The 57,671-nt window shown below is 50.6% G+C and carries 53 protein-coding genes, 3 tRNA genes and 3 rRNA genes (2 of these 59 only partly in view); 17 read left to right on the top strand and 42 right to left on the bottom strand.

The genetic code is table 11. From position 1 onward, the window contains the following. The 6 genes in view from GA565_RS05870 to GA565_RS05845 are tightly spaced (at most 36 nt apart) and all read right to left on the bottom strand, a layout consistent with a single transcriptional unit that may run on beyond the window. Positions 1 to 312, bottom strand: the 5' portion of a protein-coding gene (locus GA565_RS05870) for an AMP-binding protein (RefSeq protein WP_152197708.1). It extends 1,077 nt beyond the left edge of the window; the window shows 312 of its 1,389 coding nt (coding positions 1-312); its start codon is at positions 310 to 312; its stop codon lies beyond the left edge, outside the window. After that, on the bottom strand, positions 279 to 869 hold the full coding sequence (locus GA565_RS05865; protein WP_152197707.1) for a hypothetical protein: 591 nt from the start codon (positions 867 to 869) through the stop codon (positions 279 to 281). Before GA565_RS05865 ends, GA565_RS05870 begins: the two co-directional genes overlap by 34 nt. Positions 870 to 876: 7 nt before the next feature. Then, entirely contained in the window at positions 877 to 1,131 is a 255-nt protein-coding gene (locus GA565_RS05860; RefSeq protein WP_055781040.1) for an acyl carrier protein, read from the bottom strand. A 36-nt stretch (positions 1,132 to 1,167) separates the two neighbouring features. Continuing rightward, positions 1,168 to 1,425, bottom strand: a complete 258-nt coding sequence (locus GA565_RS05855; RefSeq protein WP_055781037.1) for a phosphopantetheine-binding protein — start codon at positions 1,423 to 1,425, stop codon at positions 1,168 to 1,170. A 3-nt stretch (positions 1,426 to 1,428) separates the two neighbouring features. Next, positions 1,429 to 2,211 (bottom strand): 1-acyl-sn-glycerol-3-phosphate acyltransferase, encoded by a 783-nt coding sequence (locus GA565_RS05850; protein WP_055781033.1) that lies wholly within the window; start codon positions 2,209 to 2,211, stop codon positions 1,429 to 1,431. A 17-nt stretch (positions 2,212 to 2,228) separates the two neighbouring features. Then, the gene (locus GA565_RS05845) at positions 2,229 to 2,945 is read right to left on the bottom strand and encodes a beta-ketoacyl synthase chain length factor (protein WP_152197706.1); all 717 of its coding nucleotides are present in this window, start codon (positions 2,943 to 2,945) and stop codon (positions 2,229 to 2,231) included. A gap of 364 nt (positions 2,946 to 3,309) precedes the next feature. Between GA565_RS05845 and GA565_RS05840 the strand changes: the two genes are divergently transcribed. Then, positions 3,310 to 3,702, top strand: coding sequence for a hypothetical protein (locus tag GA565_RS05840; protein ID WP_055781027.1), 393 nt, complete (start codon positions 3,310 to 3,312; stop codon positions 3,700 to 3,702). A 111-nt stretch (positions 3,703 to 3,813) separates the two neighbouring features. Here GA565_RS05840 and GA565_RS05835 read toward each other — a convergent pair. The 7 genes from GA565_RS05835 to gmhB form a co-directional block, all read right to left on the bottom strand. Beyond that, positions 3,814 to 3,890, bottom strand: a tRNA-Asp gene (locus tag GA565_RS05835). A gap of 91 nt (positions 3,891 to 3,981) precedes the next feature. Then, positions 3,982 to 4,097, bottom strand: a 5S ribosomal RNA gene (rrf, locus tag GA565_RS05830). A gap of 213 nt (positions 4,098 to 4,310) precedes the next feature. Continuing rightward, positions 4,311 to 7,218: ribosomal RNA gene (locus GA565_RS05825) — 23S ribosomal RNA — on the bottom strand. A gap of 213 nt (positions 7,219 to 7,431) precedes the next feature. After that, positions 7,432 to 7,507: transfer RNA gene (locus GA565_RS05820), tRNA-Ala, on the bottom strand. 134 nt (positions 7,508 to 7,641) lie between these two features. Further along, a tRNA-Ile gene (locus GA565_RS05815) sits at positions 7,642 to 7,718 on the bottom strand. A 72-nt stretch (positions 7,719 to 7,790) separates the two neighbouring features. After that, a 16S ribosomal RNA gene (locus GA565_RS05810) occupies positions 7,791 to 9,333 on the bottom strand. The 16S, 23S and 5S rRNA genes sit together here with 3 tRNA genes alongside, the layout of an rRNA operon. Before the next feature lie 418 nt (positions 9,334 to 9,751). Continuing rightward, positions 9,752 to 10,318, bottom strand: a complete 567-nt coding sequence (gene gmhB / locus GA565_RS05805; protein ID WP_370518021.1) for a D-glycero-beta-D-manno-heptose 1,7-bisphosphate 7-phosphatase — start codon at positions 10,316 to 10,318, stop codon at positions 9,752 to 9,754. A 176-nt stretch (positions 10,319 to 10,494) separates the two neighbouring features. On the opposite strand from gmhB, the gene metN reads away from it, so the two are divergent. The 6 genes from metN to proS all read left to right on the top strand — a co-directional run bounded on the left by metN (position 10,495) and on the right by proS (position 16,330). After that, complete coding sequence (gene metN / locus GA565_RS05800) at positions 10,495 to 11,526, top strand: methionine ABC transporter ATP-binding protein MetN (protein WP_152197704.1); 1,032 nt, start codon at positions 10,495 to 10,497, stop codon at positions 11,524 to 11,526. Continuing rightward, positions 11,519 to 12,172, top strand: coding sequence for a methionine ABC transporter permease MetI (locus tag GA565_RS05795; protein WP_055773148.1), 654 nt, complete (start codon positions 11,519 to 11,521; stop codon positions 12,170 to 12,172). Before metN ends, GA565_RS05795 begins: the two co-directional genes overlap by 8 nt. A gap of 71 nt (positions 12,173 to 12,243) precedes the next feature. After that, positions 12,244 to 13,059, top strand: coding sequence for a MetQ/NlpA family lipoprotein (locus tag GA565_RS05790; RefSeq protein WP_152197703.1), 816 nt, complete (start codon positions 12,244 to 12,246; stop codon positions 13,057 to 13,059). A gap of 255 nt (positions 13,060 to 13,314) precedes the next feature. Further along, complete coding sequence (gene rcsF / locus GA565_RS05785) at positions 13,315 to 13,719, top strand: Rcs stress response system protein RcsF (RefSeq protein WP_152197702.1); 405 nt, start codon at positions 13,315 to 13,317, stop codon at positions 13,717 to 13,719. Further along, entirely contained in the window at positions 13,716 to 14,423 is a 708-nt protein-coding gene (gene tsaA, locus GA565_RS05780) for a tRNA (N6-threonylcarbamoyladenosine(37)-N6)-methyltransferase TrmO (protein WP_152197701.1), read from the top strand. The genes rcsF and tsaA overlap by 4 nt, the downstream gene beginning before the upstream one ends. A 188-nt stretch (positions 14,424 to 14,611) precedes the next feature. Next, positions 14,612 to 16,330 (top strand): proline--tRNA ligase, encoded by a 1,719-nt coding sequence (gene proS / locus GA565_RS05775; RefSeq protein ID WP_152197700.1) that lies wholly within the window; start codon positions 14,612 to 14,614, stop codon positions 16,328 to 16,330. Positions 16,331 to 16,438: 108 nt separating this feature from the next. Here the strand turns inward: proS and nlpE are convergent, their stop codons facing one another. The 3 genes from nlpE to GA565_RS05760 form a co-directional block, all read right to left on the bottom strand. Then, positions 16,439 to 17,131, bottom strand: coding sequence for an envelope stress response activation lipoprotein NlpE (gene nlpE / locus GA565_RS05770; protein ID WP_084983579.1), 693 nt, complete (start codon positions 17,129 to 17,131; stop codon positions 16,439 to 16,441). A gap of 63 nt (positions 17,132 to 17,194) precedes the next feature. After that, positions 17,195 to 17,605: an alternative ribosome rescue aminoacyl-tRNA hydrolase ArfB gene (gene arfB, locus GA565_RS05765; RefSeq protein ID WP_152197699.1), complete on the bottom strand. Its 411-nt coding sequence runs from the start codon at positions 17,603 to 17,605 to the stop codon at positions 17,195 to 17,197. 1 nt (position 17,606) lies between these two features. Then, positions 17,607 to 18,170: a YaeQ family protein gene (locus GA565_RS05760; protein ID WP_055773128.1), complete on the bottom strand. Its 564-nt coding sequence runs from the start codon at positions 18,168 to 18,170 to the stop codon at positions 17,607 to 17,609. 221 nt (positions 18,171 to 18,391) lie between these two features. On the opposite strand from GA565_RS05760, the gene GA565_RS05755 reads away from it, so the two are divergent. After that, on the top strand, positions 18,392 to 18,589 hold the full coding sequence (locus GA565_RS05755; RefSeq protein ID WP_055773123.1) for a YaeP family protein: 198 nt from the start codon (positions 18,392 to 18,394) through the stop codon (positions 18,587 to 18,589). Then, on the top strand, positions 18,579 to 18,839 hold the full coding sequence (gene rof, locus GA565_RS05750) for a Rho-binding antiterminator (RefSeq protein ID WP_055773121.1): 261 nt from the start codon (positions 18,579 to 18,581) through the stop codon (positions 18,837 to 18,839). The genes GA565_RS05755 and rof overlap by 11 nt, the downstream gene beginning before the upstream one ends. 96 nt (positions 18,840 to 18,935) lie before the next feature. On the opposite strand, the gene GA565_RS05745 is transcribed toward rof, so the two are convergent. The 21 genes from GA565_RS05745 to rpsB all read right to left on the bottom strand — a co-directional run bounded on the left by GA565_RS05745 (position 18,936) and on the right by rpsB (position 43,315). After that, entirely contained in the window at positions 18,936 to 19,262 is a 327-nt protein-coding gene (locus GA565_RS05745; RefSeq protein ID WP_152201328.1) for a c-type cytochrome, read from the bottom strand. A 35-nt stretch (positions 19,263 to 19,297) separates the two neighbouring features. Then, entirely contained in the window at positions 19,298 to 20,617 is a 1,320-nt protein-coding gene (gene tilS, locus GA565_RS05740) for a tRNA lysidine(34) synthetase TilS (RefSeq protein ID WP_152197698.1), read from the bottom strand. Between the two features lie 36 nt (positions 20,618 to 20,653). Then, complete coding sequence (locus tag GA565_RS05735; RefSeq protein WP_152197697.1) at positions 20,654 to 21,046, bottom strand: VOC family protein; 393 nt, start codon at positions 21,044 to 21,046, stop codon at positions 20,654 to 20,656. Further along, positions 21,039 to 23,189, bottom strand: coding sequence for a lysine decarboxylase LdcC (locus tag GA565_RS05730; protein WP_152197696.1), 2,151 nt, complete (start codon positions 23,187 to 23,189; stop codon positions 21,039 to 21,041). The genes GA565_RS05735 and GA565_RS05730 overlap by 8 nt, the downstream gene beginning before the upstream one ends. A 110-nt stretch (positions 23,190 to 23,299) precedes the next feature. Beyond that, positions 23,300 to 24,259, bottom strand: coding sequence for an acetyl-CoA carboxylase carboxyl transferase subunit alpha (gene accA / locus GA565_RS05725; protein ID WP_152197695.1), 960 nt, complete (start codon positions 24,257 to 24,259; stop codon positions 23,300 to 23,302). A 12-nt stretch (positions 24,260 to 24,271) separates the two neighbouring features. Then, positions 24,272 to 27,754 carry a DNA polymerase III subunit alpha gene (gene dnaE, locus GA565_RS05720; protein WP_152197694.1) on the bottom strand — a complete coding sequence of 1,161 codons (3,483 nt, stop codon included), beginning with the start codon at positions 27,752 to 27,754 and terminating at the stop codon, positions 24,272 to 24,274. A gap of 69 nt (positions 27,755 to 27,823) precedes the next feature. After that, a complete protein-coding gene (gene rnhB / locus GA565_RS05715) occupies positions 27,824 to 28,432 on the bottom strand; it encodes a ribonuclease HII (RefSeq protein WP_152197693.1) in 609 nt (202 codons plus the stop codon). Then, on the bottom strand, positions 28,429 to 29,577 hold the full coding sequence (gene lpxB / locus GA565_RS05710; RefSeq protein WP_152197692.1) for a lipid-A-disaccharide synthase: 1,149 nt from the start codon (positions 29,575 to 29,577) through the stop codon (positions 28,429 to 28,431). Before lpxB ends, rnhB begins: the two co-directional genes overlap by 4 nt. A gap of 71 nt (positions 29,578 to 29,648) precedes the next feature. Then, entirely contained in the window at positions 29,649 to 30,437 is a 789-nt protein-coding gene (gene lpxA, locus GA565_RS05705) for an acyl-ACP--UDP-N-acetylglucosamine O-acyltransferase (protein ID WP_152197691.1), read from the bottom strand. Positions 30,438 to 30,440: 3 nt separating this feature from the next. Beyond that, the gene (gene fabZ, locus GA565_RS05700) at positions 30,441 to 30,929 is read right to left on the bottom strand and encodes a 3-hydroxyacyl-ACP dehydratase FabZ (RefSeq protein WP_226950914.1); all 489 of its coding nucleotides are present in this window, start codon (positions 30,927 to 30,929) and stop codon (positions 30,441 to 30,443) included. Positions 30,930 to 31,100: 171 nt separating this feature from the next. Beyond that, on the bottom strand, positions 31,101 to 32,123 hold the full coding sequence (gene lpxD / locus GA565_RS05695; protein WP_152197690.1) for a UDP-3-O-(3-hydroxymyristoyl)glucosamine N-acyltransferase: 1,023 nt from the start codon (positions 32,121 to 32,123) through the stop codon (positions 31,101 to 31,103). Positions 32,124 to 32,125: 2 nt separating this feature from the next. Beyond that, on the bottom strand, positions 32,126 to 32,626 hold the full coding sequence (skp, locus tag GA565_RS05690) for a molecular chaperone Skp (RefSeq protein WP_055773091.1): 501 nt from the start codon (positions 32,624 to 32,626) through the stop codon (positions 32,126 to 32,128). 123 nt (positions 32,627 to 32,749) lie between these two features. Continuing rightward, positions 32,750 to 35,173: an outer membrane protein assembly factor BamA gene (bamA, locus tag GA565_RS05685; RefSeq protein WP_152197689.1), complete on the bottom strand. Its 2,424-nt coding sequence runs from the start codon at positions 35,171 to 35,173 to the stop codon at positions 32,750 to 32,752. A 34-nt stretch (positions 35,174 to 35,207) separates the two neighbouring features. After that, positions 35,208 to 36,563: a sigma E protease regulator RseP gene (gene rseP, locus GA565_RS05680; RefSeq protein WP_152197688.1), complete on the bottom strand. Its 1,356-nt coding sequence runs from the start codon at positions 36,561 to 36,563 to the stop codon at positions 35,208 to 35,210. 40 nt (positions 36,564 to 36,603) lie between these two features. Beyond that, positions 36,604 to 37,452, bottom strand: coding sequence for a phosphatidate cytidylyltransferase (gene cdsA, locus GA565_RS05675; RefSeq protein ID WP_152197687.1), 849 nt, complete (start codon positions 37,450 to 37,452; stop codon positions 36,604 to 36,606). Positions 37,453 to 37,461: 9 nt separating this feature from the next. Continuing rightward, entirely contained in the window at positions 37,462 to 38,220 is a 759-nt protein-coding gene (gene ispU, locus GA565_RS05670; RefSeq protein ID WP_055773079.1) for a (2E,6E)-farnesyl-diphosphate-specific ditrans,polycis-undecaprenyl-diphosphate synthase, read from the bottom strand. Positions 38,221 to 38,463: 243 nt separating this feature from the next. After that, positions 38,464 to 39,660 (bottom strand): 1-deoxy-D-xylulose-5-phosphate reductoisomerase, encoded by a 1,197-nt coding sequence (gene ispC, locus GA565_RS05665; protein ID WP_152197686.1) that lies wholly within the window; start codon positions 39,658 to 39,660, stop codon positions 38,464 to 38,466. Between the two features lie 234 nt (positions 39,661 to 39,894). Then, positions 39,895 to 40,452 (bottom strand): ribosome recycling factor, encoded by a 558-nt coding sequence (gene frr / locus GA565_RS05660; protein ID WP_055773073.1) that lies wholly within the window; start codon positions 40,450 to 40,452, stop codon positions 39,895 to 39,897. 91 nt (positions 40,453 to 40,543) lie between these two features. Beyond that, the gene (gene pyrH, locus GA565_RS05655) at positions 40,544 to 41,275 is read right to left on the bottom strand and encodes a UMP kinase (RefSeq protein ID WP_055773072.1); all 732 of its coding nucleotides are present in this window, start codon (positions 41,273 to 41,275) and stop codon (positions 40,544 to 40,546) included. Positions 41,276 to 41,465: 190 nt separating this feature from the next. Continuing rightward, positions 41,466 to 42,317, bottom strand: coding sequence for a translation elongation factor Ts (gene tsf, locus GA565_RS05650; protein ID WP_152197685.1), 852 nt, complete (start codon positions 42,315 to 42,317; stop codon positions 41,466 to 41,468). A gap of 272 nt (positions 42,318 to 42,589) precedes the next feature. Then, entirely contained in the window at positions 42,590 to 43,315 is a 726-nt protein-coding gene (gene rpsB, locus GA565_RS05645; protein WP_009638348.1) for a 30S ribosomal protein S2, read from the bottom strand. A 429-nt stretch (positions 43,316 to 43,744) separates the two neighbouring features. Here rpsB and map point away from each other — a divergent pair, with 429 nt between their 5' ends. From map to GA565_RS05625, 4 genes are all read left to right on the top strand, one after another. Continuing rightward, the gene (gene map / locus GA565_RS05640) at positions 43,745 to 44,551 is read left to right on the top strand and encodes a type I methionyl aminopeptidase (protein ID WP_152197684.1); all 807 of its coding nucleotides are present in this window, start codon (positions 43,745 to 43,747) and stop codon (positions 44,549 to 44,551) included. A gap of 109 nt (positions 44,552 to 44,660) precedes the next feature. Continuing rightward, complete coding sequence (gene glnD, locus GA565_RS05635) at positions 44,661 to 47,357, top strand: bifunctional uridylyltransferase/uridylyl-removing protein GlnD (protein WP_152197683.1); 2,697 nt, start codon at positions 44,661 to 44,663, stop codon at positions 47,355 to 47,357. 57 nt (positions 47,358 to 47,414) lie between these two features. Continuing rightward, positions 47,415 to 48,236, top strand: a complete 822-nt coding sequence (gene dapD, locus GA565_RS05630) for a 2,3,4,5-tetrahydropyridine-2,6-dicarboxylate N-succinyltransferase (protein WP_152197682.1) — start codon at positions 47,415 to 47,417, stop codon at positions 48,234 to 48,236. Between the two features lie 99 nt (positions 48,237 to 48,335). Continuing rightward, complete coding sequence (locus tag GA565_RS05625; RefSeq protein ID WP_055773057.1) at positions 48,336 to 48,725, top strand: DUF3461 family protein; 390 nt, start codon at positions 48,336 to 48,338, stop codon at positions 48,723 to 48,725. A gap of 123 nt (positions 48,726 to 48,848) precedes the next feature. On the opposite strand, the gene GA565_RS05620 is transcribed toward GA565_RS05625, so the two are convergent. The 3 genes from GA565_RS05620 to GA565_RS05610 are packed head-to-tail and all read right to left on the bottom strand — an operon-like array spanning position 48,849 to position 50,420. After that, the gene (locus GA565_RS05620; RefSeq protein ID WP_152197681.1) at positions 48,849 to 49,301 is read right to left on the bottom strand and encodes a flavodoxin; all 453 of its coding nucleotides are present in this window, start codon (positions 49,299 to 49,301) and stop codon (positions 48,849 to 48,851) included. Between the two features lie 32 nt (positions 49,302 to 49,333). Next, complete coding sequence (gene truC, locus GA565_RS05615; protein ID WP_152197680.1) at positions 49,334 to 50,104, bottom strand: tRNA pseudouridine(65) synthase TruC; 771 nt, start codon at positions 50,102 to 50,104, stop codon at positions 49,334 to 49,336. Between the two features lies 1 nt (position 50,105). After that, positions 50,106 to 50,420, bottom strand: a complete 315-nt coding sequence (locus GA565_RS05610; RefSeq protein ID WP_055773047.1) for a YqcC family protein — start codon at positions 50,418 to 50,420, stop codon at positions 50,106 to 50,108. A gap of 224 nt (positions 50,421 to 50,644) precedes the next feature. On the opposite strand from GA565_RS05610, the gene GA565_RS05605 reads away from it, so the two are divergent. Then, positions 50,645 to 51,892 carry an MFS transporter gene (locus GA565_RS05605; protein WP_152197679.1) on the top strand — a complete coding sequence of 416 codons (1,248 nt, stop codon included), beginning with the start codon at positions 50,645 to 50,647 and terminating at the stop codon, positions 51,890 to 51,892. 688 nt (positions 51,893 to 52,580) lie between these two features. On the opposite strand, the gene syd is transcribed toward GA565_RS05605, so the two are convergent. Next, positions 52,581 to 53,132 carry a SecY-interacting protein gene (gene syd / locus GA565_RS05600; protein ID WP_152201327.1) on the bottom strand — a complete coding sequence of 184 codons (552 nt, stop codon included), beginning with the start codon at positions 53,130 to 53,132 and terminating at the stop codon, positions 52,581 to 52,583. Positions 53,133 to 53,224: 92 nt separating this feature from the next. On the opposite strand from syd, the gene queF reads away from it, so the two are divergent. The 3 genes from queF to xni all read left to right on the top strand — a co-directional run bounded on the left by queF (position 53,225) and on the right by xni (position 56,497). Then, a complete protein-coding gene (gene queF / locus GA565_RS05595) occupies positions 53,225 to 54,070 on the top strand; it encodes an NADPH-dependent 7-cyano-7-deazaguanine reductase QueF (protein WP_152197678.1) in 846 nt (281 codons plus the stop codon). Positions 54,071 to 54,197: 127 nt separating this feature from the next. Continuing rightward, a complete protein-coding gene (gene ppnN / locus GA565_RS05590) occupies positions 54,198 to 55,562 on the top strand; it encodes a nucleotide 5'-monophosphate nucleosidase PpnN (RefSeq protein ID WP_152197677.1) in 1,365 nt (454 codons plus the stop codon). A 179-nt stretch (positions 55,563 to 55,741) separates the two neighbouring features. Next, positions 55,742 to 56,497 carry a flap endonuclease Xni gene (xni, locus tag GA565_RS05585; protein ID WP_152197676.1) on the top strand — a complete coding sequence of 252 codons (756 nt, stop codon included), beginning with the start codon at positions 55,742 to 55,744 and terminating at the stop codon, positions 56,495 to 56,497. 84 nt (positions 56,498 to 56,581) lie between these two features. On the opposite strand, the gene rlmM is transcribed toward xni, so the two are convergent. Then, positions 56,582 to 57,671, bottom strand: the 3' portion of a protein-coding gene (gene rlmM / locus GA565_RS05580) for a 23S rRNA (cytidine(2498)-2'-O)-methyltransferase RlmM (RefSeq protein ID WP_055773033.1). Its footprint extends 17 nt past the window's final position; only the last 1,090 of its 1,107 coding nucleotides appear in the window; the start codon falls outside the window, past its right edge — the gene reads right to left on this strand; its stop codon occupies positions 56,582 to 56,584.

Genomic DNA, 57,671 nt, shown 5'->3' with positions numbered 1-57,671 from the left:
ATCAAACTCTGGCTGTTGCTCTTCAAGCTGCGTCTGCCGTTGATGTCCCGGTAGCACGGGCAATTTGTTGCAGTAAAGCACTGCCAGCAGGGCAACGGCAAAATAGTAACTGTCGTTGAAGCATAGCGCCCAGCGATAGGGAGATTGCTGCTGCAGTTGGGTAATCAACACAGAGACGTCGCGGCGAAAGTCACTTTGACGCCACTCTTGGGTACGGCTCCAGGCTATCAGGCGATCTTCACCTGCAATGGGGGTCAGCCATTCTTCCATCGGTAATACTAACCGCGCTGGAGTGTTTTTCTGACTGTCCATTCAATACCCATTAGTAAACCCATCAGCAGATAACTGATCCCGCCGTTATATAAAGTCCAAAGTGCAATATCACCTTTCAGGCAGGTGTAAAGCGCGATGGCGCCGTTAATGATGAAGAAGGCACACCAGACCTGCGTAACACGTCGCGTGTATTTGACGGCCTGTGGCGGCAAATCGGGCTGAGAGAGTCGGGCGAGTCGCTCAACAATAGGCGGTGGAGAAATCAGTGAATAACCAAACAGCAGCAGCAACAGGCCGTTCACCGCCACGGGATAATAAAGCAGCATTTGCGTTTCGTGCAGCAGCCAGCTTTCGGAGGCAAATATCACGCCGGCAATCGCCACGATTCGGCCAAGTGCCGTAAGCTGGCTGATTTTCCCACGGAACGTCAGCAGTCTGAGAACAAACACCCCCACTAAAACGGGTGCCAGAATGCCAATTCCCCAACTTTTGAGGCCCAGCCACACGGCAAGAGGATAAATGATGATGGTCACGACCATCAATGCGTGCAAAATGGCAGTCAGTCGTGAAGCGCGAGATTGACGACGTTCGACCATCGTCCGGCTACTGCTGTTCTGAATTGAGTAATTCGTCGATCGCGTCAACGACGTCCTGAACCGTTTTCACAGACTTGAACATTTCAGGCTTTATCTTTCTGCCGGTTGTTTTCTGCAAATGCACGACCAAATCGACGGCGTCGATACTGTCTAGATCAAGGTCTTCATACAGTCGCGATTCTGGTGTGATATCGCTCGCATCAAGCTCAAATAGTTTGACCAAAAGGTCGGTAATTTGCTGATAAATCTCAAGCTTTTGCATAAAATCTTCTCAAAAGGCATTGTTATTGTTAGATAACTATTTTTTTTGTTCCGTAATAAACTTGGCGAGAGTTTTTACCGAATAAAAATGTTGACGCATTTCGTCGCTTTCTGCAGAAAGCACAACGCCATATTTATTTTTTAAAGCCAGCCCTAACTCCAGTGCGTCGATAGAGTCGAGACCTAAACCTTCACCAAAAAGTGCATCATGAGTGTCAATCTCTTCTGGCGTCATCCCTTCAAGGTTGAGAGTGTCGATGATCAGAACTTTAATTTCGTTACTTAATGGATCCATTACTTATTTCTCGTTATTTTTCAACATTAGCTCAGAACGCAGGTGATGAGTCAGACGTCTTGCTGCCATCGCAGGCGAGGCGTCATTTGCTTCAATAAAATCCTGGGTCACAATCTTGCTTTTAACTTTGATAATAAACAAAGGCTTAGAGGGTGGAATATTATACCATCGGCCCTGCTTTGTTAGCATTGGCGGATAGCAAGAGATATAAACCACGCGAATATCACAGCCAGTTCTCAGTGCGATGTTGGCAGCACCACGCTGTAAAGTAATCTCTTTTCCCAAAGTAGATCGAGTCCCTTCAGGAAAAATAAGAATAGTCCCGCCGCCTTTTAGCCGTTCTTCACAAGCACTGAGCAGAGTTTCAGATTCTGTGTTAATCAGATAGCCCGCAGACTTGATGACGCCGCGCACAAAAGGGTTTTTCAGCAGCGCCTGCTTCACAATGCAGTCACAACGCGGCATACAAGAGGCGAGTAACACATAATCGAGCAGACTGGGATGGTTCGCGACAACCAGACAACCTTTGTCCTGCTTAAAAAGTTCCGCCCCTTCTATTCGATAATCCAGTACGCCGACTAGCCGTAATAAATTCAGGAACAAGCGAAAACTGTTTTTTATACTGTTTAGCGTAATAGAATGAAGTCGCTTAGGATCACGTATAAACAGTCGCAATAGGTTAAACCAGATAAGCGAAAGTACCAGTCCTCCTAATCCGAAAAATGCAAAAAATATTCCGGTCGCAAACCATCGCCACAGGCGGTTTAACAGGTTGGCACGTTGCATTTTATCATTTCCAGTTTTTAATCTGTACGCTGCCACTGCCATTGCCCCGTCTCGTTCCCGATACAGAATGCTTCGTTTTTCAGTAAAAAATTTCGTAAAAAAATCAGGCTTTGCGGCATTAAATTAATATGTTTTTCAGCATTTCGCTGACACGTAAACTGATCCCCCAGAGACAATATAAGCGCAACGCAGTAGGGTGAATAATCTTCACTGCAGGCATCGTCATAAGGTGCAGGAACAATACCGTCGAAATCAATCAGCAACACTTTTTCAACGCCCTCGACCGACAGCATGGCACGCGCTTCAATCATGCCCTGCTGAAAGCTGTCTTTTCCCGCCGTTAGAGATGTCACGGGAAGCGTATTTTTCGCAGCAATAGTCATCCATCCTGCTGCGGTGTTGTGTACGGACATTGAAAAGTCTGTCGGCGAAACTTGTTGTTCTTGTGCCAAGGCCTGAAGAATTTTATAGGTTCTCTCAAGCTCACCGTGTCGACTGATAAATACCGCCCTATCAATTCGATGCTTTTCCAATAGCGCTAGCGCAGCCTCAACTGCCAAGCGGCTAACGGGGCTCATTCTTCGAGCTGACATCATCGGTATGCGCTGGCTTTTTTCAACCTCACCTTCAAACCTACTTCCGGCAGGCTGTGATGCCCACTGACACCAGGCCTCTGAAGTACTCACGCCCGGCGCTATTGCATGCCAATCAAGTACAGCTAATGAGTAGTTCATTTTCTTCGAGCTCTCGGAAATTTATTCGGTGAGATCAGACTCTATTAGATTTTGTACTCGGTTGCATCTGCAATTACGAATTGTCCTAGCCAAATGAGCAACTGAATATGATCTTAACAGGTTCTAAACTAAAAAATATCGACGCGTCATTAATTAAAAAATAATTAATAAGAAAAATAAGTTTAAGACGACTTTATTTTTTCACTGCACGACCGAACACAACATTATTCTTAATAAGATGAATAAAGAGACATTCAACAAATAAACGTTCCTGCTCAGCATATTATTAGGTACTTTGGATATAGGGAGTTCGGGTTGATATCCTTACGACAATTGTCTATTAAATCATCAAAAAGGCTGTTCAATGAAATTTTCCATGCTTCTTCTTCCTGTTCTAGTCTGCACAACTTTACTCACAGGGTGCATTAATCACACGGCACCAATCCGCAACGTTAGCGAAGCTATTTCAACCACTCACACGTCAGAGCAGGTCAAAAAAGCCATACTTGTCGCTGGTGCTCAACGTGGTTGGCAGATGACTGCACCTCAAAACGGGCTCATTCTAGCGACCTTAACACCGCGTAATCACGTTGCTAAAGTAAAAATCACCTACACAGCTATTAATTACAATATTCAGTATGTAAGCAGTGAAAATCTTAATGCAGAAGGCGGGAAGATCCATAAGAACTACAATCGCTGGGTAGCTAATCTGGATCAAGATATCAAAGCTCAGCTAAATGTCGTCGATCAGCGATAAACTCGGCCTCTTTTAAGCGTATTTCCACCGAGGAATACGCTTAAAATGCTAAATACCCAATACTTAAATGCAAAAAACCCTGAATCTTTCGATTCAGGGTTATGCAATAAGTGGCGGAACGGACGGGGCTCGAACCCGCGACCCCCTGCGTGACAGGCAGGTATTCTAACCAACTGAACTACCGCTCCACCGGTTCTTTCACTCACCTCAGACAATCGGTCTGAGATCAGTTTGTTCCTTATGTTTTTCCTTGTCAGGGGAAAAAGGAACTAAATTGATGCCTGGCAGTTCCCTACTCTCGCATGGGGAGACCCCACACTACCATCGGCGCTACGGCGTTTCACTTCTGAGTTCGGCATGGGGTCAGGTGGGACCACCGCGCTACTGCCGCCAGGCAAATCTTGGTGCATGAAACGAATCTTTTGCCCTGCTGCTGCGTTGGCCGCCTTCGCGTAATTCTGTCACATACCTATGTATGCTCCCTCATTACACTCTGTTGCCGCCTGGCTTCAGCGCAAAATCTTTCGTTCCCGCGAATACTTTATCTGGAACCCGCTGAAAAATTTACTTAAGTCTTTTGTGTCTCTCTAAAACACCTTCGGTGTTGTAAGGTTAAGCCTCTCGGGTCATTAGTACTGGTTAGCTCAATGCATCGCTGCACTTACACACCCAGCCTATCAACGTCTTAGTCTTAAACGTCCCTTCAGGGGACTCGAAGTCCCAGGGAAGACTCATCTCGAGGCAAGTTTCGCGCTTAGATGCTTTCAGCGCTTATCTTTTCCGCATTTAGCTACCGGGCAATGCCATTGGCATGACAACCCGAACACCAGTGATGCGTCCACTCCGGTCCTCTCGTACTAGGAGCAGCCCCTCTCAATCTTCCAACGCCCACGGCAGATAGGGACCGAACTGTCTCACGACGTTCTAAACCCAGCTCGCGTACCACTTTAAACGGCGAACAGCCGTACCCTTGGGACCTACTTCAGCCCCAGGATGTGATGAGCCGACATCGAGGTGCCAAACACCGCCGTCGATATGAACTCTTGGGCGGTATCAGCCTGTTATCCCCGGAGTACCTTTTATCCGTTGAGCGATGGCCCTTCCATTCAGAACCACCGGATCACTATGACCTACTTTCGTACCTGCTCGAGCCGTCACTCTCGCAGTCAAGCTAGCTTATGCCATTGCACTAACCTCACGATGTCCGACCGTGATTAGCTAACCTTCGTGCTCCTCCGTTACTCTTTAGGAGGAGACCGCCCCAGTCAAACTACCCACCAGACACTGTCCTCACCCCGGATTACGGGGCCGAGTTAGAACATCAAACATTAAAGGGTGGTATTTCAAGGTTGGCTCCACGCAGACTGGCGTCCACGCTTCAAAGCCTCCCACCTATCCTACACATCAAGGCTCAATGTTCAGTGTCAAGCTATAGTAAAGGTTCACGGGGTCTTTCCGTCTTGCCGCGGGTACACTGCATCTTCACAGCGAGTTCAATTTCACTGAGTCTCGGGTGGAGACAGCCTGGCCATCATTACGCCATTCGTGCAGGTCGGAACTTACCCGACAAGGAATTTCGCTACCTTAGGACCGTTATAGTTACGGCCGCCGTTTACCGGGGCTTCGATCAAGAGCTTCTCCTTGCGGATAACCCCATCAATTAACCTTCCGGCACCGGGCAGGCGTCACACCGTATACGTCCACTTTCGTGTTTGCACAGTGCTGTGTTTTTATTAAACAGTTGCAGCCAGCTGGTATCTTCGACTGTCTTCAGCTCGGGAAGCAAGTTCCTCCACCTAGCGACAGCGTGCCTTCTCCCGAAGTTACGGCACCATTTTGCCTAGTTCCTTCACCCGAGTTCTCTCAAGCGCCTGAGTATTCTCTACCTGACCACCTGTGTCGGTTTGGGGTACGATTTAATGTTACCTGATGCTTAGAGGCTTTTCCTGGAAGTGCGGCATCAACTACTTCACCACCGTAGTGGCTCGTCATCACGCCTCAGGGTTGATATGCAACCGGATTTACCAAGTCACACCCCCTACACGCTTAAACCGGGACAACCGTCGCCCGGCTAGCCTAGCCCTCTCCGTCCCCCCTTCGCAGTAACACCAAGTACAGGAATATTAACCTGTTTCCCATCGACTACGCCTTTCGGCCTCGCCTTAGGGGTCGACTCACCCTGCCCCGATTAACGTTGGACAGGAACCCTTGGTCTTCCGGCGTGCGGGTTTTTCACCCGCATTATCGTTACTTATGTCAGCATTCGCACTTCTGATACCTCCAGCAGCCCTCACAGACCACCTTCAACGGCTTACAGAACGCTCCCCTACCCAACAACGCCTAAGCGTCGCTGCCGCAGCTTCGGTGCATGGTTTAGCCCCGTTACATCTTCCGCGCAGGCCGACTCGACCAGTGAGCTATTACGCTTTCTTTAAATGATGGCTGCTTCTAAGCCAACATCCTGGCTGTCTATGCCTTCCCACATCGTTTCCCACTTAACCATGACTTTGGGACCTTAGCTGGCGGTCTGGGTTGTTTCCCTCTTCACGACGGACGTTAGCACCCGCCGTGTGTCTCCCGTGATAACATTCTTCGGTATTCGTAGTTTGCATCGAGTTGGTAATCCGGGATGGACCCCTAGTCGAAACAGTGCTCTACCCCCGAAGATGAGTTCACGAGGCGCTACCTAAATAGCTTTCGGGGAGAACCAGCTATCTCCCGGTTTGATTGGCCTTTCACCCCCAGCCACAAGTCATCCGCTAATTTTTCAACATTAGTCGGTTCGGTCCTCCAGTTAGTGTTACCCAACCTTCAACCTGCCCATGGCTAGATCACCGGGTTTCGGGTCTATACCTTGCAACTTGACGCCCAGTTAAGACTCGGTTTCCCTACGGCTCCCCTATACGGTTAACCTTGCTACAAAATATAAGTCGCTGACCCATTATACAAAAGGTACGCAGTCACCCAACAAAGTAGGCTCCCACTGCTTGTACGTACACGGTTTCAGGTTCTATTTCACTCCCCTCGCCGGGGTTCTTTTCGCCTTTCCCTCACGGTACTGGTTCACTATCGGTCAGTCAGGAGTATTTAGCCTTGGAGGATGGTCCCCCCATATTCAGACAGGATGTCACGTGTCCCGCCCTACTCATCGAACTCACAGCCTATGCATTTTTGTGTACGGGACTATCACCCTATACTGTGCGACCTTCCAGACGCTTCCACTAACACATAAACTGATTCAGGTTCTGGGCTGTTCCCCGTTCGCTCGCCGCTACTGGGGGAATCTCGGTTGATTTCTTTTCCTCGGGGTACTTAGATGTTTCAGTTCCCCCGGTTCGCCTCGCATGGCTATGTATTCACCATGCGATAATGTGACGTATCACATTGGGTTTCCCCATTCGGGTATCGTCGGGTATAACGGTTCATATCACCTTACCGACGCTTTTCGCAGATTAGCACGCCCTTCATCGCCTCTGACTGCCTAGGCATCCACCGTGTACGCTTAGTCGCTTAACCTCACAACCCGAAGGTGTCTTGCGACGCCCGTTCGTGCTGCGATTATTTGAGAGACTCTAATACAGGTGCGCATAACTCAGTACTTCTACGGAGAGTTATGTTCAGCTGTATCGTTTCAATTTTTCAGCTTGTTCCAGATTGTTAAAGAGCAAAATACTTCGCAGCATACTGTTTCCAATATACTCTGAAGTATTAATGTGACCCGTATGGATATGGTGGAGCTAAGCGGGATCGAACCGCTGACCTCCTGCGTGCAAGGCAGGCGCTCTCCCAGCTGAGCTATAGCCCCATACAGTCACTTACAGATACCTTTATATGTCCCACCCTAAAAAGAGTTTCAATTCTTACTCAGGCAAGGCGTGGCTTCGCGAAGCATAGTGTTTTCTATGCGAGTGAAGTCATAACGCAGCATGAGAAAGAATTTGGTAGGCCTGAGTGGACTTGAACCACCGACCTCACCCTTATCAGGGGTGCGCTCTAACCACCTGAGCTACAAGCCTATAAAGGTATTTCTGCTCGTTACTATTTCATCAGACAATCTGTGTGGACACTGCACAATGCGTATCTTTAGGTAAGGAGGTGATCCAACCGCAGGTTCCCCTACGGTTACCTTGTTACGACTTCACCCCAGTCATGAATCACAAAGTGGTAAGCGCCCTCCCGAAGGTTAAGCTACCTACTTCTTTTGCAACCCACTCCCATGGTGTGACGGGCGGTGTGTACAAGGCCCGGGAACGTATTCACCGTAGCATTCTGATCTACGATTACTAGCGATTCCGACTTCATGGAGTCGAGTTGCAGACTCCAATCCGGACTACGACATACTTTATGAGGTCCGCTTGCTCTCGCGAGTTCGCTTCTCTTTGTATATGCCATTGTAGCACGTGTGTAGCCCTACTCGTAAGGGCCATGATGACTTGACGTCATCCCCACCTTCCTCCGGTTTATCACCGGCAGTCTCCTTTGAGTTCCCACCATTACGTGCTGGCAACAAAGGATAAGGGTTGCGCTCGTTGCGGGACTTAACCCAACATTTCACAACACGAGCTGACGACAGCCATGCAGCACCTGTCTCACGGTTCCCGAAGGCACTAAGCTATCTCTAGCGAATTCCGTGGATGTCAAGAGTAGGTAAGGTTCTTCGCGTTGCATCGAATTAAACCACATGCTCCACCGCTTGTGCGGGCCCCCGTCAATTCATTTGAGTTTTAACCTTGCGGCCGTACTCCCCAGGCGGTCGACTTAACGCGTTAGCTCCGGAAGCCACGCCTCAAGGGCACAACCTCCAAGTCGACATCGTTTACAGCGTGGACTACCAGGGTATCTAATCCTGTTTGCTCCCCACGCTTTCGCACCTGAGCGTCAGTCTTTGTCCAGGGGGCCGCCTTCGCCACCGGTATTCCTCCAGATCTCTACGCATTTCACCGCTACACCTGGAATTCTACCCCCCTCTACAAGACTCTAGCTTGCCAGTTTCAAATGCAGTTCCCAAGTTAAGCTCGGGGATTTCACATCTGACTTAACAAACCGCCTGCGTGCGCTTTACGCCCAGTAATTCCGATTAACGCTTGCACCCTCCGTATTACCGCGGCTGCTGGCACGGAGTTAGCCGGTGCTTCTTCTGCGAGTAACGTCAATCGTTGCAGCTATTAACTGCAACGCCTTCCTCCTCGCTGAAAGTGCTTTACAACCCTAAGGCCTTCTTCACACACGCGGCATGGCTGCATCAGGCTTGCGCCCATTGTGCAATATTCCCCACTGCTGCCTCCCGTAGGAGTCTGGACCGTGTCTCAGTTCCAGTGTGGCTGGTCATCCTCTCAGACCAGCTAGGGATCGTCGCCTAGGTGAGCCATTACCTCACCTACTAGCTAATCCCATCTGGGCACATCCGATGGCGTGAGGCCCGAAGGTCCCCCACTTTGGTCTTGCGACATCATGCGGTATTAGCTACCGTTTCCAGTAGTTATCCCCCTCCATCAGGCAGTTTCCCAGACATTACTCACCCGTCCGCCGCTCGTCACCCAGAGAGCAAGCTCTCCCGTGCTACCGCTCGACTTGCATGTGTTAGGCCTGCCGCCAGCGTTCAATCTGAGCCATGATCAAACTCTTCAATTAAAAGTTCGATTTGCTGAAACAAGTTCAGCGATGCTCAAAGTTACTTCACATCATTCATAATGAATTACTGCTTGGTCACTCTAAGACTTGGCATTGCTGCCTTGATATTCTGTTGCCACCGAAGTGGCTGATATCGTCTTGTGAGTGCCCACACAGATTGTCTGATAAATTGTTAAAGAGCAGTGAGTTACGCGCTTTCGCTTGCTAACTCGAGGTGGCGTATACTACGCTTTCCTCATTTAATGTCAACCGATTATTTCATCAATCAACATCATTATTAATTCTTCCCGACTCGTTCACACCGCGTTGCTGCTGCGTTGTTCCCTGTCGTTGGAGCGGCATTATAGGGAGCTGAGCGGGAATGGCAAGCGAATAAATACAGTTTTATTTCGTTTGCCTATTTTTCATTCTCGGTGCTTTATTTTAAGCCGTTTTTAATAGCTGCAGGCAACTGTGTCAAACTGTCGAGAACCTTGTCTGCCAAGGCTTCTCCCTCTTCGGTGACCGGTTTGCCACTTTTAACCAAGATTTTGGTTCCTACGCCCGCATTAATCGCAGCCTGCATGTCTTCGAGTTTATCGCCTACCATATAAGAAGCGGCCATATCGATATTCAGCTCTTCTTTCGCAGTAAGGAACATCCCAGGCTGCGGCTTACGGCAGTCACATACCTGCTTGTACTCTTCTACTATTGCTTCAGGATGGTGAGGACAGAAATAGATGCCGTCCAAATCGACGCCGCGATCGGCCAGCGACCAGTCCATCCACTCAGTGAGAGTGAAGAATTGATCCTCGGTGAACTTTCCACGGGCAATGCCCGACTGGTTTGTCACGAGGACTAAGGCAAAGCCCATTTCTTTCAGTTTAAGGCAGGCTTCTATGGTGCCTTCAATAAACTCGAAGTCGTCTATTTCATGAACATAGCCATGATCGACATTAAGGGTACCGTCGCGGTCTAAAAATATTGCTGGAACAGTTTGTGCCACGTATTTGCTCCTGATGGCGGGTTGATGTCCAAGTATCGCATGTTTTAGGGGGTGGTGAGAATGCTATCTGGTTGACTTAGCCGTCTAGACGCCTTAGCATCCACGCCATGTTCTGGAATGAGTTCCAGAGGGTTACTTTTTGTACGTCACAGCTGTAAAAGCGACATAAGATAAATATGATTAAACTTTCCAACATTACCAAAGTGTTCAAACAGGGTCAGCGCAACATCACTGCCCTGTCGGACGTGAGCCTTCACGTGCCTGCCGGACAAATTTATGGTGTCATCGGTGCCTCCGGTGCGGGTAAAAGTACGCTGATTCGCTGCGTTAACCTGCTTGAGCGCCCAACAGAAGGTAAAGTGCTGGTCGATGGCCAAGACCTGACGGCATTTTCAGAGAAAGAGCTGACCCGCGCACGTCGCCAAATTGGCATGATCTTCCAACACTTTAACCTGTTGTCATCACGCACCGTGTTTGGCAACGTGGCGCTGCCTTTAGAGCTCGACAACCTTTCTTCCAATCAAATCAAACAGCGCGTCAACGAGTTGTTAAAGTTGGTCGGTCTGGAAGACAAACAGGATGCCTATCCGGCGAACCTCTCTGGCGGACAAAAGCAGCGCGTTGCTATTGCCCGTGCGCTGGCCAGCAACCCGAAAGTGTTGTTGTGCGATGAAGCCACCAGCGCATTGGATCCGGCAACGACCCGCTCAATCCTCGAACTGTTAAAAGACATCAACCGTCGTCTGGGCCTGACTATTCTCCTTATCACCCATGAAATGGACGTGGTTAAGCGCATCTGCGATCAGGTTGCGGTTATCAGCAACGGCCAACTGATTGAACAAGACAAAGTGAGCGAGATGTTTTCACACCCGAAAACACCGCTGGCTCAACAGTTTATTCAATCGACGCTGCATTTGGACATTCCCGATGATTATGCGCTGCGCATGAAGCCGGAACAGTCCGCCAATAGCGTACCTTTATTACGTCTGGAATTTACCGGTCAGTCGGTAGATGCTCCTCTACTCTCACAGGCTGTGCGTCAGTTCAACATTAACAACAATATTATCAGCGCGCAGATGGACTATGCCGGCGGGGTGAAGTTCGGCATTATGCTGACCGAAATGCACGGTAGCGTTGAAGAAACACAGGCAGCGATTCAATTCCTGCACGAAAATCAAGTTAAGGTAGAGGTGCTCGGTTATGTCTGAGGCAATGATGTGGTTACTTGGCCGGGGCATTTGGGAAACCGTAATAATGACGCTGACCTCCGGCTTTTTTGGCTTTGCACTTGGCCTGCCGTTTGGCGTACTGCTTTATGTGACTCGTCCGGGGCAGATTGCAGAGAACAAGAGTCTCTATCGGACCCTGTCTGCGCTGGTGAACATCTTCCGTTCTATTCCTTTTATTATACTGCTGGTGTGGATGATCCCGTTTACACGCATTATCGTCGGAACCTCAATCGGTTTGCAGGCGGCTATCGTTCCACTGACCGTGGGCGCTGCGCCGTTTATTGCCCGCATGGTTGAGAATGCGATGCTGGAAATTCCAAGCGGATTAGTCGAGGCCGCGCGCGCAATGGGTGCAACGCCAATGCAGATCATTCGTAAAGTTCTGCTGCCTGAAGCGCTGCCGGGATTAGTTAACGCTGCCACTATTACGCTCATCACTCTGGTGGGATACTCCGCAATGGGCGGTGCCGTTGGTGCCGGTGGTCTGGGGCAGATTGGCTATCAGTACGGCTATATCGGCTACAATGCCACGGTAATGAATACTGTATTAATATTGTTGGTTGTACTGGTGTACCTGATTCAACTCTGCGGCGATCGCATTGTTAAAGCAGTGACCCATAAGTAAAAAACAAAACGGCGGCAGGGCTCCACGCCGCCCATAATTAATCTCGACATAAAATGTATAGAGGATAGGACATGTCCATCAAATTTAAATCTCTTGCCGTAGCGGGTGTACTTCTGGGAACGCTGGCCGTAGCAGGTTGTGGTCCGAAGAAAGAAGATCCAAACCATATTAAAGTGGGTGTTATCGTCGGCGCTGAGCAGCAGGTAGCCGAAGTTGCCGCTAAAGTAGCGAAAGAAAAATACGGTCTTGACGTTGAGCTGGTCACTTTTAACGATTACGTACTGCCTAACGAAGCGTTGAGTAAAGGTGATATCGACGTTAACGCCTTCCAGCACAAACCTTATCTGGATCAGCAAATCAAAGACCGCGGCTACAAGCTGGTCTCTGTGGGCAATACCTTTGTTTACCCGATTGCTGGCTACTCCAAGAAAATCAAATCTATTAGCGAACTGAAAGACGGCGACCAGATTGCACTGCCAAACGATCCTACCAACCTGGGTCGTTCACTGCTGCTGCTGCAAAAAGAAGGTCTGATTAAACTGAAAGACGGTGTAGGTCTGCTGCCAACCGTACTGGACGTGACCGAGAATCCAAAAAATCTGAAACTGGTTGAACTGGAAGCACCTCAGCTGCCACGTTCATTGGATGACAACAAGATTGCTTTGGCGGTGATCAACACCACTTATGCAAGCCAGATTGGCCTGACGCCGGCTAAAGATGGCATCTTCGTAGAAGACAAAAACTCACCTTATGTGAACATGATTGTTGCTCGTGAAGATAATAAAGACGCTGAAAACGTGCAGAAGTTTGTGAAAGCCTACCAGTCTGATGAAGTTTACCAGGCCGCGAACAAAGTGTTCAATGGCGGTGCGGTTAAAGGCTGGTAATCAGTCACTGTCTAAATATATTGTTTATTACATAATATATTGTCAAGGCGGGCTTATGCCCGCCTTGTTATTTGCTCAATACCTTGCTTCAATACCGCCTCTTTCTTTCAATATTAATGTACCCATAGCATTCAAAATGCGGATAGGTTGCAGCCTTACTAACTTCCGAGCGTTTAATAAACCAATAACGGCAGAATGAGGAAGCAAAAATTCCCGTATTTTCATCAATAATGGGTATAGAGCAGAGGACATATCATGCGTGCTTTACCTCTATGTTTGTTAGCCCTTTTGCTAGCTGGATGTTCCGCGACTCACAAAACGCAGCCCATCGTTAACGAACGTCCCATCATAGAACAGCCTAAACCTGTTAAGCCAAAACCAGCGCCCCGTCCTGCGACGGTAAAACTTTATAAAAATGCAGAAGCGCTTGTCGGTACGCCTTTCCGCGATCTGGGTGAAGTGTCGGGTGAGTCTTGCCAGGTTAGCGCACAAGACGCTCAACCAAGCATGTCAAACGCGCGCAGAAGAATGCTTTCTCACGCCTCAAACATGAAGGCTAATGCGGTGCTCCTGCATCAGTGCCAGATAATTTCAGGCGTTGCGGGTTGTAATCAACAGGCCGTTTGCCAAGGCTCGGCGCTTAACGTCAGCTTTAAATGACCGCGTTTACCTTCAATGAAATAGGGAGGATCCACTCTCCCTATAAAGAGAAGTTTGCCGTTCCTCGTCAACCGGGACTGGTGGAAGACGGCGGCGGTGAATTGCACCTGCTGCCGCCCTACAATCAGGCCGAGGCCGTTCGTGGCCTGGAAGCCTTCAGTCATCTCTGGGTAATGTTTATATTTCATCAAACCATGGAAGGCGGTTGGCGCCCAACCGTACGCCCGCCAAGATTGGGCGGCAATGCGCGCGTCGGCGTCTTCGCCACCCGCTCTACCTTCCGACCTAATCCGCTCGGCATGTCTTTGGTTGAACTAAAAGGGATACGTTGCCAGGGCAAAGAGGTGATTTTACAGCTTGGCAGCCTCGATTTAGTCGACGGTACGCCGGTGGTTGATATCAAGCCGTACCTGCCTTTTGCCGAAAGCCAACCACAGGCGGTGGCAGGATTTGCGCAAGAGGCTCCCGAGGCCGATATGCCGGTAACCTTCTCACCGCTAGCAGAAAGCCAACTGGCGGCGAATTTGGCCCGTTATCCTCATTTACGCCGTTTTATCACCCAGGTTTTAGGTCAGGACCCACGTCCGGCTTACCGTAAAGGTGAAGAACTGGCGCGTGACTATGCGGTCCACCTGCTGGAATTTAACGTCAAATGGCGGGTTATTGCCGACCAGAATCAGGTTATTTCACTCGACCCGAACTAAAATTTAGCGGTTCTCTTTTGACTCTCGTCGGTCGCTGGTAAACTAACTGACCGCAAGCTATTGCTGTGTTGAGGGTAGCGGCGGCTAATGGGTTTATGAGTGACAGGCGATAATTCGAATATTTTCACGTTCTGGCAGACCCTATTCGGTCTGCGGACGATTTGCAGTGCTAACGGAACCAACACATCATGCGTACAACACAATATCTGCTCTCCACTCTGAAGGAGACGCCAGCCGACGCCGAAGTCATCAGCCACCAGCTGATGCTGCGCGCCGGAATGATCCGCAAACTGGCCTCAGGTCTTTATACCTGGATGCCTACCGGTCTGCGTGTTCTGAAAAAAGTCGAAAACATCGTGCGCGAAGAGATGAACAACGCTTGCGCAATCGAAATCTCGATGCCCGTCGTGCAGCCCGGCGACCTGTGGCAGGAGAGTGGACGTTGGGAGCAGTACGGCCCCGAGTTGCTGCGTTTTGTTGACCGCGGTGAGCGCGCCTTCGTGCTCGGCCCTACGCATGAAGAAGTTGTTACCGATTTGATGCGCACTGAAATCAGCTCTTATAAGCAGCTGCCGCTTAACTTCTTCCAGATCCAGACCAAATTCCGTGACGAAGTGCGTCCGCGCTTTGGCGTGATGCGCTCGCGTGAATTCCTGATGAAAGACGCCTACTCTTTCCACACCACTCAGGAGTCACTGCAAGAAACCTACGACGCGATGTATGCGGCCTACAGTAAAATCTTTAGTCGCATGGGTCTTGATTTCCGCGCCGTTGAGGCAGATACCGGCTCTATCGGCGGTAGTGCATCGCACGAATTCCAGGTGCTGGCTGAAAGCGGTGAAGATGACGTTATTTTCTCTACTGAATCAGACTACGCGGCCAACATCGAAAAAGCTGAAGCCGTAGCCCCTGCGACTCCGCGCGGCCCCGCGACCGAAGCGCTGCGTATTATCGATACGCCAAACGCCAAAACCATCGCCGAGCTGGTTGAGCAATTCCAGCTGCCGGTAGAAAAAACCGTGAAAACGCTGATGGTTCACGCCACCGAAGGCAGCGCTCACGCGCTGGTTGCGCTGTTGGTTCGTGGTGACCACGAGCTGAACGAAATCAAGGCTGAAAAACTGCCGCAGGTTGCTTCACCGCTGACCTTCGCCACCGAAGCCGAAATTCGTGCGCTGGTTAACGCCGGTCCAGGCTCGCTTGGCCCAATCAATCTGGTGATGCCTGTCGTGGTTGACCGCACCGTTGCCGCCATGAGCGACTTCAGCGCTGGTGCCAATATTGACGGTAAGCACTACTTCGGCATTAACTGGGAGCGCGACCTTGCACTGCCTGAAGTGGCTGACCTGCGCAACGTGGTCGAAGGTGATGCAAGCCCAGACGGCAAAGGGACGCTGCTTATCAAGCGCGGTATCGAAGTGGGTCATATCTTCCAACTGGGCACCAAGTACTCGGAAGCCATGAAGGCCACCGTACAGGGCGAAGACGGTAAGAATCAGCTGATGACCATGGGCTGTTACGGTATTGGTGTAACGCGCGTGGTTGCCGCCGCGATTGAACAGAATCACGACGGTCGCGGCATTATCTGGCCAGACGCCATTGCGCCTTTCCAGGTGGCTATTCTGCCTATGAACATGAACAAGTCATTTCGCGTGAAAGACGCCGCCGAAGCGCTTTATCAGACTCTGCGTGCCAAAGGCATTGACGTTATTCTTGACGACCGTAAAGAGCGTCCGGGCGTGATGTTTGCCGACATGGAGCTGATTGGCGTTCCGCATCAGGTGGTGATCGGCGAGCGCAATCTCGACGCAGAAGAGCTTGAATATAAAAACCGCCGCAGCGGTGAAAAGCAGATGATTAAGCAAAGCGATATCGTTGAATATCTGCTGAGCCAGATCCCACGCTAACAAAAAAGGCCAGCGCGTAACTCGCTGGCCTTTTTATTGATTGTCGTTCTATAAAAACGCCCGCCTTTGCATACTGCATCGGCGGGCGTTTTATTTTGATCTCGGAACTTATTGGCAGTTTTTACCGGGATCCAGACTGATGTTGCTGTCGGCGACCAGCAGCTTATGACCGCGGCCGTCATCACCGCCCGGCTCAACCTGGAAGTGCCCGTCCATTGAGACAAACACCAGCTGGTCCGGTGAGTGAGGCATATTCATATAGGCCTTGTGCAGCATACTGCTGGTTGCCATTGGAATGACTTTCCCAGTAGTACAGTCGGTGAACACCACGTTATCGGCCTGATATCGCACCATACCGCTCAGCGGCATCGGCGTTTCTGGCATACGTTGTTCGGCCGGTTGCAACTGATAATGCATGGCGAGATGCGGCGTTTTCGATTGGATAGGATCGCCGTGAATATCCAGCATCTCAAGGTTATCCCCCACCGGACGGAAATAACGCTTCTCTCCGTTGGCTTCGGTTAACACCAGTTTGTCGGCAGTTCGCGCCCATTTTCCGTACTGTGCGAAGGCCTGATCCTCTTTTGGCTTAACCTGGTAAACTTCTCGCAGAATATAGGTTCCATCCTGTTGTAAAAACAGCGAGGTTTCAATTCCACTGCAGTCAGCGCAAGGCAGCACGCCTTTATAGCTCTGCTGCATCGCCTCGAAAGGCTGTTCTTGCGCAAAAATCTTGTTATGACATCCGAATAGCGATAACAGGCTGAAGGTCAGCCCCACAGTAATCATTATTTTTTTCACAGTTTTCTCCCACTGCGTTTTGATCTTTATATCGCCCTTTCTACCTTGATTAAACGGGCAGAACTAACGAATTTTGCTTCTCAGCGCTTTTGTGGCACCTTTGCGCACTTTACTTTCGACACGACGAATTTTAGACCCTCGCGTGGGTTTAGTCGCGCGCCGCGGCTTTTCTACCACCATTGCCTGACTAATTAGGGTGGATAACCGGGCTAATGCCGCCTCACGATTCTGTTCCTGACTGCGGTATTCCTGCGCCTTAATTATCACAATACCTTCTGCAGTAATTAAATGATGCTTAAACGCTAATAAACGTAGCTGGTAATACTCAGGCAGGCTCGACGCTTTAATATCAAAACGCAGGTGAATAGCGCTAGAGGTTTTATTAACATTTTGACCACCGTTCCCCTGTGCGCGTATAGCGGTGAGTTCAATTTCACCGTCGGGAATTTCGAGCCTGCCGGATAAAATTAACACCTTACTGCACCGCCTGCTTCCAGTTACCGTCTTTCCACTCCTCGAAGTGAATCTCTACGTTGTTCTGGGCATCGGAAAGCCAGATGGCATCGTCTTGCAGGGTTGCCTGCAACACCATATTACGTTGGCAAAAGGACACCAGCTGCGCCAAGAGTTCATCGTCGATGTAACGAACGCTCAGGTTGGAAAATTGGCTGACTTTATTTTGCACCTGGGACCACCAAACCTTGGCAGCTCGCTCACCATACGCGTAAAGCACCACAGTGCGCGACTGGTTACAGGCTTTTTTCAGACGCTTCTCATCCGGCAGACCCAACTCGACCCACAGCTCAATGCCGCTGTGATCGTTTTTGCGCCAGATTTCAGGCTCGTCTTCGGCACTCAGGCCGCGGGTAAAACTCAAACGTTCGTCGGCGTGGCAAATCCAGGCAAGTAGACGGAGCATCATACGCTGCTCGGTTTCCGACGGGTGCTGGGCCAGCGTGAGGTTGGCATCGTAGAAAAAATTGCGATCCATATCGGCAATATTGACTGCGGCTTTATAAATTGTTGCTTTTAACGCCATGGGAAACCTCTAAGTAATGGACGCACATTGTACTTGATATCAACATAATATAAAGCTTGGTGCCCAACCTGATAACTCACGCCGCTCTGTGCTATAGTCGTTTAATAACGGAAGTTTATCTTTTCCCAGTTAAAAGGTTTTAGCTTACTGTGGGAGAGTGAAAGAGTTTGTTCGAAAAGTTGCGTAAAGAGCCATTTCGAACAAGCTCTAGAGGAGGACCTATGCAACAATACTCTGAATTAGTACGCCGAAAGTATGCGGAGATCGGCAGTGGCGATCTCGGTTATGTGCCCGATGCATTGGGCTGTGTGCTAAAGGCATTAGACGACGTTGCGGCAAATGCCGAACTTCCGTCTTCCGTTCGAGAACAGGCGGCTTATGCCGCCGCTAACTTACTGGTGAGCGATTATGTCGATTAATGATGAGTACCAACCCATCAATTGCGATGATTACGATAATCTTGAGCTTGCCTGTCAGGACCATTTGGTTCTGACGCTGAAAATGCGTAATGGGGAGCTTGTCGAAGCCAAGGCCAAAGATCTGTTGATGCGGAAAAAAGTGGAATATCTGATTGTTGACTCGGATGGGCAACAGTTGGAATTCAGGCTTGACCACATAGAGAGCTTCAGTAATCCCAAAATTGGCACTGTGGTTGTGAGTGTAGAGTAGCTTCTACGGTCATCACCAAACGAAAAAACGTTGACGGGCAATCTTGAGATTGCCCGTTTTTCTTTGCAGATTATCCTCTAAGCCACCTTATGCATTTTAAGGCTTTTGAGCCGCATAGTATGCCGCCAAGTCATCGATATCCTGCTTTGAAAGCGCTGAGGTAAACGCCTGCATAATGCCGGCCTGCCCACCCGTCCTGCTCCCTTTCTTATAATCCTGCAATGCCAACGCCAGATAAGCTTCATTTTGTCCGGCAAGATTTGGATAAAGCGTGTTGCTGGCTTTGCCCGTCGCACCATGGCAGGCGGCACAGCTGGCAGACTTCGCTTGACCGTTGGCGATATTTCCCTCAGCCATCGCCGGCAAAGTGATACTCATCCACGCCAGAGCCAAGCCCAGTGCGCTTTTCTTTATAACATGCATCATTGCTCCCAAACCGGTTCAACCCGGCGGTAAAGTTATTCGCTTTCTGTTTTCCAAAGCAGCGTCCAGCTAGCCTCTTGTGGGCCTTGGGTCAGCGCTTCGTGGGTAATGAATAGACCAGCCGCCGCAATCGGTTTTTCATTGTAAAAAATCAGCGGAATACGCTCTCGTTCCCAAGGGGGGACGTTTAGCTCCTGCCACAGTTTTTTTATTTGCCGCGAACGGTCGCGGCCAACGATGTGCAGATCCCCGCTGGCGTGAAATCTCACACTCAGCGTCTCGTTAGCGTACGGTTTACGTACCCACTGCCCCTGCTGCGCCGAATTGTCAAGGGTAAGTGTTCCCAGACCATCAGGCAGATTCAATGGTTTATCCCCCGCCCAGTCGAGCACCGTTTCTTTAAGCGACTGCATCGGCCTTAACACGTACAACCGTTGACGAAAACGCCTGATGCTGTTTTCACCGAGGCGCAACTGCGGTCCGGCATCTTCCCGGCTAGTCGCCACTTCATCCCAGATACGCTGTAACTGATCGCGGGCGGGCATCTTAGCACCTTGCGTGGCCAACCAGCGGCGGATCAAGGCAAAGCGGCGCGGCAGAGAAAGCGGCTGCAATCCGGCAATCGACAGGCTGCCTTTTTCATCAATAAGCTGCTCAAGCTCTTCCTGCAACAGTTCGTCGAGTAAAGACTCCTGTTCGGCGCACAGGCTGGCGCTGCGGGCAGTCGCGGCGACGAAATGCGGCCAGCGCTGATAAAGTAACGGCAGCACCTCAAGGCGTAAAAAATTGCGATCGAAACGCGAGTTCTGATTGCTGTCATCTTCAACCCAGTCAAGCTGATGCAGGCGCGCATAGTCTTCAAGCTTTTCGCGCTCAACGTAAAGCAACGGTCTCAACAGCGGGTGAGCGCCAAGCATCGCACTGGCGCTCATTGACGATAATCCTGCAGGCCCGCTGCCGCGCTTTAACGCCAGCAAAAAAGTCTCACACTGATCGTTAAGGTGTTGAGCCGTAAGCAGCGTTTCACCCGCCTGCAAATTGCCGTCGAGTGCCTGATAGCGAGCGCCGCGCGCTGCCGCTTCGACTCCCCCGGCGCGAGCATCGACGGTCACGCTGAGTGCTAAAAAATCGACCTGCCAACACTCACACTGTTCACGACAGCTTTCAGTCCACCGCTGCGCGTGAGCACTTAAACCATGATTAACATGCACTGCGCGAAGCTGCAGATGCGGCATTGAGCTGGCCCTAAGCTGAACCAGCGCGTGCAGCAACACCGTGGAGTCCAGCCCCCCGCTAAAGGCAACACACAGGCGATTTTTATCGCCCAAAAGTTGGGTCAGGTGGTCAAGCAGCATCAATATTTTCCACTATGCAAAGTCGATACATCGTCTTTAGTCAGACTCATAAAGCTCTAAAGGCAAATTATCCGGGTCAGAAAAGAAGGTAAATTTCTTGCCGGTATACTCATCAATGCGCACCGGCTCGCACTCAACACCCGCAGCGGTAAGATGCGCTACAGAGGCCTCAATATCATTGACGCTGAAAGCAAGATGACGCAAGCCGCAGGCTTCAGGGCGGCTCACCCGCTCGGGCACAGACGGAAAGCTGAAAAGCTCAATCTGATACAGTCCGTTCAACGCCAGGTTCCCCATCCACGAGTCACGCGCCTCGCGATAAACCTCACCCAGTAGTTCAAAGCCCAGCACGCCGCAGTAGAATTTTTTACTGACTTCATAATCGCTGGCAATAATCGCGATGTGGTGGATTTGTCGTAAATTAAGCATTGAGCACCTCTGTTTTAAGCACTTTGACTAAATATCTCCCGTCTTCGGTCAGTTTCGCTCCGTGTATATCCGTTTCAAAACCCGGAAAATGCTCGCCAATCGAGCAAAGCATCAGCAGGAAATCAAGTACGGCGCGGCTCTCCTGGGTGATCATCTCACCCGGCATCACCACCGGAACGCCCGGAGGATAAGGAAGGATCATATTCGCTGCCACTTTGCCGACCAGTTGATCGATTTCACACTCTTCAATGTTTCCGCGCACCTGATGCTGGAACATCTCATAAGGGGTCATTTTCATTTCAGGCAAGACGTCGAACGCCTTGAGCATCAACGAAGGGAGGTCGTGATGCACGATGAGCCTGTGGATCCCCTGCGCCAAATCTTGAATGCGCATATGGCGATAGAAATCAGGGTCTTCGGCGTAAAGATCCGGCAGCATATTCTTCACCCGCAGATTAAGATCATAGGCACGTTTGAAATCGGTCAGACCACGCATCAGGCTCATCGATTTAGTTTTATCGATGCCAATGCTAAACAGGAACAGCAAATTATAAGGACCCGTTTTCTCAACCACTACGCCACGCTCATCAAGAAACTTGGCCACCAATGCAGCAGGAATACCCTCTCTCTCAAGCTTGCCGGTTTCGTCCATTCCCGGCGTCAAGATGGTCACCTTGATAGGGTCAAGGTACATGTGGTCAGTGTCGGCGTTGGCAAAGCCGTGCCAGTTGTCGTCTGGATTAAGCGGCCAGCACTGCGCTTCGTCAATGTCTTCTGGCTGCCATACGTCGTAAAACCAGCCGTCAGTTTCTTCGCGCAGTCGCTGGATCTCTTTACGAAAATGCAGCGCCCTCTCCACGGAGCGATTGATCAGTCTGCGCCCCGGATTGCCGCGCAGCATCGCCGCAGCCGTTTCCGCCGATGCAACAATGCCGTAGTTGGGTGAGGTGGTGGTGTGCATCATGTAGGCCTCATTAAAGGTGCTTTCGTTGTAATCACCTTTGATGTGGATCATCGATGCCTGCGAGAAGGCCGCCAGCAGTTTATGGGTAGACTGCGTTTCATAGATAACTTTACCCGCGATGCGATCACCACTCATGCCGCTTTTGCCATCATAAATCGGGTGAAAGTTGGTGTAAGGCACCCATGCCGAATCAAAATGAATCGACGCAACATCAAGAGTTTTTTTAATATAATCAGTATTGTACAGCAGGCCGTCGTAGGTTGAATTGGTGATAACCGCATGCACCGGCCAAGTGGCATTTTCAGTTTGTGCCACTTTGGCAGCAATACTGTCGCGGGTAAACTCACGCTGTGGAATACCGCCCAGAATTCCGTAGGCATTACGCAGCGGGCGCAGGTAAATGGGCACAATATTGGTCATCATCATAAGATGTGCCAACGACTTATGGCAGTTGCGGTCAATCAGGACGGTACTGCCGGCGGGGGCTGAATACATCCCGACAATTTTGTTCGCAGTCGACGTGCCGTTGGTGACGATATAGCTTTGCTCGGCACCAAAGGTGCGAGCGATATACTCTTCAGCCTCAAGATGTGGGCCAGTATGGTCGAGCAGCGAACCCAGCTCGGTAACCGAAATAGACACATCGGCCTTTAACGTTTTGGCACCAAAAAAGTCATAAAACAGCGTGCCGACCGGACTTTTCAGAAATGCGGTTCCTGCCATGTGCCCCGGTGTGCAGAAAGTATACTTACCTTCTTCAACATAGTTAAAAAGCGCCTTGGTCAGCGGCGGCGTAATCTGATCAATATATTCATCGGTGTACTGACGAATTCGCTTGGCAATGTCATCGGATGCGTTCAGCGCATACTCAAAGAAATACAACACCATACGCATGTCATGCACACTGACATCCAGGGTGGAATGGGTATTAATAAAAGCGTAGAGCGGCAGGTACTCGTTCAGCTCGTTGATTTCCATACACAATTCGGTGCTGTGCAAATCCCAGTCGAAAATCACTCCGCAAATACGCGCATTACTTTCTATCAGCTTCAGCAGGTCGGCTTTGTCACGGGGATAAATAGTTTTAAAACCCGTAACGTTCAGAGCGGCATCCAGCTCGCGGATCGGCTCATCTTTGTAATAAACCCCTTCCGGGCGCATGATGGCGATAATATTCATCTGACAAATCCTTCTGGTTTCCTAAAACACAGGGTATAGACCCGCACTCGCCGAGACAATAAAAAAGGGGCAGTCCAAAGACTGCCCCTTAAATTTTATAACTAAAGTGATCAACAGTAGCCGTAAGTCATCAATCGCTGATAACGACGGTCACGCAGCTCTTCGGTAGACAACGCATCCAAATCGCCCAGATCGGCTTCAAGCTGTGCACGCAGTGAAGCTGCCATTGCAGGAACATCACGATGCGCGCCGCCCAAAGGTTCCGGGATGACGGAGTCGATCAGTTTCAGCTCTTTCAGACGCGGCGCGATAATGCCCATAGCCTCTGCTGCCAACGGCGCTTTGTCTGCACTTTTCCACAAAATGGACGCACAGCCTTCTGGTGAAATCACCGAGTAGGTGCTGTATTGCAGCATGTTAACTTTATCGCCCACGCCAATTGCCAATGCACCACCTGAACCGCCTTCGCCGATAACGGTACAGATAACCGGTACGTTAAGACGAGACATTTCACGCAGGTTGCGTGCGATAGCTTCGGACTGTCCACGCTCTTCCGCGCCCACGCCTGGGTATGCACCCGGGGTGTCGATGAAAGTGATAATAGGCAGTTTGAAGCGCTCGGCCATTTCCATCAGACGCAGTGCCTTACGATAGCCTTCTGGTGCCGGCATACCGAAGTTACGGCGGATCTTCTCTTTGGTTTCACGTCCCTTTTGATGACCAATGATCATCACGGCGCGCTCACCCAAACGGGCAATACCACCAACGATAGCTTTATCGTCAGCATAAGCACGATCACCCGCAAGTTCATCAAAATCAGTAAAGATGTGCTTGATGTAATCAAGGGTGTATGGACGACGCGGATGGCGAGCCAACTGCGCAATCTGCCAGGCACCCAAATCTGAGAAAATTTTACGAGTCAGTTCAACGCTTTTCTCACGCAAGCGCCCTACTTCTTCGTCCAGATTAATATCCAATTTTTCGTCTTGACGACTGACTGCAGTCAGCGAGTCAATTTTCGCTTCCAGCTCCGCAATCGGCTGTTCAAAATCAAGAAAATTCAGACTCATAGCATTCCTATTTTAGTCAAATTCCAATTCAACCTGTTCAGTACCGACCAGAGAACGTAAATCAAGCAGCAGACGATCGGTTGGCGTAACACGCCATGTTGCACCGAATCGTAAACGCGCCCGAGCGTTCTCTCGTTGATAATACAGATGAACTGGTATCGTCCCCGATCGATGAGGTTCCAACGATTCGCGCAGACGGTTCAAAAGCTGGTCATCAATTTGCCTGTCAGTCAGCGATATAGCAAGACCACGAGCGTATTTTTCACGCGCTTCACTGATGTCCATTAAATCACGGGCCATCATTTTAAGCCCGCCGTTGAAGTCATCAAAGCTGACCTGTCCTGTCGCTATCAGGATACGGTCTTTTTCCAACAAATGCTGAAATTTTTCCAAGGCTTCGGTAAACAACATCACTTCGAGACGACCGGAACGGTCATCAAGTGTACAAATACCAATGCGGTTACCCCGCTTGGTCATCATCACCTTCGCAGCAACAACCAATCCCACTGCGATGGTCATTTTTCCCCGATCCGTCGGGTGCATGTCTTTCAGGCGCTGGCCACCGCCATAACGCTCGATTTCTTTCAGATATTGAGTGATCGGATGCCCGGTGAGATAAAGACCCAAGGTTTCACGTTCACCGTCCAACACCTTTTGCTCTTGCCAGGGCGTAACGTTGGAGTAGGACTTCTCTATTTGCTCCGGCTCTTCGGCCAGTACGCCGAACATATCCACCTGGCCAATCGCTTCAGCCTTGGCGTGCTGATCGGCGGCTTTAAGCGCATCACCGAGCGAATGCATCAAAGCGGCGCGATGCGGGCCAAGGCGGTCAAATGCCCCAGACATGATCAACTTTTCTAAAATACGCCGATTGAGCTTTTTGGTGTCAGAACGCGCACAAAGGTCAAATAGCTCTTTAAAGTAGCCGCCTTCGTTTCGTGCTTCAATAATGGCTTCAATCGGGCCTTCGCCCACGCCTTTGATGGCGCCGATGCCGTAAACAATTTCACCGTCGTCGTTGACGTGGAAGTGGTACAACCCGCTGTTGATGTCCGGCGGCAGGATTTTAAGTCCCATGCGCCAGCACTCATCGACCAGCCCGACCACTTTCTCAGTGTTATCCATATCAGCGGTCATTACTGCCGCCATAAACTCGGCCGGGTAGTGCGCCTTGAGCCACAGCGTTTGATAAGAGACCAGTGCATAGGCGGCGGAGTGCGATTTGTTAAAACCATAACCGGCGAATTTTTCTACCAGATCGAAGATTTTAACCGCCAATTCGCCGTCGATGCCACGTGATTTAGCCCCATCTTCAAAGCCGCCGCGCTGCTTGGCCATCTCGACGGGGTTCTTTTTACCCATCGCGCGTCGAAGCATGTCGGCGCCGCCGAGCGAGTAACCGGCCAATACCTGCGCAATCTGCATAACCTGTTCCTGATACAGGATGATGCCGTAGGTTGGCTCCAGAACAGGTTTCAGCGATTCGTGCTGCCACTGAATATCAGGATAGGACAGCTCTTCGCGGCCGTGTTTACGGTCGATAAAGTTGTCTACCATGCCCGACTGCAGCGGTCCCGGACGGAACAGCGCCACCAGTGCAATCATATCTTCAAAGCTGTCGGGTTTAAGGCGTTTAATAAGATCTTTCATGCCGCGGGATTCAAGCTGGAATACCGCCGTGGTCTCCGAGCGCTGCAGCATATCGAAACTTTTTTTATCGTCTAACGGAATGGCTGCGATATCAAGCGGTTCGAGGCCGGTTTTGGCGCGTCGCGCGTTAATCATCACCAGCGCCCAGTCGATGATGGTTAACGTTCGCAGTCCGAGGAAGTCGAACTTGACCAGTCCGGCGTATTCCACGTCGTTTTTATCAAATTGGGTAAGCGGATTATTGCCCTCGGCGTCACAGTAAAGCGGCGCAAAGTCAGTAATTTTAGTCGGGGCGATAACCACCCCACCGGCGTGTTTACCGGCATTACGCGTGACGCCTTCAAGCTTGCGCGCCATGTCTATCAAGGCTCTGACTTCTTCATCAGCCTCGTAGATTTCAGGCAGCTGGGGTTCTGCCGCAAAGGCTTTTTCGAGAGTCATGCCAGGGTCAGGCGGCACCAACTTTGAAATACGATCAACAAAACCGTAGGGGTGACCCAATACCCGGCCCACGTCGCGGATTACCGCTTTCGCCGCCATAGTACCAAAGGTAATGATTTGCGATACCGCCTCGCGGCCATACATTTCAGCCACGTGTTCGATAACCCGATCGCGTTTTTCCATGCAAAAGTCGACGTCAAAGTCGGGCATTGAAACACGTTCGGGGTTAAGGAAGCGTTCGAACAGCAGATCGAATTCCAGCGGATCCAGATCGGTAATTTTTAACGCATAGGCCACCAACGATCCTGCACCAGACCCACGCCCCGGGCCAACCGGTACACCGTTGTCCTTCGACCACTGGATAAACTCCATAACTATCAGGAAGTAACCAGGGAAACCCATCTGGTTGATAACCCCGAGTTCGATATCGAGTCGATCGTCATATTCTGGGCGTTTTTCAGCCCTGAGTGTCGGGTCGGGGAACAGAAACTCAAGACGCTCCTCCAGCCCTTTCTTCGAACAGGCCACCAGGAAGTCTTCGGTCGACATATTACCGGTCGGGAACTGCGGCAGGAAATACTCACCGAGGCGAATGGTCACGTTGCAGCGTTTGGCAATTTCTACGCTATTTTGCAGCGCCTCGGGGATATCGGCAAACAGCTCGCACATCTCCTCTTCACTGCGCATATATTGCTGCGTGGTGTAGTTTCTGGGACGTTTAGGATCGTCGAGCGTGAATCCGTCGTGGATAGCGACGCGAATTTCATGCGCGTCAAAGTCCCCTTCAACCAGGAAACGGACATCATTGGTCGCCACTACCGGTAATCCGCTTTCGCCTGCCAATGCAATGGCCGCATGCAGGTAATTCTCTTCGTCTGGGCGACCAGTGCGGATCAGTTCCAGATAGTAACGATTGGGGAAATATTGCTGATAAAACTCAACGCACTGTTCAACCTGCGGCTGATTGGAGCGCATGAGGAATTTACCAATGTCGCCGTGACGTGCGCCCGAAAGCAGCAGCAACCCTTCGTTAAGTTCTGCCAGCCACTCGCGTTCGATAATAGGACCGGCTGCGCCATAGCCACGCTGGTAGGCTTTCGAAATCAACAATGTCAGGTTTTGATAGCCCTGATTGCTAGTCGCCAACACGGTTAACTGCGCCAGCTCATCGCCCAACATCTCGCTGTGCACGTTGAAATCTGCGCCGATCAGCGGCTTGATGCCGGCACCGTGCGCCGAACCATAAAACTTGACCAAACCGCAAAGGTTGGTGAAATCTGTGATAGCCATCGCAGGCATGCCGAGGGCAGCCGCTCGTTTCACCAATGGGCCAACTTTGGCTAATCCATCAACCATGGAGTAGTCACTGTGTACGCGCAGATGAATAAAACGAGGTTCAGCCATATTCAGATACCAGAATTAGGAGAGTTGCGGTTAAAAAACGAAATAATAGGTGCTCTCTGCCGTACGCCATTAACGCGAAAGCGACACGTCTTCAAGGGCGCGTCTGACGGGAGCGAAGCTGCGCCTATGGTGCGCCGTTGCGCCAAGACGTGCAAGCTGCTCTAAATGCGCGGCGGTAGGATAGCCTTTGTGCTTGGCAAAGCCGTACTCTGGAAATGCCCTATCAAGCTCAACCATTTCGCGGTCTCGCGTCACCTTAGCCAATATTGACGCCGCACTGATTTCTGCAACGCGACTGTCACCCTTTACGACCGCCAATGAAGACATTGGCAACACGGGACATCGATTACCGTCTATCAGCACAAAATCGGGAACCACCGCCAGCCCGGCAACGGCCCTTTGCATCGCCAGCATGGTGGCGTGCAAAATATTCAGCTGGTCAATTTCCGCAGGTTCCGCGCGCCCAAGACTCCAGGCCAGCGCTTTTTCTTTTATCTCTTGGTACAAATACTCACGCCGTTTTTCGCTGAGCTTTTTGGAATCAGCCAGACCGGCAATCGGCCTCGCGGGGTCAAGGATAACCGCCGCAGTCACTACCGCCCCCACTAACGGGCCACGACCCACCTCATCCACACCGGCAATAAAATTCGCCTGAGGATAGACAAAAATCTCACTCATTTTCTTGCTAACTCCATCACTGCCTGCGCGGCCTGTTCATCGGCGTCACGTCGAATACTTTCATGCAGCGTGAGGAAGGTTTCTTTCAACCGGTGACTGGTTTCTCCGCCCGCCAACAGCGGCAACAGGGCGGCAGCAAGCTTATCAGGCACGCACTCTTCCTGAAGCAGTTCGGTGACAATCTCACGCCCTGCCAGCAGGTTAGGCAAAGAAACATACGGCGTTTTCACCAGTCGTTTAGCCAACCAGAAGGTAAACGGCTTCATGCGATATCCCACGACCATCGGGCATTTTGCCAGCATGCACTCTAACGCGGCAGTGCCCGAGGCCAGCAGTGCGGCATCGCTCGCAATCATCGCATCACGAGCCTGACCGTCGAGCAGGTGCGCCGGCAGGTCGGGGGCAATGTCAGCCTTGATGCGTTCGAACTGTTCGCGACGTTTGGCATTAACCAACGGAACGACGATGTGCAAATCTGGATAACGCTCGCGAAGCAGCAGCGCGGTCTTTAAAAAATCCGCGCTGAGCATTTCAACTTCCGCGTTACGACTGCCTGGCAGCAAAGCCAGGCAGTGTACGTCAAGAGGAATGCCCAATGTTGCTCGTGCCAGTGCTTTGTCAGGGTCCAGCGGCATTGAATCCGCCATGGTATGACCGATAAAGCGGCAAGGGACGTTAAATTTGTCATAAAACGCTTTTTCAAAAGGCAGGAAAGCCAACACCATGTCTGTCGCTTTTCCAATTTTGAAAACACGTTTTTGTCGCCAGGCCCAAACCGACGGACTGACATAATGAATAGTGCGAATACCGTGCTTTTTAAGACGGCCTTCGAGAGTGATGTTAAAATCCGGCGCGTCTATGCCAACAAAGACGTCGGGTTTCAACTCGGTAAAGCGTTGAGTTAGCTCTTTGCGTATTTTTAACAGGCGTGGCAAACGCTCTAGCACTTCTACCACGCCCATTACTGCCAGCTCTTCCATTTCGAACCAGGCTTCACATCCTTCTGCCTGCATCAGAGGTCCTGCGACCCCCACAAACCGTGCATCAGGATAGTGGCCTTTCAGTGCCCGGATCAAACCCGCGCCTAAAATATCGCCGGATGTTTCACCGGCAACCAGGCCGATTGTCAGAACGGGCTTTTCCATTGTTTTATTAAATCCAGTTGAGCTGCTAAATCAGCAAATCTTATTCGCCAGGGCCGGTTAACGATGGCCTATTAACGAATAATGCCGCGCGTTGAACGAGCAAAAAAATCGCTGAATGGCTTCACTGCTGGGAACTCGGCAGCAATAGCGGCAATCTCAGGCTGCGACTCTTCCAGTGTTTTACCACTGCGATACAACACTTTATAAGCATTGCGGATCGCATGAAGAGAAGGCTTATCGAAACCACGACGTTTTAGCCCTTCGATATTAATACCAAACGGCGTGGCGTGATTTCCCTGAGCGATAACAAAAGGAGGAACGTCCTGCGCAACGCCGGAGCAACCGCCGACCATAACGTGGGCACCGATAATGCACCACTGGTGCACTGCCGTCATACCACCGATAATGGCAAAATCGTCAACCTGAACGTGACCGCCCAACGTGGCATTGTTGGCAAGAATACAGCGATTACCAACCACGCAGTCATGAGCAATATGAGCATTCACCATCAGCAGGTTGTCGTTACCCACCTTAGTCAGCTCGCCGCCTTGAACGGTACCACGGTGAATGGTCACGCTCTCACGAATATTGTTGCGATCGCCCACTTCTACACGCGTTGGCTCACCGGCATATTTCAGGTCCTGGTTAATTTCACCAATGGAAACGAACTGAAAAATACGGTTTTCACGACCAATTTTGGTCACGCCATTGACTACTACGTGAGACTTGAGCTCGGTGCCTTCGCCAATTTCGACCTGAGAGCCGATATAGCAAAAAGGTCCGATATGAACACCGGCACCAATAACGGCACCCTCTTCAACAACGGCGCTAGGGTGAATAAAGGCGGTTTTATCAATCACGGATTATTTCTCCTGACTACGGGCGCACATCATCTGGGCTTCACATACTACCTGGCCATCGACTTTAGCTACGCCAGTGAACCAAGTCACACCGCGGCGAGTTTTCAAAAACTCAACGTCCAAAACCATGGTATCACCTGGAACCACTGGTTTTTTAAAGCGTGCGCTGTCAATGCCAGCAAAGTAGTAAAGCTCGCCTGGCTCAAGTTTACCGACGCTTTTAAACGCCAACAGACCGGTAGCCTGCGCCATGGCTTCGAGGATCAGAACGCCAGGGAAGATTGGCTTGCTCGGGAAATGTCCCTGGAAACAAGGCTCATTGAAAGAAACATTTTTAATCGCACGCAGCGTTTTATGTGGGGTGTATTCGACAACGCGGTCAACCAGCAAAAACGGAAAACGGTGCGGCAGCAGCTCAAGTATTTCTCCAATACCAAAACCTTCTACGCTAACTTCTTCTTGAGAGTGATCGTTGTGAGTAGGAGTGCTCAAAATACTCGTCCTGTCTAAAATTACTGATATCATCAATAGCACGGCCTGCGTGCCCCTCAAAGAAGGACATTGTGCAGGCCGCAAATAGGGACTAAGAATCGAAAAGACAATGAAGTATAGAACAAAATCATTATCTTACTTATTGATTTTTAGTTGTAAGTTGTTGGTGAATTAGTCTTCTTCGATTTTACGCTCTACCGCTTTTAAGCGCTTATTCATCTCATCGATATTCAAAACCAACGCGGCAGTCTTACGCCAAACTTTATTCGGCTGAAGCGGAATGCCGGAGGAGTATACCCCAGGTTCGGTAATTGGTCGCATGACCATTCCCATTCCAGTGACGACGGCCTTATCACAAATTTCCATATGGCCGTTAATAACGCTGGCACCGCCAATCTGGCAATAACGCCCAATTTTCAGACTGCCCGCCATAATAACGCCACCTGCAACCGCCGTATTGTCTCCAATCACGACGTTGTGTGCAATCTGACATTGATTATCAATGATAACACCGTTACCAATTTGAGTGTCGTCAAGCGCGCCACGGTCGATGGTAGTACAGGCACCAATCTCGACAGAGTCGCCGATAATTACCGTACCTAACTGAGGGATTTTGACCCAATTTCCGCGATCGTTCGCGTAACCGAAGCCATCTGCACCGATAACCGTGCCAGACTGAATCAGACAGTTCTGACCAATTTCCACGCGATGATAGATAGAAACATTGGCCCAAATGCGTGTTCCAGCACCAATTTTAGCCTGTTTACCGATGAAACAACCTGCACCGATAATGACGCCATCACCGAGTTCAACACCCGATTCAATCACCGCATTCGCACCTACAGACACCTTGTCACCGAGTTTTGCTTCGGGAGAAATAACGGCGCTTGGGGCAATATCTTGAGCTGGCGCAGGCGTGGTATCAAGAATTTGAGCCATGCGTGCGTAGGTCAGATACGGGTTTTTAACCACTAATGCCGCACTTTGGCAAAATGGCAGATCCGCTTCCGTCAACACTACAGCCCCTGCATTGCAGGAAGCCAACTGTTCACGGTAACGGCTGTTTGATAAAAACGTGATTTGCTCAGAGTGTGCGGAATGCATTGAAGCAATGCCGGTGATGGCAAGAGAGCCATCACCGTGCAATTGTGCATCCAACTGCTGTGCGAGATCAGCCAGTCGAATTGAAGCCATGCTTATTTAACCTGTTTCAACACTTCGTCAGTGATGTCTTTTGCGTCGTTAGAAGCATAAGCCAGAGCGTTGGCGTCGATAACGATATCCAGACCATCTTTAGCTGCTACAGTTTTCACTGCGTCCTGGATGCGGCCCAGGATTTTGTTGCGCTCTTCTGCTTGACGTTTACGATTGTCATTGTCAAAAGCCTGAGCTTTTGCAGAGAAATCTTCACGGTTAGCCATAACTTGTTTTTCAAGTTTAGCGCGGTCAGCTGCTTTCATAGAACCGGCATTACGTTGCAGGTTTTGCATCTGAGACTGCAGAGCAGTTTCTTGAGCTTGCAGCGCAGTTGCGCGGCCTTTAAATTCGTTTTCCAGCTGTTTAGCAACAGCATCACGAGCAGGCATTTGTTGGAAAACTTGCTGAACGTTTACAACACCAATTTTGTCAGCAGCCTGAACGCTAGCTGAAGCAGCCATAACTAATCCGAGGCCTGCGGCGTATAACCACTTTTTCACTATAAACTCCTTCCATCACCCGTTTGTGCCACGAGGCACAGTAAATTACGCATAAGGCCTGAGAATATGACTATCACTCAGGCCTTTGCGATTCTGCTGATAAGGCTCAGTTGCGGTAACAGATTACCACGTTTTACCAATGTTAAACTGGAACTGTTCTGCCTTGTCACCATCGTATTTCTTGACAGGTTGCGCATAAGAGAATGACAGAGGTCCCAAAGGAGACTGCCACTGCAATGCCACACCGGAAGAAACACGGATATTGCCTGGTTTGCTGTAATCAGGAACGCCGGCAGCAATAGTCTCTGCGGTGTTGTCCCAATTGGTATCCCACACGGTACCGCCGTCTACGAATACAGAGGTACGCAGTGAGTTAGCGTATTTATCACCGACAAACGGCGTTGGAACGATAAGCTCGGCGCTAAGCAGCCCCATCGCATTACCTCCCACTGCATCGTCGGAGTTATCGATTGGGCAACCTTTATAAGAAGTCGCACCCGTCGGACAGTTGTAGTAAGCGGCTTTAGGACCAATGGTGTTCGACTGGAAACCACGTACGCTGCTTGAACCACCGGCATAGAAGTTGTCATAGAACGGCACTTCTTTACCGCCCAGGCCGTCGGCATAACCGGCGCGAGCACGTCCCATCAACACCCAGTTATGGCTCTCGGACAGAGGCAGATAGCTGGTTGCATCGAAGGTGATTTTATAATATTCGTTGGTCGAGCCCGGCACGGTCACTTTACCGCTCAGGCTGGCCTTGCTACCCGCAGTCGGGAAGAAGCCACGGTCCAGATTATTATAACCCCAGCCTAACGTCAGGAAGAAGTCATCGGCGCTGAAGGTTGCGTCCGAGGTATTCTCACCTGCAACCACGCTTGGATCTTTGCCCACGCTGTTCAGGTAACGGAACATTGATACCTGCGGCTCCATGTTCGACAAGTCATTATGAACATAGTCGAGCCCCAGACGCAGTGAGTTATTTTCGTTAACCGGGAAGCCCAGGTTGCCGCCAATACCATAACTTTTATTGGTATATTCAGACAGGTCAGCATTATCTGCTTTAAAGTCGTTATAGAACACACGACCGCCCAGACTCACGCCATCAACCGTAAAGTACGGGTTGGTAACAGTCAGTTCGGTATAGGTCTGGTAGTCATTTTTGGTACCCGTGATGCCAGCCTGGTAACCGGTACCTAACCAGTTATCCTGCTGAACGCCTACGGTAAAGCTGACGCCACTCTCTGAACCATAACCCACGCCAAAGTTAAAGGTACCGGTGTTACGTTCCTTAACTTTGTAGACCACGTCAACCTGATCCGTTGTACCTGGTACACGCTGAGTTTCAACATCAACCGTGTCAAAATAACCAAGGCGGTTCAAACGCTCTTTGCCTTTATCGACCAGATCACTGCCGAGCCATGTTCCTTCCATCTGGCGCATTTCACGACGCAGCACGGTATCTTTGCTGGTGTCGTTGCCTTCGAATCGAACGTGACGAACGTAGTAACGGTTCCCGGCATCGACGCTGACGTGCAGAATAACGGTTTTATCTTTGTCGTTAACTTCCGGCTGTGTGGTCACAGTCGGGTAGGCATAGCCATAACGACCCAACATCGCTTTGATGTCGTTTTCAATTTTGGTAACTTTGGCGCCGCTGTAAAGCTCACCCTTGCTGATTTTGCTCAGGCTTTCGACTTCAGCCGAGTGACCCTGCATGTTACCGGCAACTTGCACACCCGTGACTTTATACTGGTCGCCTTCGTGGATATTCAGGGTGATGTAAATCCCCTTTTTGTCCGGCGTCAGGCTGACCTGAGTAGAGTCGATGTTAAAACGTGCATAACCGCGGTCCAGGTAGTAGCTGCGCAGCGTTTCCAGATCTCCGGAAAGTTTCTGCTTCTGGTATTTACGATCCCCAATAACGTTCCACCACGGCACTTCGTCGCGCAGCTGAAACTGAGAAACTAATTGATCGGTGCTGAAAGCGTGATTACCCACGATGTTAATCTGCTGAATTTGTGCAGAGACACCTTCGGTAAAGACCAGTTTCAAGTCTACGCGGTTGCGGGGTAACGGCGTAACAACGGCTTTTACTGACGCGCTGTATTTACCCACGCTGTAGTAGAAGTCTTCCAGACCTTTTTCGATGCTGGAAATTGTTGTACGGTCAAGCGCTTCGCCAACCCTGACGCCAGAGGCTTCAAGGTTTTGTTTCAGCATGTCATCTTTCACGGCTTTGTTGCCGGAGAAGGTGATGCTGGCGATTGTTGGGCGCTCCTTGACTTGAACAATCAGTGAATCGCCATCGCGCAGGACGCGAACGTCCTCAAAGTTGCCTGTGGCAAACAATGCACGAATGGTATTACTGATATCATCGTCGGTAACTGTATCCCCTACGCGAACCGGCATATTGAGTAACGCCGCACCGACGGCAACGCGCTGTAGGCCTTCGAAATGAATATCCTTCACTACGAATCCATCTGCACCGTATACGGTTGCGCTGCCAAACAGCAGCGACGCTATGAGCAACTTTTTGATCGCCATCGTTGTTATGCGTCTTCCTAACCTAATCTCCGCCTTAAAGACGGGAGAAATCATTGAAAAGTGCAAGCCCCATCAACAGCATCAGCAAAACAGAGCCAATGCGGTAACTGAAGTCCTGAACTCGCTCGGAAACTGGCCCACCCTTGAGCTTTTCTATTGCCAAAAACAACAGGTGACCACCATCTAACACCGGCAACGGGAACAGATTGATAATACCGAGATTGACACTGATCAGTGCCAAAAACATCAGGTAGTATATTAATCCGTACTCAGCTGACATACCTGCGCCCTGTGCGATGGAAATAGGGCCACTCAGGTTGTTCAGCTTCACATCACCGGTTATTAACTTGCCCAGCATATTGACCGTTAATTTCATCAGTTGCCAGGTTTTATCCCCAGCCTGATAAAACGCCACAAACGGTCCATACTGGCGAATCGTTTTGTACTCGTCAGGCAGCGGGATAATTTTAGGCACTACGCCGGCAAAACCCTGCGCCTGCCCTTTTCCCACTGATTTAGTGTCCGGTATCAGCGTTAAGTTCAAAGGCTGACCGTTACGCTCAACTTCCAACGCCATCGGCTTGCCCGGATTATCGCGTACCTGAATCGCAAAAGCTTGCCAACTTACTAAAACCTGACCATCAACTTTAACTATCCTGTCGCCCGCTTGCAAACCGGCCTTCAGGGCGGCGGAGTCTGCCTGAATTTGAGCCAGAACAGTTTCTATCTGCGGCCCGCGAGGGATAATCCCCAACGCGACGACAGGATCCTGTTTTTCCGGGTCAAAATGCCAGGCCTTAAGATCAAGCTGCTTTTCGGTAACCTGATTGGAGCCAAAAGGAGCAAAACCGATGGTCGTTTTTGCATCGCCAATTTCGCCAATCAATGCCATGCGAACTGAATCCCAATCAGGCGTTTCGATACCGGCAACAGACTTAAGTTCCATTCCTGGTAAAATATTGACTTGAGAAGCAACGGATTGCGGGGTGATTTCGCCGACTACGGGACGCACGCTTGGCACGCCAATGATGAACACCAGCCAGTAGGCAAAAACGGCAAAGATGAAATTAGCAATAGGTCCCGCGCTAATGATTGCCGCTCGCTGCAAGACTGTTTTGTTATTGAAGGATTGATGGCGCAGTTCAGGGGCGACGGCTTCAACACGCTCGTCGAGCATTTTGACGTAACCGCCCAGAGGAATAAGGGCGAGCACGTATTCGGTTCCCCGTTTGTCGGTGCGGCGCAACAGCGCACGTCCAAAACCGACAGAGAAACGTTCAACGTGAACGCCGCAGCGACGAGCAACCCAGAAATGGCCAAATTCGTGCACGGTGATAAGCACCCCCAATGCAACAATAAAGGCGGCCAGGCTCCAGAGTATGTTCATCATAATCCTAACAATTCCTTAAAAACTGCCGCCGGCAGAAAGGTTAATACACTAACAGCATGAGGCAGGCAAACACCGGCACCGCAGCAGTAAGGCTGTCGATACGGTCCATAATTCCACCGTGACCGGGTATTAAATTACCACTGTCTTTAATTCCGGCTTCACGCTTGAACATGCTTTCGGTCAAATCACCGAGTACAGAGGCCAGCGCGGCAATAATAGAACAAATCAACAGGGTTGAAGGAACAACGTCTAAGGGCGCATAGCGACCGAACAGCCATGATATCAGGGCCGAGGTTAACAGACCGCCAACCAGACCTTCCCAGGTTTTTCCTGGAGAGACTTTAGGAGCGAGCTTGTGTTTACCAAACAGTTTTCCAAACAGGTAGGCACCTGAGTCAGCACCCCAAACCAGCAGCATGACATACAGTAGCCACCAGGCGCCGTTGTAATGGTTTTCTGCATAGCCATAAAGACGCAGTGACAGCATACCCCAGAAGAAAGGAACAATGGTTAGTAAACCAAATATCAGCCTCAGCGTCCGTGAGTTACGCCATAGCGCCGCAGAGCTGGGATAAGCAACAACCAGCACAAATGCCGCAATCCACCAGGCCAGTGAGAACCAAAGGGACCCATTAACGAGCGCAAGGTGATCCAACTGTTGATAGGCAGGCAGGCTCCACATCATCGCGGTAAGCAGTAAACCGCAAAGAATGGCCAACCACAAGCGCTGTGAACGTGATGCAAATCCTGAAAATTGCCCCCATTCCCACGCGGCCAGCATGCAGACAACGATGTTAACAACGGCAAAGCCTACTGGCGGCAGCAAAAACAGCGCCGCAATAACAATAGGGATCAAAATCAAAGCTGTGATAATGCGATACTTCAGCAAAAGTTCTCCCTAGGACGCATTGGCGCCGATAGGTGTAGTCCCCCCGAAGCGACGCTCGCGTTGTGCAAAAGCATTCAGCGCACCTTCAAAGACAATTTCATCAAAATCAGGCCAGAGGACGTCGGTAAAGTAAAGTTCAGCGTAGGCAATCTGCCACAGCAAAAAGTTACTGATTCGATGTTCCCCACCGGTTCTGATCACCAGATCCACAGGTGCCAACTCGCTCATACAGACAGACGCGCCGAGGGCTTCTTCCGTGATTTGCTCCGCCCGCAGTGTACCAGCTTCAACCTGAGCCGCCAGTTTCTTTACGCCCTGGATAATATCCCACCGTCCGCCGTAATTGGCAGCGATGTTAAGCGTAAGACCATCGTTGTTTTGTGTAAGCGTTTCTGAACGACGGATCATATCCTGCAAGCGCGGGCTAAAACGGCTGAGATCGCCAATAATCCGCAGTCTAACATTATGTTTGTGCAGACTTTTCACTTCACTGTCTAACGCTCGAACAAAAAGCTGCATCAATGCAGAAACTTCCTGAACGGGGCGATTCCAGTTTTCACTGCTAAAGGCATAAAGCGTGAGTGCATCAAGGTGATGGCTTGCAGCAAAGCTCACGGCTCTACGTACGGATTTCACTCCCGCTTTATGACCAAAGACCCGCATTTTTCCCTGACGTTTCGCCCAGCGGCCATTTCCATCCATAATAATGGCAACATGGCGCGGTAGCAGACAAGTTGTATCAGTCATTTGTTGATTCTCGAACGACATAACCCGTACTCATTTCCTTTAGCTAGAATTTACGACGTCATCGGGTACTTTTGCATTCGCGTGCATGATGAAGCGTGCGCGTAAAAAAGCCGTGAACCCTATCAGGCACGGCCTAACCGGACTACCAACGTACTTAAAAATGAGAAGTAACGCCATTAAACGCAATTATGCGTTATCAGGAGGCGCAGACTATATCATTTCAACGTTGTTCGAACAAACGACCTCAATCATTGACGTATAATTTTACAGACTAAATGACTGTAATAACAACAGTGCTCTCTCTCTGGCGGTGCGGTCAATGTCTAGAACCGCCTCCACGCATTGAGGTTCACCAGGCAAGGTTTTTTCCATCACCTGACGATTGAGTTCGGCAATATCGGTAAAGCGAATTTTTCCGGCCAGAAACGCGGCGACGGAAATTTCGTTGGCGGCGTTAAGCGCGGTGGTTGCAGCTTGTCCGGTGCGGCTGGCTTCAATGGCCAGCTTCAGACACGGATAACGACTGTAGTCCGGCTCACTGAAGGTCAACGCCCCCATCTTACAAAAATCCAACGGCTCTACGCCCGCCGCAACGCGCTGAGGATAGGCCATGGCATGCGCAATGGGTGTGCGCATATCGGGCGACCCGAGCTGTGCCAATACGCTGCCGTCAACGTATCTCACCATCGAGTGAATCATCGACTGCGGATGAATAATGACTTCCATTTGCTCTGCCGACGCGTTAAACAACCAGCGAGCCTCAATATACTCCAGCCCTTTGTTCATCATCGTGGCGGAATCGACGGAAATTTTACGGCCCATTGACCAGTTAGGATGCGCACAAGCCTGGTCAGGCGTCACCGCCGAAAGTGCGTCAAACGGCAGTTCGCGGAAAGGACCGCCGGAGCCGGTGAGAATAATGCGCGAGACGCCATTCTTTTCAAGTGACGCATAGCCAAGCTGTTGCTGAACATTTTCCGGCAGGCTCTGAAAAATGGCGTTATGTTCGCTGTCGATAGGTAACAACTGGCTGTGGCTTTCACGCACCGCATCCATAAAGATGCGACCACAGGTCACCAGAGACTCTTTGTTGGCGAGCAGAATGCGTTTACCGGCTTTTACTGCGGCAAGCGTCGGCAACAGCCCGGCGGCACCCACAATGGCAGAAAGAACTTGCTCTACGTCGTCCAGCGCCGCCAACTCACAGGCAGCCTTCACGCCCGACATGACTTCAGTCTTGCTGCCCTGCTCTTTAAGAATGCGTCTCAGCTCCGAAGCAGACGTTTCATCAGCCATTGAGGCATATTGCGGAGAAAACTCCAGGCACTGTTCGGCCATAACCTTGATATTTGTGCCGGCGACCAGCGCACGAACGGCAAAGGCGTCGGGGTTAGCGCGCACTACGGACAGTGTACTGGTGCCAACAGAACCGGTTGAGCCAAGAATAGTCAGTTGCTTCATGAAGGTACTCAATATAGCGAAAGTCATTATCGGAGGTGACACAGTCTGTTACGCCTTGGGCCGCTTGTCTATCAGATTAAAGCACCAATTACTGTGGTTCACTTCGACGGGATGCTGCCCATTTTATTGATAAATACTTAATTTACAATTAAGTATGGGAGTTTTGTGGGATATGTTTTTTAAAAAAAATAAAGCGCCGCATTTGCGACGCTTTTGGAAACAGCCTGCAATAGATTAGAAATCCAGCAGTTCTGCTTCTTTATCACTCAGTGCCTTATCAACAGCCTTGATAAACACGTCGGTCATTTTCTGAATATCTTCCTGAGAGCGGCGATCTTCGTCTTCACTGATCTCTTTATCTTTCAGCAGAGCTTTAACTTTATCGTTCGCATCACGACGTACGTTACGTACGGAAACACGGCCCTGCTCTGCTTCGCCACGTACGATCTTGATGAAGTCTTTACGACGTTCTTCAGTCAACGGAGGCAATGGCACGCGGATAGTGCTGCCGGCAGACATTGGGTTCAGGCCCAGGTCTGATGTCATGATGGCCTTTTCTACCGCGGCGCTGATAGAACGGTCAAACACGGTTACCGCCAGAGTACGCGCATCTTCTACTACCACGTTTGCTAACTGGCGCAGCGGAGTTTTAGAACCGTAGTATTCAACCTGAATACCATCGAGAATGCTCGGTTGTGCACGGCCGGTGCGGATTTTGTTGATGTTGTTTTCGAATGCTTCAACGCATTTACCCATGCGAATTTCAGCATCTTTTCTGATGTCATTTATCACGTTGCGAACCTTTGGATACGGGTTACTTGGCAGACCATAATTTTAGTATAGTCCGTGAATATTCAAAATGGTCGTCTTAGGCAACGACAGGTTACTCGGCTTTAGAAATCAGCGTACCTTCGTTCTCGCCCATAACCACGCGGCGCAGTGCGCCAGGTTTGTTCATGTTGAAAACGCGAATCGGCAGATTGTGGTCGCGAGCCAGCGTAAAGGCGGCAAGGTCCATCACTTTCAACTCTTTGTCCAGCACGTCGGTATAAGTCAGGTGATCGAACATGGTTGCATCCGGGTGTTTAACCGGATCGGCAGAGAAGACGCCGTCCACTTTAGTCGCTTTGAGCACCACGTCAGCTTCGATCTCGATCCCGCGCAAACAGGCCGCAGAATCAGTGGTAAAGAATGGGTTGCCGGTACCGGCTGCAAAAATTACGACACGGTTGTTACGCAGCAGGCTAATCGCTTCGGCCCAGCTGTAGTTGTCGCAAACGCCGTTAAGCGGAATAGCAGACATCAGGCGAGCATTCACATAGGCACGGTGCAGTGCATCACGCATTGCCAGACCATTCATTACCGTGGCCAGCATTCCCATGTGGTCGCCCACGACGCGGTTCATTCCTGCCTGAGCAAGACCGGCACCGCGGAACAAGTTTCCGCCGCCAATCACGACACCCACCTGGATGCCCAACTCAACCAGCTCTTTAACTTCCTGTGCCATGCGATCCAAAACGCTCGCATCGATACCAAAACCTTCACTGCCCTGCAGGGCTTCGCCACTGAGTTTTAGCAGGATACGCTGATAAACGGGTTTCGCATTGGTAGCCATGGTGTCTGTCCTAAGAAGCAATGTGTCGTAATGGGATGGTCGTTTTTTTTGCATCACAAATCCTGTGATGTTATCAGACAATAAACGGCTGTCTGACATAACTGCTAGAGGGTTGAACCCTTGGATAGTTCAAGGCTGGATAAAACGGAACCGCCAATTTAGCGGTTCCGTTTTTTACATCAATCCAGCATTAAGACTGTTTGCTCATTGCAGCAACTTCTGCAGCAAAGTCAGTCTCAGCTTTCTGAATGCCTTCGCCCACTTCAAAGCGGATGAAATCAGTCACGTCAGCGTTGTGCTCTTTCAGAACCTGAGCAACAGTTTTGCTTGGTTCGATAACGAAAGGCTGACCTGTCAGAGAAACTTCACCGGTGAATTTCTTCATGCGGCCTTCAACCATTTTCTCTGCGATTTCTTTAGGCTTGCCAGACTGCATAGCGATGTCCAGCTGAACCTGATACTCTTTTTCTACCACTTCAGCAGATACGTCTTCAGGCTTAACGAATTCTGGCTTGCTTGCAGCAACGTGCATAGCAATTTGTTTAACCAGCTCATCGTCAGCGCCTTTAGCAGCAACCAGAACACCGATGCGAGCACCGTGCAGGTAGCTACCCAACACGTCGCCTTCCAAAGAAGCGATACGACGAATGTTGATGTTTTCACCGATTTTTGCAACTAAAGCTACGCGCTCTTCTTCGAACTGTGCTTTCAGTACTTCGATGTCAGTGATTTTGCCAGCAAAAGCAGCATCCAACACTTTCTCTGCAAATGCCTGGAAACCAGCATCTTTAGCCACGAAGTCAGTCTGGCAGTTAACTTCCAGAATCAGACCATAGTTGCCTTCGATTTTGGTTTTGATCACGCCGTCAGCAGCTACGTTGCCTGCTTTCTTAGCGGCTTTGATCGCGCCAGATTTACGCATATTTTCAATGGACAGCTCGATGTCGCCGTTAGCTTCAACCAGAGCTTTCTTACAATCCATCATGCCAGCGCCGGTACGCTCGCGCAGTTCTTTTACCAGGGCAGCGGTAATATCAGCCATTGTTTTTTCCTCGATTATCCCAGTGCAAAAAGGATTTTTGCGTTGAGATATTTCTCGCATTTAAGATAAGCAAAGGGGGCCAATTAAGGCCCCCTAACCAACATATTCAATACCTGGTTAATAAGGGCTGCATACCCATCATCTTTCAATCTGCATGTGCGTTGGCTGCCCTCGCTCACCCCAGTCATTTACTGATGTAAATTCCGGGGGATTCGTTCAGTTGCCGCCTTCTTGCACCTTGAAATCTATTGGGTATATCGGAGCCGTCCTTATTATTCAGCTTCTACGAAGCTTTCTTCTGCCTGAACAGCCAAGTCTTGTGAACGGCCTTCACGAACAGTGGCAGCAACGGCGCTCAGGTACAGATTCACTGCACGGATTGCGTCATCGTTACCAGGGATAACGAAGTCAACGCCATCCGGATCGGAGTTGGTATCAACAATAGCGAATACCGGGATACCCAGGTTGTTAGCTTCTTTGATTGCAATGTGTTCGTGGTCGGCATCGACAACAAACAGTGCATCAGGAAGACCACCCATATCCTTGATACCGCCCAGGCTATTTTCCAGCTTCGCAAGCTCGCGAGTACGCATCAGAGCTTCTTTTTTGGTCAGCTTTTCGAAAGTGCCGTCTTGTGATTGGATTTCCAGATCTTTCAGACGTTTGATGGACTGACGAACGGTTTTCCAGTTAGTCAGCATGCCGCCCAACCAGCGATGGTTCACGAAGAACTGGTCGCAGTTGTGTGCAGCGTCTTTTACCGCTTCGCTTGCTGCGCGTTTGGTACCAACGAACAGGATCTTACCTTTACGGGAAGAGATCTTGGTCAACTCAGCCAGGGCTTCGTTGAACATTGGTACAGTTTTCTCAAGGTTGATGATGTGAACCTTGTTACGAGCGCCGAAGATGAATGGCTTCATTTTCGGGTTCCAGTAACGGGTCTGGTGACCGAAGTGTACACCGGCCTTGAGCATGTCGCGCATGGAAACAGTTGCCATGATAAAACCTCTATAGTAAATGTTTGGGGTTATGCCTCCACGTATCCCGTGCAACCGACCCCGTAAAATGCCATCTAAGACAGCGTTTTCAGGGCACCCCGGCGCAGGTGTCGATACGTGTGTGTTATTACTTATTAAACGAATAAGTACACAAATGAGTGAGTAATTGGCTTATTCACTTTCTGCCATCTGCGCAAGACCGGAGCCTTTTTACAGAGACAATACAGTGATTGCCGGCGCGCTTTATACCATAAATATCGACCAGAAACCAACTAAACTTAAACAAAAGCGCGGCGGAAGAATGATAATTTGGCAGCTCATAACAGGGCTGATACCATGTGGCCTAGCTAATTATTGACGACCCGCAGGCATAAATAAAGGCTGTAGAAATAAAGGTCGTCAAAAACATGACACCAGCAGGATTCTTTCATGGCAATTTCAATCAAAACACCTCAAGACATCGAAAAAATGCGCGTAGCCGGACGCTTGGCCGCAGAAGTGCTGGAAATCATCGAACCCTATGTAAAACCAGGGGTCAGCACCGGTGAACTTGACCGTATCTGTCACGACCATATCACCATCAAACAGCAGGCGATTCCCGCCTGTCTGGATTATCACGGTTTCCCGAAATCAGTATGTATCTCTATCAACGAGGTAGTTTGCCACGGCATTCCTGACGACGAACGCATTCTGAAAGACGGCGATATCGTTAATATTGACGTGACGGTGATTAAAGACGGTTTCCACGGCGATACCTCCACCATGTTTTTGGTCGGCAAGCCAACCATCCTTGGCGAGCGCCTGTGTCGCGTCACCCAGGAAAGCCTGTATCTCGCGCTGAAATTGGTCAAACCGGGTATCCGCCTGCGTACGCTGGGCAAGGCGATTCAGCAGTTTGTTGAAGCCGAAAAATTCTCCGTCGTGCGTGAATACTGCGGACACGGCATCGGCGAAGGTTTCCACGAAGAGCCTCAAGTGGTGCACTATGATGCCGATGACGGCGGCGTAGTGTTGCAGGCAGGCATGGCCTTTACGATTGAGCCGATGGTCAACGCCGGTGATTTCCGCATTCGCACCATGAAAGACGGTTGGACGGTAAAAACCAAAGACCGCAGCCTATCAGCACAGTATGAACACACCTTGGTCGTTACTGAAAACGGATGTGAAATCATGACCCTGCGCAAAGACGAGACGTTACCATGCGTGTTAACGCACGGATCTGCGGCAGCGAATTAAGCCGTAAAAAGAAGTGCAGTAGAAGCCGGCAGATATCGCCGGTTTTTTTTCGAAGTGTTATGTCATTGTTATCAATTTTGTCATTTACATCTAAACAGGCTGCACACTTATGTCTGATTCGTTTTTGTCTAAAAATCTTGTTCACCTGGCACTGCCACTGCCGGTTGAGATAACGCGTACGTTTCCTGACAAGCCCGCGTCCCCGTCTTCTTATCCCGATGAAGCACTTAATCGCCAATCCCTCAAACAGCGGATGGAAGAGTTCCAGCTGTGGCTGGCGGAGGCGTTTAACTGCGGACAGCCCGTTGAAGAATTAGTCGCCGCCCGCTCGCTTTACATTGATCAGATGCTCCAGCGGCTATGGATTTTCTTCGGTTTCGATAAAATTCCTGAAACTGCCATGGTCGCCGTGGGTGGCTATGGCCGTGGCGAATTGCACCCGCTGTCGGATATCGACGTGCTGGTACTGAGTCAAAAACGACTCAACGATCAGCAGGCGCAGCGCATCGGTGAACTGATTACTCTGCTGTGGGACCTGAGACTGGAAGTGGGCCACAGTGTGCGTACGCTGGAAGAGTGCCTGCTCGAAGGATTGGCGGATTTGACCGTTGCCACCAATCTTATTGAATCTCGCCTGATTTGCGGCGACGTGGCGCTGTTCCTAAATATGCAAAAGCATATTTTTAGCGACGGATTCTGGCCTTCCCCCACCTTCTTCCGCGCCAAGATTGACGAACAAAACGAACGCCATCAGCGCTATCATGGCACCAGCTATAATCTTGAGCCTGATATAAAAAGCAGCCCCGGCGGCCTGCGTGACATTCACACGTTGCTGTGGGTGGCACGTCGCCACTTTGGCGCAACGTCGCTTGACGAGATGGTCAGTTTTGGTTTTCTGACCAAGGCCGAGCGCAATGAAATAAACGAGTGTCAAAGCTTCCTGTGGCGAATTCGCTTTGCCCTGCATCTGATCCTCACCCGCTACGACAACCGCCTGCTGTTTGACCGTCAACTCAACGTTGCCCAGCTTTTGCAGTATCAAGGTGAAGGAAATGAGCCGGTTGAGCGAATGATGAAAGACTTTTATCGTATGACGCGACGCGTTGGCGAGCTTAACCAGATGCTGTTGCAACTGTTTGATGAAGCGATTTTGGCGATTGGGCCTAATGAAAAACCACGTCCGCTGGACGACAATTTCCAGCTGCGCGGTGACCTGATTGACGTGCGTGACGAGACGCTGTTTGACCGCCAGCCGCAGGCCATTATCAGCATGTTTTATCTGATGGTGCGTCATCGTGAGATAAAAGGCATTTACTCTACCACTGTGCGTTTGCTGCGCCGTACGCGTCGGCATTTGAAAACGCCGCTCTGCACCATTCCAGAAGCGCGCGAAATTTTTATGGCGATACTGCGCCATCCGGGCGCTGTATCGCGGGCGCTGGTTCCCATGCACCGCCACAGCGTGCTTTGGGCCTACATGCCGCAGTGGGGACTGATTGTGGGTCAGATGCAGTTTGACCTGTTCCACGCCTATACCGTTGATGAACACACCGTTCGCGTGTTGCAAAAGCTTGAAAGCTTTGCCGATGAAGAGACCCGTCCGCGTCATCCACTGTGTGTGGATCTCTTCCCGCGTCTGCCACAGCCCGAGCTGCTGCTGATGGCGGCGCTGTTCCACGATATCGCTAAAGGCCGCGGTGGCGACCACTCCATACTGGGTGCGCACGACGCGCAGGAATTTGCCGAACTGCACGGGCTGAACTCCAACGAAAGCCAGCTGGTTTCGTGGCTGGTGCGCTGCCACTTGTTGATGTCGGTTACCGCCCAGCGCCGAGACATTCAGGATCCCACCGAGATCCAGCAGTTTGCCGCCGAAATGCAGACTGAAAATCGCCTGCGTTATTTGGTTTGCCTGACCGTCGCCGACATTTGCGCCACCAACGAAACCCTGTGGAATAGCTGGAAGCAGAGCCTGATACGTGAGCTCTATTTTGCGACCGAGAAACAGCTGCGTCGCGGTACGCAACATACGCCTGATTTGCGCGAAAGAGTACGCCATCACCGCCTACAGGCGTTGGCACTGCTGCGTATGGACAATATTGACGAAGAGGCACTGCACCGTATCTGGAGCCGCTGCCGCTCTGACTATTTCCTGCGCCACACCCCGAATCAGCTGGCCTGGCACGCCCGTCACTTGCTTGACCACGACTCAACCAAGCCGCTGGTGCTGGTAAGCCGACAGGCGACGCGCGGCGGAACCGAGATATTTATCTGGAGTCCGGACAAACCCTATCTGTTTGCCGCCGTTGCCGGTGAGCTTGACCGTCGCAATCTCAGCATCCATGACGCGCAGATTTTTACCAATCGCGACGGCATGGCGATGGACACCTTTATCGTGCTTGAGCCGGACGGTAATCCGCTGGCGCAAGACCGACACGAAACCACGCGCTTTGCCCTTGAACAGGCGATGCTGCAGGCCTACCAGCCGCCCCGAGCGCGCCGACCTTCACCCAAGCTGCGTAATTTCAGCGTACCAACAGAGGTCAGTTTCCTGCCAACCCACACCGATCGCAGAACATATATGGAACTGGTCGCGCTGGACCAACCCGGCCTGCTGGCGCGCGTCGGCGAAGTTTTTGCCGACCTCGGGCTGTCGCTTCATGGCGCGCGCATCTCTACTATCGGCGAGCGGGTCGAGGATTTATTTATCCTTGCCAACGGCGAACGTCGGGCATTAGATAAACAAACGCGTCGGGAAATTGAGCATAGATTGACTGAGGTGCTCAACCCCTTCGATAAAATATGATACAAGTAATGCTTGGCTATTTTACTTTCAACATCACTATCAGATAAAGAGAACAGTATGGAATTGCAAACCGTCATTGAACAGGCCTTCGAGCGCCGTGCAGATATCACTCCGGCCAACGTCGACAGCGAAACGCGCGACGCGGTTAACCAGGTTATCAACAAAATCGACAGCGGCGAGCTGCGCGTTGCCGAGAAGATTGACGGCGAATGGGTTACGCATCAGTGGCTGAAGAAGGCGGTACTGCTCTCTTTCAGAATCAACGATAACGAAGTTATGGACGGGGCAGAAAACCGCTTCTACGACAAAGTTCCAATGAAATTTGCCGATTACGACGAAGCTCGCTTCAAGCGTGAAGGTTTCCGCGTAGTGCCACCGGCGGCCGTGCGTAAAGGCTCTTTCATTGCACGTAACGTGGTTCTGATGCCTTCCTACGTCAACATCGGCGCTTACGTTGATGAAGGCACCATGGTTGATACCTGGGCCACCGTAGGTTCTTGCGCGCAGATCGGTAAAAACGTTCATCTGTCCGGCGGCGTAGGCATTGGTGGTGTTTTGGAGCCACTGCAGGCCAACCCAACCATTATCGGTGACAACTGCTTCATCGGCGCACGTTCTGAAATCGTTGAAGGTGTTATCGTTGAAGACGGCTGCGTGATTTCAATGGGTGTCTACATTGGCCAGAGCACCAAGATTTATGACCGCGAAACCGGCGAAGTTCATTACGGTCGCGTACCGGCGGGTTCTGTGGTTGTTTCCGGCAACTTGCCTTCTAAAGACGGTAAATACAGTCTGTATTGCGCCGTTATCGTGAAAAAGGTTGATGCCAAAACCTTAGGCAAAACCGGTCTTAATGAGTTATTACGCTCTATCGACTAAACTGAATAAGCGGGTTTGCCAACCCGCTTTTTTATTGTCGCGTTCATCATAATTATTTCGGTCACAGTAATTTCGCGTGTAAACACAAAAGGTGCCGCTATGTTTGACAACCTGAAAAGCTTGGGTATTAATAATCCTGATGACGTAGATCGCTACAGCCTCCGTCAAGAGGCGAACAACGACATTCTCAAGATCTACTTTCGCAAAGATAAAGGCGAGTTTTTTGCCAAAAGCGTGAAATTCAAATACCCACGCCAGCGCAAAACGATTGCAGCCGACAATGCCGGACAGGGCTATAAAGAGATCCACGAAATTAGCCCAAATCTGCGCTACGTTATCGATGAGCTGGACCAGATCTGCCAGCGTGAACAGGTTGAAGTCGATCTTAAGCGTAAAATCCTCGATGACCTGCGCCACCTTGAGTCTGTGGTAACCAACAAGATTGCCGAAATTGAATCCGATCTCGAAAAGCTGACCAACGGTCGCTAACAGATTGTCTGTCAGGTAAAAATAGAAAAAGGTCAGGCATTACATGCTCTGACCTTTTCTTTATCAGTCACTCTTATCAATACCGAGTTTTCAAAACTGAATGGTCAAACTGGGGTCATGAATTTACTGACCGAAATGTTGGGTCCACTTCTCGACCCAAGGAAGCGCCACCAACTCAGGCTCAGGCTGTTCAATCGCATCGATTTCCAGCATCTCGCCCAAACGATTAGCGCCCTGCTCCTGCAACAGGTCATCAAGCTTGTGACCGCCGCCGCAGAAGAAGTCATAGCTGCTGTCGCCCAGCGCGATAATGCCGTAACGCAGTTCTGGCTGATAGCCAACCTTGTCGCGGATTGCATCGTACAAAGGAGCAATGCTGTCAGGCAGGTCGCCCTGACCGGTCGTTGAGGTGACGATCAGCACAAAATGATGGCGATAGTATTGCCAGGCCTCAAGGGTTCCTTCTTCAAAAACTTTAACCTGATGCCCCTGCTTCTTAAGCAGCGTTTCTGCCTCTTCCGCCACCAGCAATGCGTTTCCGTATACCGTACCGACGAAAATACCAATCTCAGCCATGCTGCCTACTCCCTTACTAAAATCCAAAAAAGTTAACTATCCTGACCCGCCTGCACGGGAAACTCAACTCTTTCCAGCTCGCTCACGCACCCTTGCCACTCGAAACGCTCAACCACGTTCTGCCAGCGGCTGTCCCAGCGGGCAGTAATTGACAACGTCTCGCCGGTCACCGGATGAGGAAGCTGCATATGGCTGGCGTGCAGCATCAGCCCCGGGCAGTTAAAATGCTGCGCCATTCCGCGATTTTGTTTTAAATCACCGTGGGCGGTATCGCCGATAATCGGATGCCTCAGATGCGTCATGTGGCGACGCAGCTGGTGTTTGCGGCCGGTTTCAGGCTTAAGCTCAACCAGACTATAGCGGGCCGTTTCGTAGCGACCAATGGCCACCGGCATTTCCTGACGCGCCAGGACGCGATAATGACTCACCGCAGGCTGTGGAGCTTTGTCTGGATTTGAAAATTTATCGGCTATCTTGTCGAGCTCTTCCGTCAAGGCATAATCGACGGTGCCGTCTTCCATCACGAAGCCACGAACCACCGCGTGATAGACCTTAGTCATCTTATGATCTTCGAACTGCTGCGACAGCAAGCGCGCCACCTCGCTCGACAACGCCAACAGCAGCACGCCAGAGGTCGGTTTATCCAGACGGTGCACGGTAAATACGTGCTGCCCAATCTGGTCACGCAGCGTTTGCATCACAAAAACGGTTTCATGCCGGTCAAGCCAACTGCGATGGACCAACATACCGGCGGGTTTGTTCACCGCGACAAGATGCTCGTCCTGATACAAAATTTCCAGCATGTCAGTCTTCTATATTCAGCAAATCGTCAAGACGCTGCAGTACATTGTGCAGACGCTCCTGTCCGGCAAGGGCCATTTCATAATAAGGCGTGATGGCAAAACGGGTCGGCAACGGCGCCTCTGCGGCCAATAACGCGTACATACGTGGGATAAGAACCCACTGCAACCACTGCTCGGCCGACATGGTATCTACGGCAAAAGGCTCTTTACTCTCAAAAGCCTCTGGCTCTGGAGGCATAGGTTGCCATAAAGACAGTTGACGCATAACTTGCTCAATATCCTGCAATATTTCGCGGACCTGATTTTCTGTACTCATCAATAACTCTCTGTATTGAACACGTGCGGGTTGTGGATAGCGCGCCGAAATTGGGACGAATCATAGCATTGAAGCCGCAGCGTCCCAAACTTCTGCTCACGCAACAAAACGTTTTTTTGCACCCTTAAGCATAGTCTGCATCAATCAACTATTAGTTTTTCATACTGGTACAGAGACGCTGCTACGGGCAAAATAGGCGCACTTTACATAAATTGACTTTAACGATGCCAGCGAACTCAATAATAAACTCAAAAAAACACGCCACGCCGGTCAAAGCAATGGTGGCCTCCGTTTCAGGCTACGCAATGGACGGCTTTGACCTTCTCATTCTCGGATTCATGTTACCTGCCATTGCCTCAGAGCTCGGCCTCACCGCCTCGCAGAGCGGCTCGCTGGTCACCTGGACGCTTATCGGCGCCGTGTTGGGCGGCGTGATATTTGGCCCAATCAGCGACCGCTTTGGCCGAATTCGGGTGCTGACCTTCACTATTTTAATGTTCTCACTTTTCACCGGCCTGTGTGCCCTGGCACAGGGATACTGGGACCTGCTGGCCTACAGAACGCTGGCGGGAGTCGGTCTTGGCGGTGAATTCGGCATCGGTATGGCACTGATTGCCGAAGCCTGGCCGGTCGAAAAACGCAACCGCGCTTCTGCCTACGTCGGCATGGGCTGGCAATTGGGGGTGCTGATGGCCGCATTCCTGACGCCGCTGCTGCTTGGCACTATTGGCTGGCGAGGCATGTTTTTAGTCGGACTGCTGCCCGCCCTCGCCTCTTTCCTGATCCGCAGAACGATGGGCGAACCCGAAGAGTTTGTTAAGCAGTCTTCAGCACAACAGCAAGAGCCACTGCTCACTCGAATTCGCCTATTATTTAAAGACCGTGCAACCACCAAATGCAGCGTGGGTATCCTGATTTTGACTTCGGTACAAAACTTTGGTTATTACGGGCTGATGATTTGGATGCCCAGCTATCTGGCTAAAAACTTTGGTTTCTCGCTGACTAAATCAGGAATGTGGACCGCGGTGACAGTGGTCGGTATGACCTTTGGCATCTGGCTGTTCGGAGTACTCTCCGATCGCTTCGCACGCTGGAAGATTTTCCTTATCTATCAGGTCGGTGCAGTAGTGATGGTTGTCTGCTACGCCCAACTTAAAGACCCCATGACGATGCTATTTGCCGGTGCGGTAATGGGCATGTTTGTGAACGGCATGATTGGCGGCTACGGCGGGCTGATTTCCGACAGCTATCCCGTTAACGTAAGGGCAACAGCGCAGAACGTGTTGTTTAATCTGGGACGCGGGGTGGGCGGTTTTGGGCCACTGGTGATAGGACTGCTTGCTTCACAAATCGCCTTCACGGCGGCAATTAGTCTGCTGGCAGCCATTTATTTACTGGATATTTACGCAACGCTGTTCTTATTGCCTAAAACGCAAAGCAAGGCAGAAGACAGTCTGGGGGCTATAGGCTAATAAAAAGAGCGGATATTTATTGATTGAGTATTCACTGAGGGGCAAAAATTGTTACATATAAAGGCACTGTTGGCCGTATGTGGCAGTTTTCAGAATAGTAACAAAAAGTTGGGGGTACTGTTTTCACAGTACCCCCAGTTCGTTTATAGCAATCCAGCTACCTGTGTGCTCCCTGCTCGTTCCTTGAAAACTTGTCCTGCGGTTATCCTAACCAGCCGTCCTTTGCTTCGTCCCACTTTCTTCCTGACGTATCATCCTGGTCATCCTGACGTTTGTCCTTTAGTCTTCCTGACCCACCAAACTCCATGTTTTGGCTCTCAATCTCCGTCCTGGAGGTGTCCCTTGTTTCGTCCTGAAACATCCTAGCATGCTCCGATGCTGTCCTGACTCATCCTGAGTCTTCCCCTACTTAATGAAACCGCCATCATCCTAATGTTCAGTTTCATGCTTCCCTTCTGCACGACTAGAATCGTCGATTTAGGACTTTGAAGCAAGACTAGTACGAAAAACTAATCGTACCGATACACCTAGTTGGCATGGGGGTTACTAAACTATCTAATTGAAATAATTTGGTTTTGATAATTACAGGGGAAATTATTAGCAGTAAATATAGGAGATGTCTTACAGCGTTTGTGAGAGATCTCTCACACGAATGTGAGCCAACAATGTGAGCCAATTTCCCCTGAAGTTAGTTGGGATATCGCGGGGCGAGCATTGTAATGAATTCAGACAACGAAGACGAGAGGATAGTTCGCTTTTTACTGCCGAACTGTTCCAACACCACTTCACCGCTGATATTACACAAAGAAATGAGCATCAGTTCAGACTCAGTCGTCGCCAGAAAAACGGTAGGGGACAGTTTAAGGCGCTTTTGCGTAAGCAAATGGCCAATTAGATTCTCCTGCAAGCGGATGAAGTCATCTTCGCTCCAAACCTGTACCAGCGAAAATGTGTGGTCAAGGTAACGCGCTGTCATGTCACCGGCAAACTGTGTGGTATAAAACGCGTGCGCCTCGGGACGCAGCTGCAAGTCGAGAGCACGTTCAACATTGCTCAATTCAAAAGTCGGAACAAACGGCTGTGGCAGCCAAAAAACCTCACTGTCGCTGCTTCTTACCGCGCAGGGAGACGCAATGCCAAAGAGATCTTCACTGGCGGGTGGGTTAGTGGTTTCCTGCTTCCACAGGTCGACATAGCGCTGAGTAAAACCCCGCAGGGCATCGGAAACGTCATGGTGCATATTTTTTCTCATCTTCAAGGCCAGCTGTGCGTTAAACTAGCGGGATACGCAATTTGTTTTGTATTGTACCAATCTCTTATCAAGGTGACAGCATGTCCTCGTATCAGGATAACCCCGCTCTTTCTCAACTGACACTCGGTAAAGCCACATCCTACCGCGACCAATACGATGCTTCTCTGCTGCAGGCCGTTCCGCGCAGTATGAACCGTGAGCCACTGGGGCTGTATCCTGACTCTCTGCCCTTTCACGGTGCCGATATCTGGACGATGTACGAAATTTCATGGCTCAATGCCAAAGGATTGCCGCAGGTTGCGGTAGGTGAAATAAGCCTGCAGGCCGACAGCATTAACCTTATCGAGTCCAAGAGTTTCAAACTTTATCTTAACAGCTTTAACCAGACAAAATTCGATAGCTGGAACAGCGTCAAGCAGACACTTGAAACCGACTTGGCCGCCTGCGCAAACGGCAGCGTAATTGTTAGCCTGCAGCCGCTGCATGAGTTAGAAAGCAGTCCAATTGGCCGTTTTGCTGGCGTATGTATCGACGCGCAGGATATTGAAATCACTGACTATGCATTCAGCACTGATTATCTGCTTAATTCAACCAGCAATAAAATTGTGGATGAGACGCTGGTGAGCCATCTGCTCAAATCAAACTGTTTGATTACGCACCAACCTGACTGGGGTTCAGTACAAATCCAGTATCGTGGGCCCGCAATCGACAGAGAAGCACTGCTGCGCTATCTGGTGTCGTTCCGTAATCATAATGAGTTTCACGAGCAGTGCGTCGAGCGTATTTTTAACGATATTCTACATTTTTGCCAGCCCACGCGCCTTGCCGTCTATGCCCGTTACACCCGTCGCGGCGGTCTCGACATCAACCCATGGCGTGCAAATTTCTTGTTTGAGCCAACCACCGCGCGACTGGCCAGACAATAACGCCCTGCATTGCTCAAGAACTGAGCTAACAGTCGGAGATCAATGGTAAAAGCCTATGGACAGGTTTACTGTTAAAGAATAACAAGCACGCAAAACATCATTAACGCGGCGTTAATAAGGAGCAATTTTGATTACACATATCAGCCCACTTGGCGCAATGGATTTGTTGTCTCAATTGGAAGTCGACCTGCTCAAACGTACGGCGAGCAGTGACCTCTATCGACTCTTTCGCAATTGTTCTCTGGCGGTGCTCAACAGCGGCAGCCAAACTGACAGCAGCAAAGAACTGCTAGATCGTTATGAAAGCTTTGACATCAACGTATTACGTCGTGAGCGTGGCGTAAAACTTGAACTGGTGAACCCGCCGGAAGAGGCGTTTGTAGATGGGAGAATTATTCGCGCACTGCAGGCAAATCTGTTTGCCGTTCTGCGCGACATCGTATTCGTCAATGCTCAGCTCAGCAGCGCAGGCCGCCTTCAGGATTCGAATCCTGAAAATTCGGTTCAATTGACCAACCAGGTATTTTCTATCCTGCGCAACGCCCGCACCCTGCATCTGGATGAAGATCCGAACATGGTTGTTTGCTGGGGTGGACACTCAATTAATGAAATTGAATACCAGTATGCTCGCAGCGTAGGGACGCAGCTTGGACTGCGCGAATTGAATATCTGTACTGGCTGTGGTCCGGGTGCGATGGAAGCACCGATGAAAGGGGCCTCCGTGGGTCATGCCCAGCAGCGTTATAAAAACAGCCGTTTTATCGGCATGACCGAGCCTTCGATTATTGCCGCCGAGCCGCCTAATCCACTGGTTAACGAACTGGTTATCATGCCGGATATCGAGAAGCGCCTTGAGGCTTTCGTACGCATCGCACACGGGATTGTCATTTTCCCGGGTGGTGTAGGTACCGCAGAGGAGCTGTTGTATTTACTGGGTATTTTAATGGACCCAGCAAACAGTGACCAAGTACTGCCGTTGATCCTGACCGGTCCGAAGGAGAGCGCCGACTACTTTACCGTGCTCGATGCCTTTATTCGTGAAACGCTGGGTGATGAGGCGCAAAAGCATTACACCATTATTATTGATGACCCGACTGAAGTTGCACGCCAGCTGAAACGTGCGATGCCTTTGGTTAAAGAAAACCGTCGTAACAGTGGAGATGCCTACAGTTTTAACTGGTCTATTCGCATTGCACCCGACCTGCAACTGCCATTTGAACCTAGTCACGAAAAAATGGCCAACCTCAACCTACATCTCAACCAGCCGCCGGAACAGCTTGCCGCCGCGCTGCGCAGAGCATTTTCGGGTATTGTCGCAGGTAACGTCAAAGAGGGCGGGATCCGCGCCATCGAGAAGCACGGGCGCTTCAAACTTCACGGCGATCCGCAGCTGATGAAAAAAATGGACAACCTGTTGCAAGGATTTGTAGCCCAGCACCGTATGAAACTTCCGGGCACGGCCTACATTCCTTGCTATGAGATTTGTTCCTGATAAAGGTGCTCGTTGATTTCACATCCTGACCCTCTCGGACTATCCGGGAGGGTCAGCGTGAGGAAACAGCGAGCAATTTACTGTAAGCTGCTGGGCGACTCCTCGCAATTTAAGACTGCAAAGCCGTGAAATGAGAGCTGTACGGTGCCATCTCCCTCAATTACTGATACCCTCATCAGATGAAAATTCACTTACTAATCATAGATGCGCTGAATTTAATTCGTCGTATTCATGCGGTACAGGGCTCTCCCTGCGTTGTCGCCTGCCAGAACGCCGTCAATCAGCTGATTCAACACACTCAGCCGACCCACGCAGTGGCAGTGTTTGATGAAGATGATCGCCACGACAGCTGGCGTCATCAGTGCCTGCCGGACTATAAGGCTGGTCGCTCGCCCATGCCAGACAACCTGTTTACCGAGATGCCTGCCGTTAAAGCCGGTTTCGAAAGCCTCGGCATTGCCTGCTGGCATTCAGCGGGTCAGGAGGCTGACGATTTGGCGGCAACGCTGACGGCAAAAGTCACATCGGCCGGTCATCAGGTAACCATTGTCTCCACCGATAAAGGCTATTGCCAACTGCTGGCACCTGAGGTGCAGATTCGGGATTATTTTCAGAAACGCTGGCTAGATATGCCGTTTGTGCAGTCAAGTTTTGGCGTACTGCCGAGTCAGCTCACCGACTATTGGGGACTTGCAGGGATAAGCAGCAGCAAAATTCCGGGCGTCGCGGGAATCGGACCTAAGGCGGCCGTCACGCTGCTGAGCCAGTATCCGACCCTCGAAGCGCTGTACCAGCATATAGATGAAGTGCCAGATAAATGGCAGAAAAAACTGCGAGAACATCAGGAATTGGCGTTCGCCTGCCGCCGAGTATCGACGCTGCAAACGGATATTATCTTGAAGGGGAATTTGCAGGAGTTACGGCTCAAAAACTGAGCCGTAAGTTCAATGACCACCAGCAATTCTTTAGGCTATTGACGCGGTTGCCAACACCGCTACTGCGTCAATAACGATAAGAATTTAGTATCTTTCATCTCTTCTACCCGGCACCACAGGCCAGAAACGGCGCACGTGAACGGTAACCTCTTCGCGGTCATGGTAAAGCTGCTTGGCGAAGATTTCCGCATTAATATCATTCTCGGCCAGGCGATCTTTCATGTGTTGAAGGATTTGGGTCACTTCTTCATAGCGCTTTTTCATTGGCAGCTTGAGGTTGAAAATGGTCTCGCGGCACCAGCCGTTAACCAACCAGTCGCCCATCAGAGCTGAAACCTTGGCAGGTACCTCAACCATATCGCACACTAACCAGTAGATGTTGCTACGAGTCGGTTTGTATTTAAAACCATCTTCACGATGGTGCGTGACCTGCCCAGTCATCATCAGGCTTGGCGCCATTGGGCCGTTGTCGATAGCGTCAACCATCATGCTGCGCTGCACCAGTTGGTAAGTCCATCCGCCAGGACAAGCGCCCAAGTCTACCGCGTGCATGCCGCTGGCCAATCGCTCCTCCCACTCGTCGGCGGGAATAAAGACGTGAAAGGCTTCTTCAAGCTTCAGCGTTGAACGGCTTGGCGCATCTGATGGGAACTTGAGACGCGGGATGCCCATATAAAACGGCGAGTTGTTGTTGCTGTAGGAATAGCCCACATAACAACAGCCAGGCGCAATAAAGAACACATGCACAACGGGACGCAGGGCGTTCTCTTTTTTGCCCAAGACGCGCTGTTCGCGCATGGCAGAGCGCAGCGGTACCGTCAGTTTGCGACAGAACTTGGTCAATTCTTTGCTTTCGTTGGTATCAGGAACCTCAACGCGAAGCTCGCCGCCGTTGGTGACGACCCCCTGCAGCATGCCCACGATAGGCGTCACGCGGTCTTCCGGTGGCAAGTCTTTTAGTAACTCGCCGACCACCAGCATTTGACGGGCAAAAATTAGCTCGCGGAAAGGCAGATCTTTTGCCAGTTTGTCGGCGTCTTCCGTTTGATAACACTCAAATAATACATAGCCGCTGCCTTCTTTCACGCGGGCAAAACCGAAGATTTCTCTCTCAGCCGCTTTGGCGGTGATTTCAGCCGCACATTCTTTTTCAAAGCCAGATCGGCAGTAGAGT

It is taken from the genome of Rouxiella sp. S1S-2 (assembly GCF_009208105.1).
Taxonomy (GTDB): domain Bacteria; phylum Pseudomonadota; class Gammaproteobacteria; order Enterobacterales; family Enterobacteriaceae; genus Rouxiella.
Note: the sequence above shows the minus strand (reverse complement) of the source record. Positions and strands in the feature narration are given on the sequence as shown.

What these genes read in the sequence shown, in the direction of transcription:
- GA565_RS05865 (WP_152197707.1), bottom strand. Translation starts at nt 869, where the DNA reads ATGGTCGAACGTCGTCAATCTCGCGCTTCACGACTGACTGCCATTTTG.
- GA565_RS05860 (WP_055781040.1), bottom strand. Translation starts at nt 1,131, where the DNA reads ATGCAAAAGCTTGAGATTTATCAGCAAATTACCGACCTTTTGGTCAAA.
- GA565_RS05855 (WP_055781037.1), bottom strand. Translation starts at nt 1,425, where the DNA reads ATGGATCCATTAAGTAACGAAATTAAAGTTCTGATCATCGACACTCTC.
- GA565_RS05850 (WP_055781033.1), bottom strand. Translation starts at nt 2,211, where the DNA reads ATGCAACGTGCCAACCTGTTAAACCGCCTGTGGCGATGGTTTGCGACC.
- GA565_RS05845 (WP_152197706.1), bottom strand. Translation starts at nt 2,945, where the DNA reads ATGAACTACTCATTAGCTGTACTTGATTGGCATGCAATAGCGCCGGGC.
- GA565_RS05840 (WP_055781027.1), top strand. Translation starts at nt 3,310, where the DNA reads ATGAAATTTTCCATGCTTCTTCTTCCTGTTCTAGTCTGCACAACTTTA.
- metN (WP_152197704.1), top strand. Translation starts at nt 10,495, where the DNA reads ATGATTAAACTTTCCAACATTACCAAAGTGTTCAAACAGGGTCAGCGC.
- GA565_RS05795 (WP_055773148.1), top strand. Translation starts at nt 11,519, where the DNA reads ATGTCTGAGGCAATGATGTGGTTACTTGGCCGGGGCATTTGGGAAACC.
- GA565_RS05790 (WP_152197703.1), top strand. Translation starts at nt 12,244, where the DNA reads ATGTCCATCAAATTTAAATCTCTTGCCGTAGCGGGTGTACTTCTGGGA.
- rcsF (WP_152197702.1), top strand. Translation starts at nt 13,315, where the DNA reads ATGCGTGCTTTACCTCTATGTTTGTTAGCCCTTTTGCTAGCTGGATGT.
- tsaA (WP_152197701.1), top strand. Translation starts at nt 13,716, where the DNA reads ATGACCGCGTTTACCTTCAATGAAATAGGGAGGATCCACTCTCCCTAT.
- proS (WP_152197700.1), top strand. Translation starts at nt 14,612, where the DNA reads ATGCGTACAACACAATATCTGCTCTCCACTCTGAAGGAGACGCCAGCC.
- GA565_RS05760 (WP_055773128.1), bottom strand. Translation starts at nt 18,170, where the DNA reads ATGGCGTTAAAAGCAACAATTTATAAAGCCGCAGTCAATATTGCCGAT.
- GA565_RS05755 (WP_055773123.1), top strand. Translation starts at nt 18,392, where the DNA reads ATGCAACAATACTCTGAATTAGTACGCCGAAAGTATGCGGAGATCGGC.
- rof (WP_055773121.1), top strand. Translation starts at nt 18,579, where the DNA reads ATGTCGATTAATGATGAGTACCAACCCATCAATTGCGATGATTACGAT.
- GA565_RS05745 (WP_152201328.1), bottom strand. Translation starts at nt 19,262, where the DNA reads ATGCATGTTATAAAGAAAAGCGCACTGGGCTTGGCTCTGGCGTGGATG.
- tilS (WP_152197698.1), bottom strand. Translation starts at nt 20,617, where the DNA reads ATGCTGCTTGACCACCTGACCCAACTTTTGGGCGATAAAAATCGCCTG.
- GA565_RS05735 (WP_152197697.1), bottom strand. Translation starts at nt 21,046, where the DNA reads ATGCTTAATTTACGACAAATCCACCACATCGCGATTATTGCCAGCGAT.
- GA565_RS05730 (WP_152197696.1), bottom strand. Translation starts at nt 23,189, where the DNA reads ATGAATATTATCGCCATCATGCGCCCGGAAGGGGTTTATTACAAAGAT.
- accA (WP_152197695.1), bottom strand. Translation starts at nt 24,259, where the DNA reads ATGAGTCTGAATTTTCTTGATTTTGAACAGCCGATTGCGGAGCTGGAA.
- dnaE (WP_152197694.1), bottom strand. Translation starts at nt 27,754, where the DNA reads ATGGCTGAACCTCGTTTTATTCATCTGCGCGTACACAGTGACTACTCC.
- rnhB (WP_152197693.1), bottom strand. Translation starts at nt 28,432, where the DNA reads ATGAGTGAGATTTTTGTCTATCCTCAGGCGAATTTTATTGCCGGTGTG.
- lpxB (WP_152197692.1), bottom strand. Translation starts at nt 29,577, where the DNA reads ATGGAAAAGCCCGTTCTGACAATCGGCCTGGTTGCCGGTGAAACATCC.
- lpxD (WP_152197690.1), bottom strand. Translation starts at nt 32,123, where the DNA reads ATGGCTTCAATTCGACTGGCTGATCTCGCACAGCAGTTGGATGCACAA.
- bamA (WP_152197689.1), bottom strand. Translation starts at nt 35,173, where the DNA reads ATGGCGATCAAAAAGTTGCTCATAGCGTCGCTGCTGTTTGGCAGCGCA.
- rseP (WP_152197688.1), bottom strand. Translation starts at nt 36,563, where the DNA reads ATGATGAACATACTCTGGAGCCTGGCCGCCTTTATTGTTGCATTGGGG.
- ispU (WP_055773079.1), bottom strand. Translation starts at nt 38,220, where the DNA reads ATGTCGTTCGAGAATCAACAAATGACTGATACAACTTGTCTGCTACCG.
- ispC (WP_152197686.1), bottom strand. Translation starts at nt 39,660, where the DNA reads ATGAAGCAACTGACTATTCTTGGCTCAACCGGTTCTGTTGGCACCAGT.
- pyrH (WP_055773072.1), bottom strand. Translation starts at nt 41,275, where the DNA reads ATGGCTACCAATGCGAAACCCGTTTATCAGCGTATCCTGCTAAAACTC.
- tsf (WP_152197685.1), bottom strand. Translation starts at nt 42,317, where the DNA reads ATGGCTGATATTACCGCTGCCCTGGTAAAAGAACTGCGCGAGCGTACC.
- rpsB (WP_009638348.1), bottom strand. Translation starts at nt 43,315, where the DNA reads ATGGCAACTGTTTCCATGCGCGACATGCTCAAGGCCGGTGTACACTTC.
- map (WP_152197684.1), top strand. Translation starts at nt 43,745, where the DNA reads ATGGCAATTTCAATCAAAACACCTCAAGACATCGAAAAAATGCGCGTA.
- glnD (WP_152197683.1), top strand. Translation starts at nt 44,661, where the DNA reads ATGTCTGATTCGTTTTTGTCTAAAAATCTTGTTCACCTGGCACTGCCA.
- dapD (WP_152197682.1), top strand. Translation starts at nt 47,415, where the DNA reads ATGGAATTGCAAACCGTCATTGAACAGGCCTTCGAGCGCCGTGCAGAT.
- GA565_RS05625 (WP_055773057.1), top strand. Translation starts at nt 48,336, where the DNA reads ATGTTTGACAACCTGAAAAGCTTGGGTATTAATAATCCTGATGACGTA.
- GA565_RS05620 (WP_152197681.1), bottom strand. Translation starts at nt 49,301, where the DNA reads ATGGCTGAGATTGGTATTTTCGTCGGTACGGTATACGGAAACGCATTG.
- truC (WP_152197680.1), bottom strand. Translation starts at nt 50,104, where the DNA reads ATGCTGGAAATTTTGTATCAGGACGAGCATCTTGTCGCGGTGAACAAA.
- GA565_RS05610 (WP_055773047.1), bottom strand. Translation starts at nt 50,420, where the DNA reads ATGAGTACAGAAAATCAGGTCCGCGAAATATTGCAGGATATTGAGCAA.
- GA565_RS05605 (WP_152197679.1), top strand. Translation starts at nt 50,645, where the DNA reads ATGCCAGCGAACTCAATAATAAACTCAAAAAAACACGCCACGCCGGTC.
- syd (WP_152201327.1), bottom strand. Translation starts at nt 53,132, where the DNA reads ATGCACCATGACGTTTCCGATGCCCTGCGGGGTTTTACTCAGCGCTAT.
- queF (WP_152197678.1), top strand. Translation starts at nt 53,225, where the DNA reads ATGTCCTCGTATCAGGATAACCCCGCTCTTTCTCAACTGACACTCGGT.
- xni (WP_152197676.1), top strand. Translation starts at nt 55,742, where the DNA reads ATGAAAATTCACTTACTAATCATAGATGCGCTGAATTTAATTCGTCGT.